The organism is Mesorhizobium sp. WSM4311 (assembly GCF_002295115.1).
In the GTDB taxonomy this organism is placed as follows: Bacteria; Pseudomonadota; Alphaproteobacteria; order Rhizobiales; family Rhizobiaceae; genus Mesorhizobium.
In genome coordinates, this window is the sequence record NZ_NSFV01000003.1 from 56,494 (window position 1) to 110,732 (window position 54,239).

Sequence of the window (54,239 nt, forward strand, 5' to 3'; positions counted from 1 at the left end):
TCATTTCGCAGCGGTGCACCCTTCCCCGGCGCGCAAACTGGACATCGTCGAAAACAACGAAGATGTCGCTCGTGGCCATCAGGCGGAAATAACCCGCATAGGGGAAGAAGTATGGCTGCATGACAGCAATGGTGAGCTTGTCCGTCACTGTGTTTCCCCTTCGCCATAGAAGAGATGAGGCAGGCTTCGAACGTGCCGCTGGAAGGCTTGCAGAACCGGAGATGCGAATGACGTGTTGCAGAAGGCGTCGAATTCAGCGCGGTCGCACAGGAAGCTGTGACGGTCGAACTGCTCGCGGCGAAGATAATGCAGCACCCTGATGTCAGCCGCGTCATGCAGCCCGTGCGCCAGCATCTCGTCCGAGTTCGGGCAGTTGTACTCCGGCCCAAGCGGCAAAGGATCGGCTCCAACCGTCAGGATCGCCATTGACAGCGCGATCTGGGCAGAAAAGAAGATGGAGGGTGTATCCTTCAAATAGTCCAATACACGCGCCGTCAGCGGGCGGATCAACGGCTGAATTGCGGTGAATGCCATCTTGTTGAAGACGACGAAACCATAGTTGAAATACGGCGGGCAGCCACCGAACGCTTCATCCGGCGACTGGGAATATCGGAAGGTCAGGGGCGTGTCTGCGAAGCCGAATGCCCCGAGAAGTCGGCGCCACGCCGCGTCATTTTCCGCGCCATTTCTCGAGAATGGCGAGAAATGCGCCGGCAGCCCGGCCACGCTAGGACGGTCGGCGTCGCGCATGCTTTGCAGAAGGCCGTCGATAGGCCGCATCAGGCAGGCGTCAGCGTCCACAAGGATGATGACGTCGCCGCGTGGCGGTTCGGCATAACGGTCGAAGCCCGAGGAAAAGCCCCGATCGCTGACAGCGTGAGGCACGGGACGCCACGTCACCGGGTAGGTCGATGACCATCGATTGACGGCACTGATTTCACTGAAGTCGGCATGCCCCCCGACGGAGACCACAATGGGAGCGGCGGCATAGGCGCCGCCGAGACTGGCTAGCGACAAGGCGGCCAGCTTGACGTTCGAAAAAAACTCCTGTTCGGGCAGGATCGGGATTCGAAATTCGAAAGTCATTCGGGCCTGCTCAGGTCAAATCGCGGGTTGCCCAGCCGATTCCGGCCTCGCCAAACCTGTCGCCATTGTAGAACATCACGTCGCCGGAGGGGCGCTGCATGATGCAGCAATAGGCCTGCATCGAGCTGTCGAATTCGCCGGCGGCCGGCGGATTGCTGAAGATCACAGGCTCGGCTCCACCGACGGTTCCGTTCCGGGCGTCCATGCCACGGGAAAACAGTCGGTAAGCTTCTTTGCCGCTGGCGCGAAAGTCCCGCCCGCGCCTGCTGTACCACAGGCGCATGCCATCAGCCTCATGTGTGATCCAGGGACGCGTCTGGCTGATACCGTCATCAAGATCGTCGCACAGGACGACGCTCGAGCCCGTTTCCCACAGCATGCCATCTGGTGAAAAACAGGTGCGAAGGACGTAGTCCGGCTCCAGCATACCCTTGGTCTCGGTCCAGCCGACACCGCTGGTGTACCACATGCGATAGCCGCCCTCGACCGCACTGACAAAGGGCGTCGAAACGAAATAGGGATCAGCCGGGCTGATGCTACGGATCGGCCCGGCAAATGCTCTCTCGAAACTCAGCCCATCATCACTGACAGCGAGCCCGATCGCTGTCTGGGAGCGGACGTCGAGACGGGGATAGATACCGGAATAGTAGAGATGCACGCGCCCGCCGATCATCAGCGCACAAGACGGCCCCAGCCCGGTGCAGTCGAAACTCCCTGGCGGGCCCCACTCCAGGAGTGGATCGAGATGCTCGTCCAACACACCCATGCCGTCTTCCGGGTCGACATCGACGGCCAGAATGGATGACCGGTTGTCGCTGCTGCGCCCGGCGAAATAGATGCGCCAAAGCCGGGGCGAAAGTGCAAGGACCGTTGGGGACTGTGCGTGACTGGCCCACCACCCTTGTCCCGCCTTTACCGACAGCAATCCCCGCCGGGTCCATTTCCTCTGACGGTCGGGCATCAGCGGAACTTCATCGACTTGATACGGGCGCTGGAATAAGGCTTCGGCAGATCCGCGGGATGACGAACCACACTGTTGGGCGGCACATCGCGCCGGATCATGCAACGGGACTCGATGTAGCTTCCCGCGCCGATCGTGATGCCGTTGTCGACGCCGACCTGGCCACCGATCAGGCTGCACGTACCGACACGGACACCACTCGCTAATCCCACCAGCGACGACACGAAGCAGAAGTCTTCGATGATGGAGTGATGACCCACATGGCTGCCGCTCCAGATGATGATACCCTCGCCGAGGCGAACAAACGGCTGCAGCGTGCAGTTTTCCAGAATGAAGCAGTTGTCGCCAACCGTCTCCGCCATATTGTGGGTCGAGGGATGGATAAACCGCGCAAAGGCGTATCCGCGCGCCCTGCCCTCCCTGTGCCTGTTCTTGCGGAACTCGTTGAGATTCTGGTAGCTGAGCGGACCGAGCAGCTTGACGGCATCAGGCGGGAAGCGCTCCTCAAGCCTTTCCCAGGCGACCACGGGAAGGCCCTTGAACTCGGCTTGCGTGAGGAAGGCTTCGTCGACGGTGAACCCAACGACACGATCCTCGCCGAATCTGTCGAGATAGGCCTTGGCAACTTCGGCGAGCTGCCCTGCCCCAAAAATCACCACGTCCGCCATGCCGCCCCCGCGCCCTACCTTGCATCCCTGGTCTACTCGTCATCACCGTGGATGTCCGGCTATTCGGCAGCCTTGTAGACGTAAACAGTGTATTCGTAGAGTCCGTAGTCGGCGCGGATAAGGTGATGGCGCGACAATTGACTGACGACGAAGCGGCCAATCTGGTCATAGGGCACGTGAAAGAGATCCTCGCGCTCCCAGTCGACGTGTTTCGACATCAGGTTGAAGGCCATTCCCTTGCGAGCATGCGGGAACATTTTTGCCAGCAATCCAGTCATGGCATCGAACATCGTCTCGTAGGCAATGCCGCAACGCTCCGTGAAGACACCGTTCATGATGATGTAGTCGGCCTCGGGCACAGCCGCCCCGTCCTGCATCACGTCCAGGCAATCAAAGGCCACGCCGGGATACTTGCGCCGGCACAGGTCAACGAACCGCGCCGACAGATCGAGCCCCCGGTAGTGCACCTTGCGATCAGTCTGGCGCAAATAGTCGAGGAAATGACCAGCGCCGCAGCCGAAGTCGAGCAGGTCGATCGGGTCGCGCTCGCGCACCGCCTCTGCCATGACGCGATAACGCGTCGCCGCCCCTTCGGCATCGGGCCAGTCGACTCCTTTACATGTGTCTCCGTGCCGCGCCAAACACGCCTCATAGTGCGCAACAAGCGCGCTGTACGGACCAATATCAGTCAATTGTAATATCTCATGGAATTGCCGTATACGTTCGACATGGCCCTGTATACCACGCCATCAACGACGTGAAACGCTGCCCCCCAGTAACTCCGGTCAGATCGGCTCAACACGATGCGCAGTTCGCACCTCCCTTCGCCGCGCCGGCTTCGGATTTGTCTCATCAATCCGCGCTTCCATCCCTCCATCTGGACCCGCGATGAGGTTCTCGCCATTCTACCCGGCGGCAAGCGCAGTTGGATCGTGACGGGCTCCTTGCCGGCACTGGCGGCCCTTGCTCCAGAGCATTGCGATGTCGTCCTGGTCGACGAGAACGTCGAGGACATCGATTTCGAGCACCTCGGCGACTTCGACATCGTTGGCGTGACCGGCATGATCGTGCAGCGTGAGCGCATGTTCGAAATCCTCGATCGGCTCCGCGATCTTCCGGTTACCGCAGTGGTGGGCGGTCCCTATGTCTCGGTATCGGAACCGGAATTTGTCGATCGTTGTGACGTGCGCTTCATCGGCGAAGCCGAGGAGACATGGCCACGCTTCCTGACGGCTTTCGCCCTGGGCGAGTCAGTGCATCGGCGTTACGAGCAAGACGCGAAAACGAACATGGAGACCGTGCCGACGCCGCGATACGACCTGCTGAAATCCGGACGCTACATGGTGGCATCGCTGCAGTTCTCGCGAGGGTGTCCCTTCCTGTGCGAATTCTGCGACATCATAACCATCTTCGGTCGCCGCCCACGCCTCAAGTTGCCCGCGCAAATGATCCTCGAATGCGAGGCGATCGTGAAAGCCGGATTCAGCACCTGCTTCCTGGTCGACGACAATTTTATCGGCAACAAGGCCAAGGCCAAGGAGTTGCTGCGCGTCCTGATCGATTGGCAGCAGGCAAACAACTATCCGCTGGTCTTCTCCACCGAGGCCAGCATCAATCTGGCCGACGATGAGGAAATGCTCGATCTGATGCGGCTGGCCAACTTCCGCCAGGTCTTTGTCGGGATCGAATCGCCCCGCGCCTCGTCATTGGCAGAAACCAGGAAGGTTCAAAACGTCCGCGGCGACTCCATGATCGAGAAGTTGCAACGCATTCGCGGCGCGGGACTGGTGATTCAGGCCGGCTTCATCGTTGGATTCGATGCCGATGACGAAGCGATCTTCGACGAGCAGTTCGCGTTCATTCAGCAAAGCGGCATCGCACCGGTTACCGTAAGCATCCTGTGCCCGATCCCGACGACTCCACTTTACGACCGGCTGAGGACCGAAGGCCGGCTGGATCTCAGTGACCCTCATGTCAGTTTTCATCCCAAGAACATGACGCGCGAAGTCCTCAAGGCCGGCTACGACAAGTTGGTGCGGCGTCTGTATGAGCCGGATGCCTATTTCGATCGCCTGGTCGACGGGTATGCCGGATCGCCGGGCTTCCGTCGCAGCCGGGCCGCCCAGGCGATGTTGGTTGGAAGAGAGCGTTCCGGCATGGGCCGGCTCGCAGAACTGGCTGCGGCCGCTCTGACGGCCACCCGTCTTCTTGGAACCCTGATTGCCAAGCGACAGGCCATATCGCTTGGCAGCGCCTATGTCAGGCATTGGCGCCGCAATCGTCGTCTCTGTGGCCGTGAGGCGATACCATTCGGCAGCTTCGTGTTTCTTTGCATCGAGCATTGGCATTGCTACGTTATCTCGCAGACCAGCATCTGGTTCCAGATCGGCAGCAGCCGGCCCGAAACGATGCGGCCATTGCCCGCCAATGAAGATCTTTACCTGCCCAAGATTGCCGACGGTCGCAAAGCTTCATGACGGGCAGACTATGGGATGCCGATCCCGATCCAGCGCCTGATGTCCCGGTCGCCCGCCCGCGCCTGCCAACGACGGACGACATCCTGCCCTATCTGCGCGAGATCGACGCGAACCGCTGGTACAGCAACAACGGTCCGCTAAATCAGCGCTTCCAGGAAGCTCTCAGGGCACGGATCGCGGTGGGTCATGTCGTGTGCCTGGCAAACGCAACGCTGGGGTTGGCGCTGGCGCTGATGGCGCAGAAACCGGCGAACGGCAGTCTCTGCATGATGCCGTCCTGGACCTTCGCCGCCAGCGCGCATGCGGCGGTCCTCGCAGGGCTCGTTCCCTGGCTTGTCGACGTCGACCTCGACACCCAGCAATTGTTGCCAGAGGCGGCGATGCAACTCCTCAGTCAGGCTCCTGGCAAGGTCGGTGCCGTCATGCCGGTCATGCCATTCGGTGGCCCGATGGATGCCGCGAACTGGGATCGGTTCAAGAGCGATACCGGTCTTGCCGTGGCAATCGACGCGGCCGCGGCCTTCGATTCACTGACGCCATCGCGGGTTCCGGCAGTCGTCAGCCTGCATGCCACCAAGGCACTCGGCGTTGGCGAAGGTTGCTTCATCGCGTCCGATGACGGCGCTCTGATCGACGAAATTGTGAAGAGGGCCAATTTTGGTTTTGCAAATTCGCGCGAGGCGGCATCGCCGGGGTTGAATGGCAAGCTCAATGAGTACAGCGCGGCCGTCGGCCTCGCCGCACTGGACGGTTGGGCACTTACGCGTGCCGCCTACCAGCGTGTTGCCAGAGGCTATTGCCGCTCGTTTGATTCGGCTTCCGGGTTGAACGTGCAGGATGGATTCGGCGAACGCTGGATATCCTCCACCGTTACCGTTGGCCTGCCGTCGGGTTCGATGGAAAGGGCGCTCATGGTGCTGACGCAAGCCGGTATCGGTGTCCGTCGATGGTGGGGCGGCGGCCTGCATCGGCACACAGCCTTCGAACATTTTCCCAGAGTACCACTGCCGGCCACCGAGGCGCTTGTTGCGACTCAACTGGGCCTGCCTTGCTGGACAGATCTTCCGGATGAAGCAATCTCGCGTATCTGCTCCATTCTCATCGACGCGCTGACAGCGGGCTGACGCAATATCTTAAGTGGGCTTACAACAAAAACGGCCCACGCGAAGGGCCGTTTTGTGGCCGGACAGACAGTTGGCGACCGCCAGCACCCGGCCCTACGACCGATTGAAATTGTGCTGGTCGCCGCCGTCGAATCGGTATGGCCGAACACGTCGACGGTCGTCTGGCGGAACTTCTTCAGGACCAACCGCAACCGAATTCAGCGCCGACATGCATTGGCCTGGCCGGCCGCTACATCGGCCCAGGCATCATCTTGGTCGGCTTCTCCAGCATCGGAAAATCGGCCTTGTTGCATTTCACGTTCGGATTCGTCGGACTGAACATGCCGTTCGGATTGTCCCTGAACAGCCAGGCGTGAAGATCGTAGTGGACGAACTCCCTCGGGATGAGCGGGTAGTGTCCCTCCATCGGGCCCATGAATTTCTGGCCAAACAGTGTGGGAGCCTCCTTGGTGTCCGGTGTCAACGGCACCAGCCATTCCACGCCGACCAACTTCAGGCCTTTCTTGGTCGGCTCGTAGATCAGCACGTTGGGCTTCATCGGGTCGAGCTTCTGGCCGACGCTTGGGACGTTGACGAAATGGACGCCCATGGCGCCTTTTGGGTAATCCATCGAGCCCGGTATCTTTTCGCCACTGTAGAAGACGCAGCCGACCGTCGACAGATAGAGGTCGCGGACAGCTGCGGTGTAGTCTTCATACTTGGCCAAAGATTTCTTCAAGGCTTCGATGTCGGCCTTGTTGGCGTCCTCGGCCCGAGCCGTAGTGACGCCCAACCATGCGCCAAGGAGACCTGTCAAAGCGAGGACGCCGCAGCGCCCAAGGCTGGCTGTTCTTGTCATGCATTCCTCCCAGATTTCTGATCTGGCCGTGCAAGACCGAGGCAGGAAAAAATGCTGATCGCGCGGCCAGTAGTACCGCCTCATCCCCTCCGGAACAGCGACAATACTATTCCTTTCCACGGCTGCGGGGAACTTGTTATTTAGAACTAGCTAATACGCCGGCGTACCAATCCGAAAGAGCGCAGGACGTCCGCTTAAACAGAAACGGCCCCCATGTGGGGGCCGTTTCGCATTCGCTTGCCGAACAGATCGTCAGGTGAGCGGCGACAGCTGGATCTCGACGCGACGGTTCTGCTCGCGGCCGGCGGCGGTCGCATTGGAAGCGATCGGCCGCGTCTTGCCGAAACCGGTGACGGCGAAGCGGCGCTGATCGACGCCCTGACCGGACAGATAGTTGGCAACCGCGAGTGCGCGGCGCTGCGACAGGTCGAAATTGTGCTGGTCGCCGCCGGTCGAATCGGTGTGACCGAAAACATCGACCGTGGTCTGCTTGAATTTCTTCAGCACCAGCGCAACCGAGTTCAGCACCGGATAGAAGCCGGGCTTCACCGCATCCTGATCGACATTGAAGGTGATGTCCGACGGCATGTTGAGGATGATCTGGTCGCCGCTGCGGGTGACGCTGACACCGGTGCCCTCGAGCTGCCGGCGCAGTTCAGCTTCGTTCTGATCCATGGTGGCGCCGATGGCGCCGCCGGCCAGCGCACCGATGCCGGCGCCGATCAGCGCGTTGCGGCGGTCATTGCCCCCGGCAAGCAGACCAAGGCTGGCACCTGCAAGGGCACCGAGACCGGCACCCGCGGCCGTGTTGGAAATCTTCTGGTCGCCGGTATACGGATCGGTAGTGGTGCAGGCGCTCACCAGCAAAGCCGTCGCCACGACGACGAGCACAGTCTTCTTCATAGATGGTCCCTCTCCAAGTCGCGCCTTTTTCGACGGCGCCAAATCAGCCCTTGCCGCGACTTGTACCATGAATTGCGGCGAAAAACGGAATGGGAAAAGCGCCCGCGACGGCTTTTCCCAGGATCAGTTACCAGAGATTCTTGCCGTCAATGACCACCACTTCCACCTTGTCGAGATTGAAGTCGTCGAACAGCCGCGAGTTGACGCTGATCTTCGGATTGTCGAAATCCGGCTCGCCGGTCGACCAATCCGGCGTCTCGGTGAACGTGCCGCAGCCGCAGTTGGCGCAAAACCCATGTTTCACGGTTTTCGAGCCCCACTCATAGAAGGAGACGTTTTTCAGTGGCGTGATGAGCTTGAACTGCGACGGAGTATAATAGGCCCAGAGCGAGCCGCGTTTCGAGCAGAACGAGCAGGTGCATTGCGTCACCGTTTCCGGTGCCTCTGAAACCTCGAATGTCGTCGCCTTGCAGTGGCAGCTTCCCTTGATGGTCATCAACATCACCTCTCCATTGTCGGCCGCCCACGCGGCAGGGCACCATAAAGAAGCGATCCTGACAACTGCCTGCAGGCTCCGCCCCTGAACAGCAGGCAGCGAACTCAGTAGGACGGGGGCGGCACGAACAGGCAGATGGTCTTGCCGGCATCCAATCCGGCCTCATGCGCGCACCAATGGTATTCGCCGTCCGGCGAATCCTTGATGCGCCTGTCGCTGTAGGCCAGCACCTCCCCGGTGTCCTTGATGACATAGCCTTCCGGACGCTCGCTGATCGAGGTCTGCGACACCTCGCGGCAGTCGTAATTCGCGCAGCAGGCGAACGGATAACTCCAGCCTTGCGGCTTGGCCGCGGTCGGCTTGGCGTCGTGCGCCATCGCCGGCGCCGACAGGAGCGCGACCACCGCGCAAAAGGGAAGGACAAGCTGGCCAACCAACGGAACGGCGATGGCCGATCTGGAACTGGCAGCAAACATGGCAACGCTCCTTTCAAACGAGGTTTCAAGCGTTTCGCTTGCCCGTTCCCGGAACGTGTCTTCCCAGCGGCCAATGGTCAGCAGATATGCCGCGACCGGCCATAAATGCTTTTGTCTCCTCCTGCCGCAAATGGTGAGCCGAAAAGTGAGTCGGCGCAAGAAATTGCTGCGTGGAGGCTGCGCCCGTTGCTGGCCGCCCAAGGCCGCAAACGTGCCCTTCATGACCACGCCAAGTCGTCGGGAGTGATGGACCCGCTTGGTCCACGAAAGTGCGAGCGGGTGCTATGGCCTAGTGGCGGACGGTGCTAGTCCAGATCCGCCACGGCCTCGCCCGCGCCGCCTTCGATGCGTTGCGACAGCGAGGCTTCCATGAAATCGTCCAGGTCGCCATCGAGCACGCTCGACGGGCTGGTGCTTTCGACGCCGGTGCGCAGATCCTTGACCAACTGGTAGGGCTGCAACACGTAGGAACGGATCTGGTGGCCCCAGCCGATGTCGCTCTTCGAGGCTTCGGTGGCGTTGGCGATGGCCTCACGCTTCTTCAGCTCTTCCTCGTAGAGGCGCGAGCGCAACATCTCCCAGGCCTTCGCCCGGTTCTTGTGCTGCGAACGCTCGGCCTGGCAGGCGACCGCGATGCCGGTGGCGATATGGGTGATGCGCACGGCCGAATCGGTGGTGTTGACGTGCTGGCCGCCCGAACCCGACGAGCGATAAGTGTCGATGCGCACGTCCGATTCGGAAACATCGATCTCGATCGTGTCATCGATGACGGGATAGACCCAGACGCTGGCGAAGGAGGTGTGCCGGCGCGCATTGCTGTCATAGGGCGAAATGCGGACCAGGCGGTGGACGCCGGATTCGGTCTTCAGCCAGCCATAGGCATTGTGGCCCTTGATCATCAGCGTCGCGGACTTGATGCCGGCTTCTTCGCCGTCATGCACTTCCAGCACCTCGACCTTGAAGCGGCGGCGTTCGGCCCAGCGCGTGTACATGCGCAAAAGCATCGAGGCCCAGTCCTGGCTTTCGGTGCCGCCGGCGCCGGCATGGATTTCGAGATAGGTGTCGTTGGCGTCGGCTTCACCCGACAGCAGCGTTTCGACCTGTCGGGCCTTGGCCTCGCCCTGCATCGAACGGATTGCCGCCTCGGCCTCGGCGATGACGCCCTCGTCGCCCTCTTCCTCGCCGAGCTCGATCAGGCCGATATTGTCTTCCAGCGCCTGGGTCAGGCCCTTGACCGCCGCAATGCCCTCCTCGAGGCCCTGGCGCTCGCGCATCAGCTTCTGGGCTTCCAGCGGTTCGTTCCAGAGGCTGGCGTCCTCGGCCCGCACATTCAGGTATTCAAGCCGCTTTATGGCCTGATCCCAGTCAAAGATGCCTCCTCAGCAGGGTTATCGCCTGCCTGATCTCGTCGACAATATTCTGCGTTTCCGCGCGCATGGCCTGGTGTTTTGTCCTGTTGCTGAAGTGACGCCTCGGTCGGCGGGATACATAGGGACGGCGCCGCCATGTGTAAAGCGAAATGGGCCGGCCCCAAGGCCAGCCCAGCGATCCGCATCCGGCCCGTCAGTAGAGCCCGCCGCCGCCGTCCTGGATGGCCTGGTTGGCCTGCGGCGACAGTGCGCCGCCCGACGCGTTGGAGCCGTCGGCGCCCATGCCGATCACCCAATAGCTGTCGGCGGGACCGGTGCCCGGCTTGAAGGCCTCGATGATGGTGCCCGGATCGCCCGACGCGGCACGCATACCCGTCTTGCGATTGATGGCGATCAGGTTCATGCCGTCCGGAACCTTGAAGTCGACATTGGGCGTGCCGTCCAGCGCCACGCGCATGAAATCCTTGAAGATCGGAGCGGCGAGACCGCCACCGGTGGCGCCATGACCAAGGCCGCGCGGCGTGTCGTAGCCCATGTAGAGGCCGACCACGAGGTTCGGCGTGAAACCGATGAACCAGGCGTCCTTTTCGTCGTTGGTGGTGCCGGTCTTGCCGGCAATGTGGCGGCCGAGTTCGCCGATGGTGGCGCCGGTGCCGCGCTGGACCACGCCTTCCATCATCGAGGTGATCTGATAGGCGGTCATCGGATCGAGCACCTGCTCGGAATTGTCGACCAGTTCCGGCTCCGGCTGGTTCTTCCATTCAGGCGCGTTGCAGCCTTCGCAGCCACGCTCATCCTGCTTGAACACGGTCTTGCCGTAGCGGTCCTGGATGCGGTCGATCAGCGACGGTTTGATCGACTTGCCGCCATTGGCCATGATCGAATAGGCCGAAACCATGCGCATGACGGTCGTCTCGCCGGAGCCCAGCGCCATCGGCAGATACGGCGCCAGATGGTCATAGACGCCGAAGCGCTCGGCATATTCGACGACCAGCTTCATGCCCATGTCGTTGGCAAGCCGCACCGTCATCAGGTTTCGCGACTTCTCGATGCCGGAGCGCAGGGTTGCCGGCCCGGCGACGGTGCCGTCATAGTTCTTCGGCGTCCAGGTCGTGTTGCCGCTCTGTATGGTGATCGGTCCGTCCATGATCACCGAGGCGGGCGTATAGCCATTGTCGAGCGCCGCCGAATAGACGATCGGCTTGAACGAGGAGCCCGGCTGACGCATCGCCTGGGTGGCGCGGTTGAATTCGGACTGCGCGTAGGAGAAACCGCCAACCATGGCCAGCACGCGGCCGGTGTGCGGATCCATGGCGATCAGGCCGCCTTCCACCTCGGGAACCTGGCGCAGGCTGTAGGCATTGTCGGAGCCTTCGTTCTTCTGCACGAAGATGACGTCGCCGGGTTTCAGCACATCGGCCGGCGACTTGGCCTTGACCGTCTTGCCGTCGACCATATGGCGCATGGCAAAGCCCATGTCGTCCTTGCTGACGGTGCCTTCGACCCGTTCCTTGACGATGTCGCCCGATGCCTGGCGCGCGGGCTGCAGGCCTATCGAGAGGCCTGATGCCGAGGAGTCGAGCACGACGGCGAGCGACCATTCAGGGACGTCCTCCAATCCCTTCACGGCGCCCAGCGGGACGCCCCAGTCGCCGGACACGTCGATTGACGTCACGGGCCCGCGATAGCCGCGCAGCGTATCGTATTTGATCAAGCCGTTCTGCATCGCCTTGCGGGCGATGAGCTGAACTTTCGGATCAAGCGTGGTGCGAACGGACAAGCCGCCTTCGTAGAGCGCGTTCTCGCCGTAGCGGCCGATGATCTGGCGACGCACCTCCTCGGTGAAGTATTCACCGGCGAACAGATAGGTGCCGGTCCGGCGCGGCGTCACGCCGAGCGGCTCGGCCTTGGCCTTGATGCCTTCCTCGCGCGTGACGTAGCCATTCTCGACCATCTGGTCGATGACCCAGTTGCGGCGCTCGATCGCGCGATCGGCATGCTTGAAGGGATGGTAGTTGTTGGGACCTTTCGGCAGCGACGCCAGGTAGGCGGCCTCGGCCACGGTCAGCTCGTTCACCGACTTGTCGAAGTAGGTGAGCGCCGCGCCGGCGACACCGTAGGCGCCGAAACCGAAGAAGATTTCGTTGAGGTAGAGCTCGAGGATACGATCCTTGGGATAGGCCTGCTCGATGCGGAAGGCCAGGATCATTTCCTTGATCTTGCGCTCGTAGGTCTGGTCCGCGGTCAACAGGAAGTTCTTGGCCACCTGCTGGGTGATCGTCGAGGCGCCGACCTGGCGCCTGCCCGAGCCGAAATTCTGCAGGTTGACGATGATGGCGCGGCCAAGGCCGGTCACGTCGATGCCGGGGTGGTTGTAGAAGTTCTTGTCTTCCGCAGACAGGAAGGCCGCCTTGACGCGATCCGGGATAGCCTGAATCGGCAGATACAGGCGCCGCTCGCGCGCATATTCGGCCATCAGCGATCCATCCGAGGCATGGATGCGCGTGGTCACCGGCGGCTCGTATTTGGCCAGCACCTCGTAGTCGGGCAGATCCTTCGACAGATGGCTGATGTAAATCGCAACGCCCGCCGCGACCAGAAGGGCCAGCGTCGTGCCGATGCCGAAAAAATAGCCAATGAGACGAATCATACCCGCTCCAGTCCTTGGTTCGGGAATTTCCTAAACGAAGCCGCCTTCCACGCAAGCTTTCGAGCCGGTCCCAATCCGTATTCGAAAACCCATGTCGCCACCATGTGGACAAAATACGGCAAGGCCCGACTTCGTGACCGCCCGCCGCAAAATAAAGGCACCGGGTGTTGTCATACAGCAACGCCGCCTCTGGTTGCAGGCGCCGCAAGACATGTCAACCTCCGGTTCCGACCCCGGCCCTGGCGGATGCGAACAGTGCAACGGCATTGGTGATGCTTTGTGCCGCCTTGCCGCGCCATTCCGCGTTAAGCAGCTGCGCCTCGTCCTTGGCATTCGAGAGATAGCCGAGTTCGACCAGAACCGATGGCACGTCCGGCGCCTTCAGCACCTTGAAGCCCGCGGAACGCTGCGGATTGTTGATGAGACCGACGCTGGTCGACAGCTGGCCGACCAGCGTGTGGGCGAAACTCATCGAGAAGGTGTGCGTCTCACGGCGGATCAGGTCGATCAGGATATCGGTCACTTCCTTATTGTCGTCCTTGATGACCATGCCGGCGAACTGATCGGAGAGATTTTCGCGGTCGGCGAGCGCCTGCGCCTCGGGATCCGACGCCTTGTCGGAGACGGTGTAGACGGTGGCGCCGCGGATGCCCTTGACGCTGATCGTATCGGCATGGATCGAAATCAGCAGGTCGGCCTCATGCTGGCGGGCGATGCGCACGCGGTCGTCCAGACGCAGATATTCATCGGTGTCACGGGTCATGAAGACATCGTATTTGCCGATGGCCGCGAGCTTGTCGCGCAGCTCCGTGGCGAAGGCCAGCGTGACGTTCTTCTCGATGGTGCCGTTCAGACCCTCGGCGCCGCCGTCGACGCCACCATGGCCGGGATCGATGACGACGGTGAAGCGGTGGCCGGGATTGGAGACCGGTCCGGTGCCAACCCGCCCGCCCTTGTCGGTCGAAACCGTCGAGCCGGTGGTCAGCGCCTGGTTGGCAAGGGCGGCGTCGAACTCCCGTTCGGAGGCGGCCGACATGTCGATGGCAATGCGGTAGCCGGTTCCGTCCTCATTCTTGAGCACATCCAGCTTGTCGACGGCGAACGGCCCCTTGCCGGTGACGATCAGCCGGGAAACGCCCTCGCCGAGCGCGCCCAGCCGCACACCCTTGACCAGGCCCCGCGGCTTCAAATCCTTGGCGTCGATGGCCAGCCTGGTGTTCGCCAGATCGATGACCAGACGATTGGGTCCGCGCAGCAGAAACCATTTGATATCAGGCTCGCGATCGAAATCCATGACGATGCGCATCTTGGTGGCATCGCCCGCCATCTTGTAGCCTTTTGCCACCAGCGGCGCATCGGCGGCGTCGGCAACGGAGAAAAAGGCTTGGGAAATCACCACCAGCAGCGACAGGCATAGAGCGGCAAGAATCCGGCTGCCAACACGACATCCCTTGTCTGTGAAGTCTGCCAGTCCCATCTCTCTTCCAGTCGCTCCCGGTTTGGCGCCAGGCGCCCGCTCGTTTCGTCGAAGTGCCGGTTAGGCCGCGAACTCGATTAACGATTGGTATCCAGAGAAGGTTAACCAAGCCTTTTCACGCAGGGTTCGGACCCAAGCTTACGTTACGGAACTGCTTTTTGCCGGCATCGGAAATCGGGGTTGCCTTCCACCCCGCCAAATCATAAAAGCGATAGTGGATCACTGCAATCCTGGAACCGCCCTCCTCCGCAGCTTCCTGCTACAGGGTCAGATGAAAGGCGGCTCCTTTCGCTTCACGCGAAAAGGCTTCAGGTGATTGCGACGAATTTCGCAGGTGTGCTCCCGTGGCGGGGGAATCACCTGCGTGAGGAAAACGGCCGGGTTTGTTCCCGTGCCGGCTCTGTATGAGCAAACAAGCTGGTCCGGTTTCCGGGCTTTGGTTCAAAAGGTTCCGCTGGTGACGATGGCTTCAAGCGCAATCATGGAAAGGTCCGCATCAAACCGCGCCAGTATGGCAGCGGGCGGCACCGCCATGACACGCGGGCACCGTCCGGCGGACATTCAATTATCCGGCACCCACTCTCCAGACACACAGCAGCGGGCTTTACCCCGCCAGCTGCGGCTGACGGCTGCCGGGGGGAAACGAAATAATGCCCAACAAAATGCTGATAGACGCCTCCCACCCGGAGGAAACACGCGTTGTCGTCGTACGCGGTAGCCGTATCGAAGAATTCGACTTTGAATCCCAGGACAAGAAGCAGCTCAAAGGAAATATCTACCTCGCCCGCGTAACGCGCGTCGAACCCTCCCTTCAGGCAGCCTTTGTCGAATATGGCGGCAACCGTCACGGTTTTCTCGCCTTCAGTGAAATACACCCCGACTACTACCAGATCCCGGTCGCCGACCGTCAGGCGTTGCTGCGCGCCGAAGCGCAGGAAGCCGAGGACGAAGAGGACGAGGATGGTGACGGCGATGACCGCCAGAGCCGCGATCGCGGACGGCGCGGACGCCGGCGCGGCGGCAAGAGCCGCGAGCGCGGTGAGCACAAGCGCGATACGGGCGAGGCAGGCGAAGGCTCCGGCGAGCCAAGCGAAGGCAACGACGGCGGCGACATCGCTGTCGAGGAGATTTCACCCGAGATCATCGAACACGCAGCCGATACATCGGAACATTCAGATCCCTCGGGGCATGCCGATACATCAGGCCATGATGAAGGTTCCGCCGAGCAGGACGAAACCGAAACCCGCGAGGGTGGTCCGACATCGATCGCCGCCGCGGTCGAAGGCGATGTGATTTCCGAACCTGTCTCGCAGACGGAACAGGCCTCTGAAACCACATCCAGCGACAATGATCGCGGCATGCTGGAGGAAGTACAGTCCTTGCATCCCGACGATCACGAGGTCGAATCGGTCGGCGCCGAGGATGCTCTGGAAGAAGTGCGCAACCGTCGCAAGCCGGTGCGCCGCCAGTACAAGATCCAGGAAGTGATCAAGCGCCGGCAGATCCTGCTGGTTCAGGTCGTCAAGGAAGAGCGCGGCAACAAGGGCGCCGCACTCACCACCTATCTGTCGCTTGCCGGCCGCTATTCGGTGCTGATGCCGAACACGGCGCGCGGCGGCGGCATTTCGCGCAAGATCACCAGTGCGGTCGACCGCAAGCGCCTGAAGGAGGTCGTTGCCGATCTCGAAGTGCCGCAAGGCATGGGCGTCATCCTGCGCACCGCCGGCGAGAGCCGCACCAAGGCCGAGATCAAGCGCGACTACGAATATCTGATGCGGCTTTGGGAAAACGTCCGCAGCCTCACCTTACAATCGACGGCCCCTGCCCTGGTCTATGAGGAAGGCAGCCTGATCAAGCGCTCGGTGCGCGACCTCTACAACAAGGATATCGACGAGATCCTTGTCTCCGGCGAGGAAGGCTACCGCGAAGCCAAGGACTTCATGCGCATGCTGATGCCGAGCCACGCCAAGGTGGTTCAGCCGTTCCGCGATACGACGCCGATTTTCGTGCGCAACGGCATCGAGGCGCAGCTCGACCGCATGCTGCAGCCGCAGGTGACGTTGAAGAGCGGCGGCTACATCATCATCAACCAGACCGAGGCCCTGGTTGCCATCGACGTCAATTCGGGCCGCTCCACCAAGGAGCACTCGATCGAGGACACCGCCCTCCACACCAATCTGGAAGCGGCCGAGGAAGTAGCCCGCCAGCTCAGGCTGCGCGATCTTGCCGGCCTGATCGTCATCGACTTCATCGACATGGAGGAGAACCGCAACAACCGCTCCGTCGAGAAGCGGTTGAAGGATCACCTCAAGAACGACCGGGCCCGCATCCAGGTCGGCCGAATCTCGCATTTCGGCCTGATGGAGATGTCACGCCAGCGCATCCGCGCCAGCGTGCTGGAATCGACCATGAAGCCCTGCCCGCATTGCGGCGGCACCGGCCATGTCAGGTCCGATTCTTCCGTCGCGCTGATGGTGGTGCGGGCGATCGAGGAATTCCTGCTCAAGGATTCGCGCAGCCACATCACCGTGCGCACGCCGGCGGCGACCGCGCTCTACGTACTCAACCACAAGCGCGGCACGCTGGTGGAACTCGAAAGCCGTTTCGGCCTGACCATCACCATCGAGGCCGACGATACGGTTGGCGCGCAGCATTACGCGATCTTCCGCGGCGCGCTGGCCGAGAAGCCCGAGGGCTTCGTCGAGGTGCGCAGCCTGCCGGCCTATGTCGAGCCGGAAGAGCCCGAGGACGAGATTGCCGTCGTCGAGGAAGACGATGAGGTCGTGGTCCAGGCCGAGCAGCCGCGCCAGCAGCCGCAGCAGCAGCCGCGGCCTGCCGGCAGCGAAGATGGCGAAGGCCGCGACCGCAAGCGTCGCAAGCGCCGCAGACGGCGCGGTGGGCGAGATCGCGACCGCGAGCATGGCGCCCCGACGGACGGGGCATCCACCTCCACTCCGGCCGGCGATTTCGCCGGCGCGGCAGACGTGGCAGGCGATGACGACGGCGAACAGGACGACGACGCCCCGATCGTTGCCAGCGCGTCCGACGAGGCGGTGCAGGCCGCCGATGACAGCCAGGGCAAGAAGCGCCGGCGCGGCAAGCGCGGCGGCAAGCGCAACCGTCGCGAAGACGGTGAAGGCGAGACCGAGGCAAGCGCCAATGAGGCGACCGAGGCTTCCGAAGCCGATGCTTCCGAAAGCGAGCCTGCCTCGATCGAGCCGGTGGCTGTTGCTGCCGCGACGGAAGAGCCGGTGGCCGCGGTGAGCGAAGAGGTGGCGAGCACCGAGAAGCCCAAGAAGCCGCGTCGTGCAGCCAAGCCGAAGAAGGCAGCCGCCGAAGCCGTGGCCGAAACGACCGTCGCCGAAGCGGCCGCGGAAACGCCGGTCGAAACACCGGTGGCGGTTGTTGAAGAGACAGCGGTTGCACCCGTTGCGGAAGAGCCTTCCAAGGCCCGTCCGTCCAGGCGCAAGCCCGCGGCAATCGATGCACCGGTGGTGCCGGTGGTGTCCTCGACCGTCGCCGATGAGCCGGAAGCCAAGACCGAAGAAAAGCCGAAGCGCGCCGGCTGGTGGCAGCGGAAGGGCTTTTTCTAGGCCTTTCAACTGGTTGAAGTGGCTTTTTAATAAGAAAATCCCGCGCCGATCGAAAGACGGCGCGGGATTTTTCACATCGGGCGTTCCAACCGTTGGCGAAACGCTGGCTAAGGCGCGAAGATCGACCAGTTCATCATCCTGGCCAGCTTTTCCAGCGCGATCGAACCCAGCTTGGAATTGCCGTTGGCGTTGAGACCGGGCGACCACACCGCAAGCGATGCCACACCCGGCACAATGCCCAATATGCCGCCGCCGACGCCGCTTTTTCCCGGAATGCCGACACGGAAGGCGAAATCGCCGGAGCCGTCATAGTGGCCGCAGGTCAGCATCATGGCGCCGATCCGGCGCGCCCGTTCGGCCGACACCACGGAATGGCCGGTCGCCGGGTTCCTGCCGCCATTGGCGAGGAAGCGGCCGGCCATCGCCAGCTGCCGGCAACTCATGGCTATGGCGCAATGGTGGAAATAGACGCCCAACGCCAGTTCCGGCGCATGATGAAGATTGCCGAAGGATTTCATGTAGTTGGCGAGCGCGAAGTTGCGATAGCCGGTGGCACGTTCGGACGCCGCGACCTCGTGGTCGATGATGATGCTCTCGTCGTCGGCAAGAAACTGGATGAAGCGCAGGATCTCGCCGATCGCCTCGCGCGGCTGGTGACCGGCAAGCAGTATGTCGGAAATGACGATGGCGCCGGCATTGATGAACGGATTGCGCGGAATGCCGTTCTCGTGCTCGAGCTGGACGATCGAGTTGAACGGGTTGCCCGAAGGCTCGCGCCCTACCCGCTTCCACAGCGCGTCGCCGACATTGCCGAGCGCCAGCGTCAAGGTGAACATCTTGGAGATGCTCTGGATCGAAAATGCCTGGTCGGCATCGCCCGCCATCAGCACGCGGCCGTCATTGGTGACGGCGGCAATGCCGAATTTCCTTGGATCGACCTTGCCCAATTGCGGAATGTAGGTGGCGACATCGCCACGATCGGTGCGTTCGGCCATTTCGGCGGCGACCTCAGCCAATGCCTGATCAAGTTTGGGGGCCTGTTCGAGTTTGGTGGCCTGTTCGAGTTCCGGCATGGCGCTACCTCAACCAGCGTTCGATGCGCGCCATCGCCTCGACCATGTCATCGTGGCTGCCGGCATAGGAAAACCGCATCGTGCGATGTCCGGCCTGGGTGTCGAAGTCGCGGCCGGGCGTCGCCGCCACATGCGCATCGGCCAGCATCTTGCGCGCGAAGGCCATGCTGTCATTGGTGTGGCGGGTGACATCGCAGAACGCATAGAAGGCGCCGTCCATGGGCGCGGCCAGCGGGAAGCTGAGTTCCGGCAGGCGTTTCATCAGCAGTTCACGGTTCCAGGCATAGCGGCCCTTGACCGCTTCCAGCTCTTCGGTAGCGGCAAAGGCTTCGATCGCGGCGATCTGCGACAGTTCCGGTGGCGAAATGTAGAGGCTCTGGGCGATGCGTTCGACCGGCCGCACCAGCGCTTCCGGCAACACCATCCAGCCGATGCGCCAGCCGGTCATGCAATAGTATTTCGAGAAGGAATTGATCACCGTGACGCTATTGCCGAAGGCAAGTGCGGTGGTGTCGGGCGCACCATAGGCCAACCGGTGGTAGATCTCGTCGGAAATGACGGCGATGCCCAGTGCCTCCGCCGTCTCGACCAGCGTCGACAGTTCGTCGGCCGGTATGACGGCTCCGGTCGGGTTGGCGGGACTCGCGAAAAGCACACCCTTCAACGGCTTCTCGCGATGCGCGGCCTCCAGGTGACCGGCATGCAGATAGGCTGCGTCGCCAAGCGCGATCTCGACCACATCGATGCCGAGTGCCGCCATGATGTTGCGATAGGCGGGATAGCCGGGTGCCGCGATGGCAACGCGATCGCCCGGATCGAACATCGCCAGGAAGGCGAGATTGAAGGCCGCCGACGAACCCGTGGTCACCGCGATCCGCGCGGGCTCGACTTCGAGCCGATAGTGATCCGCGTAATGCGCTGCGATCGCCTTGCGCAGTCCAGCCAGCCCCAGCGTGTCGGTGTAGCCGATGCGGCCGACCTGCAAGGCCTCGGCCGCGGCGGCGCGAACCCGCGCGGGCGCCGGGTCGGACGGCTGCCCGACCGCCATGGAGATCACCGGCACGCCTTGCGCCTTCAGCCGGTTCGCTTCGGCCAGCACATCCATGGCGTGGAATGGCTCGACATTGCCGCGACGTGAGAGCGAAACGACCATTTTATCCCTATCCCGACGGTTTGGCGCGCCGCGCCCCCGAATACATGCGCCGCACAAATGCCCGATTGATGTGAGGATCACAAGTTGAGGAAGTTTCCGGTGCCGACTTTTCATCTTTCGCCCGCTCGTCTACCAGTGGACACGTCATGTTGAGCCGACCCAGATCGACGATTGCCAGGATTGCGCGTGTTTTCACGACGCTTTCGCTTGGCCTTGCCGTTGGCGTGGCAAGTTCGGTCACCGCCTTCGCCCAGAGCGTTCCGGTGGTCCGCGATGCCGAGATCGAGGCTTTGGTGCGCGACTATGCGCGGCCGATCTTCAAGGCGGCAGGGCTTGCGAATGACGGCATCGACATCGTCCTGGTCAATGATTCCAGCTTCAACGCTTTCGTCACCGGGCGACGGCTGTTCATCAACACCGGCGCGCTGATGACGGCTGAAACGCCCAACGAGATCATCGGCGTCATCGCGCACGAGGCCGGCCATATCGCCGGCGGCCACCAGCAGAAACTGCGTGATCAGCTCGAGCGCGCCAAGACGATGGCCATCATTGCGACCTTGCTTGGCGCGGGTGCGATGGTCGCTGGCGCGACCACCAACAGCCGCGGCCTTGCCGGCGCCGGCATGGGCGTGGCCGCCGGCGGCGGCGAGATGGCACAGCGCAGCATCCTCGCCTACCAGCGCACCGAGGAGATAACGGCCGACCGCTCCGCCATCACCTATCTCAACGCCACCGGCCAGTCCGGCATGGGCATGCTGAAGACGTTCCGCCGCTTCCAGACCGCGCTGTCGCTTTCGGGTGCGCAAGTCGACCCCTATCGGATCAGCCACCCGATGCCGCAGGAGCGCATCGCCAATCTCGAAGTGCTGGTGAAGCAGAGCCCCAATGTCGACAAGCTCGACCCGCCGGCGCTGCAGCAGCGCCATGACATGATGCGGGTTAAGATCGCCGTCTACATGGAAGGCCAGGCCACCGCAGCGCGGCTGATGCAAAAAATGAGAGGCAGCCTCGCCGGGCAGTATGGCGACGCCCAATCGACCTACCTTTACGGCGACATCGCCGGCGCGCTCGCCAAGACCAATGCCCTGATCAAGGCGCAGCCGAAGAATGCCTATTTCCAGGAGTTGCGCGGCGACATCCTGATGAAAGCCAACAAGCCCAAGGACGCGGCGGAAGCCTACGCCAAGGCGGTCAGCCTCGATCCGGCGCGGTCGGGCTTGCTGCCTGTCTCGCTCGGCCAGGCGCTGATGGCGGTCGGCACGCCTGACTCGCTGAAGAAGGCCGTCGTGCAGATCAACAATGGCCTGGGTCGCGACAAGGAAAATTCCGAAGGCTATCGCTACCTGGCGCAGGCTTACGGCGAGTTGGGTGACATACCGGGCGCCGAGCTTGCGACCGCAGAAGGTCATTTCTATTCCGGTAACTACAAGGATGCGAAGATCTTCGCCATGCGGGCGCAGCAGCAGATGAAGCGCGGCGAGCCGCGCTGGATACGCGCCCAGGACATCATAAACTACAAATCGTCAAACAAGATCTAGTGAACCTTCCGGTCACGCACTGCGACACAGCCGGACCAGGAACAGGCAAAAGGAACGAGAACGATGAAAAAGGCACTGCTGTTGGGCACCACGGGGGTCGCTGTTGTCCTTGCCATGCTGGCTTTCGGTTTCGTGGCCGGCAGCCCACAGATCGCCAAGGCCGGTACGGCACAGCCCGTCCAGACGGCGGCCGATACCAAGATCGACCGCGCCGAGGTCGAAGGGATCATCCGCGACTATCTCCTGAAGAACCCGGAAGTGCTGCTCGAAGTGCAGGACGCGCTCGAAGCCAAGCAGAAGGAAGAGCAGCGCATCGCCGCGCTCGGCGTCATCAAGGGCGCGAAGGACCAGATTTTCAACTCCGCCTTCGACGGCGTCGTCGGCAATCCGAACGGCAAGGTGACGATCGTCGAGTTCTACGACTACAATTGCGGCTTCTGTAAACGCGCCATCGAGGACATGCGGGCGCTGACCAAATCAGATCCGGATCTGCGCTTCGTCCTCAAGGAGTTCCCGATCCTCGGCCCGGATTCGCAGAAAGCCAGCGTGGTTTCGATGGCGTTCCACCTGATGATGCCGGAAAAGTACGGCGAGTTCCACAATGCGCTGCTCGGCGGCCAGGGGCGTGCCACCGAGGCGGCCGCGATCAAGATCGCGCTTTCGCTCGGCGCCGACGAGGCGACGCTGCGCGAGAAGATGAAGGATGCTTCGATCCCCGAGGCCTTCTCCAAGACCTACGATCTTGCCAACAAGCTGGCGATCACCGGAACGCCGTCCTACGTCGTCGGCAACGAGGTCGTGTTCGGGGCTCTCGGCCAGGAGGTGTTGGCGGAAAAGATCAAGGCGGTGAAAGCCGCACTTTGATCAGTCCGGAGTTTTCTTCACGGGCGCATTTCGGCCTGTTGTGGACAGTGAAAGAACGCACTTGCGCTCTTTTCGCGGACGACTATGCCCGGTATAGAGGCCCAGCGCGCCGGTTTGATACCGGCGCCAGAAAAGGTCGGTTTTTTTGAAAACGGTTTTCGTCCTGAACGGTCCCAATCTCAACGCGCTCGGCAAGCGCGAGCCGGGCATCTATGGCGGCAAGACGCTTGCCGCGATCGCCGACGACTGCAAGCAGTTGGGCACGGCGCTCGGGCTCGAGATCGATTTCCGCCAGTCGAACCACGAGGGTGACCTTGTCGACTGGATCCAGGAAGCCGGCGACAAGGCTTCCGGCATCGTCATCAATCCAGGCGCCTACAGCCACACCTCGATCGCCATCCATGACGCCATCCGTTCGGTCGCACCGCTGCCGGTCGCCGAAGTTCACCTTTCCAACATCCATGCGCGGGAATCATTCCGCCACGTCTCCATGGTCGCGCCGGTCGCCGTCGGCATGATCTGTGGCTTTGGGCCGCTCGGCTATACGCTGGCGCTACAGGCGCTGGCCGCACGCCTATGACCGGCCAACAAACAGAAGGCTCGAAAATGTCGATAAAGAAGACCGGTGTTGACCAGCAACTGATCCGCGATCTGGCGGGCATACTGAACGACACCAACCTGACCGAGATCGAGGTCGAACTGGGCGACCTGAAGGTGCGCGTGTCGCGGCAGGCCCCTGCCGTCCATGCGATCGCGGCACCCCAGCCCAACTATGCGCCGGCAGCAGCCCAGCCCGCGGTCGCTGCCGCCCCGGCCACGGTCGACGTGTCGAAGAACGCGGTGGCCTCGCCAATGGTCGGCACCGCCTATCTGGCGCCGTCGCCCGATGCCAAGCCGTTCATCGAGGTCGGCCAGACGGTCAAGGAAGGCCAGACGCTGCTGATCATCGAGGCGATGAAGACGATGAACCAGATCCCCTCGCCGCGCGCCGGCACCGTAACGGCGATCCTGTTCGAGGATGCGACGCCGGTCGAATACGGCATGCCGCTCGTCGTGATCGAGTAGAGCGGGCCGGATGTTCCAGAAGATCCTCATCGCCAATCGCGGCGAAATCGCGCTTCGGGTGCTTCGCGCCTGCAAGGAACTCGGCATCCAGACGGTGGTGGTGCATTCGACCGCCGACGCCGACGCCATGCATGTGCGGCTTGCCGACGAGAGCGTCTGCATTGGCCCGCCGCCATCGCGCGACAGCTATCTCAACATCCATCAGATCGTCGCGGCCTGCGAGATCACCGGCGCCGATGCGGTGCATCCGGGTTATGGCTTCCTGTCCGAGAACGCCAAGTTCGCCGACATACTGGCCGCGCACAACATCACCTTTATCGGCCCGACCGGCGACCATATCCGCGTCATGGGCGACAAGATCGAGGCCAAGCGCACCGCCAAGCGCCTCGGCATCCCGGTGGTGCCAGGTTCCGACGGCGCGGTGACCGAGGAGAAGGAAGCCAAGCGCATTGCCGCCGAAATCGGCTATCCCGTGATCATCAAGGCCTCCGCCGGCGGCGGCGGACGCGGCATGAAGGTCGCGCACACCGAGGCCGACCTCGAGGTCGCTCTGCAGACGGCGCGCTCGGAAGCAGGCGCCGCTTTCGGCGACGATGCTGTCTACATCGAGAAGTATCTGCAGAAGCCGCGCCATATCGAAGTGCAGGTGTTCGGCGACGGCTTTGGCCGCGGCGTGCATTTCGGCGAGCGCGACTGTTCGCTGCAACGGCGCCACCAGAAAGTCTGGGAAGAGGCCAATTCGCCGGCGCTCAACGCCGAGGAACGGGCCCGCATCGGCGGCATCTGCGCCAAGGCCATTGCCGACCTCGGCTATTCCGGCGCCGGCACGATCGAGTTCCTCTACGAGAATGGCGAGTTCTATTTCATCGAGATGAACACACGCCTGCAGGTCGAGCATCCGGTGACGGAAGCAATCACCGGCATCGATCTCGTGCATGAGCAGATCCGTGTCGCTTCCGGCGGCGGGCTTTCCGTCAGGCAGGAAGACATCAAGTTCAATGGCCACGCCATCGAATGCCGCATCAATGCCGAGGATCCGCGCACCTTCACCCCCTCGCCTGGTACCATCACGCATTTCCACACGCCAGGCGGTCTCGGCATCCGCGTCGATTCCGGCGTCTATTCCGGCTACAAGATCCCGCCCTACTACGATAGCCTGATCGGCAAGCTGATCGTGCATGGGCGCAACCGCGTCGAATGCATGATGCGGCTGCGGCGGGCGCTGGATGAATTCGTCGTCGACGGTATCAAGACGACGTTGCCGCTGTTTCGCGATCTGGTCGGCAATGCCGACATCGCCAATGGCGACTATGACATCCACTGGCTGGAAAAATACCTGGCCAAGGAAGAGTAGTTCGGGGACGCGATGACCCGTCCTTACGCGCCCGGCTATCGCATCCCCACCGACCTTCTTCTCAAGGCCTACGCTTCGGGCGTCTTCCCGATGGCCGAAAGCGCCAGCGACCCAGAGGTGTTCTGGGTGCGGCCGGAGACACGCGGCATCATCCCGCTCGAAGGGTTCCACACGCCCAAAAGCCTGAGGAAGACGATCCGCAAAAACCCGTTCGACATCCGTTTCGATTTCGATTTCGAGGCGACGATCGACGGCTGCGCGGAAAAGCGGGAGGAAAGGCGCTCGACCTGGATCAACGCGCCGATCCGCGAGGCCTATGTGCAGTTGCATCGCATGGGCCACTGCCATTCGGTCGAGGCGTGGCATGAGGACAAGTTGGTCGGCGGCCTCTATGGCGTGTCGCTCGGACGAGTGTTCTTCGGCGAAAGCATGTTTTCCAAGGAAACGGATGCGTCGAAAATCTGCCTCGTGCATCTCGTCGAGCGCTTGAAGGCACGCGGCTTCGCGCTGCTCGATACGCAATTCACCACCGAGCATCTCAAGCGCTTCGGCGCGGTCGACGTCCCGCGCGGCAAGTATGAGAAGATGCTGGCTGACGCGCTGAAGGGCGAGGCGATCTTTTTTCCGTAGCGATTGGGCTACTTCGCGGCCGTTGCCTCGATCGGCGTCTGCGAGTGGAACATCATCTTCCAGCCGTTGACGCGATGGACATAGCCGGTGCTGACCAGCGCGGCGTAAGGTTCGCCGTTCTCGCGCGTCGCATGCGCCTCGTAGGTCAGCATGACGATGTCGCTGCCCGGCTCGATTATTCCCTTGAGCTCGATATCGAGATCGCGCCAGCGATTAGGCTTGGTCGCGGTCTTGGCAAGATCGGCATTGTCCATCGCCTTTGCCATTCGCGGAAAGGCCACCAGGCATTCCGTGTCGGCATTGGCCGCGTAGTAGGCCGCATCGCCGGTCCAGAAGCCTTTTTCGAGTTCCAGCAGTTCTTTCTTGCTGGCCGTGATTCGCTTGGTGTCCGACATCGAAATATCCTCCGGGCGCGTCGATGCGCGGTCGTCCGTGATCCAACGCATGGTGGCCACGACGGTTCCCAGGGATCAGTTGGCGTCTGATGTGTCCGGTTGCGTGGGATCGGACTGTTCCGCGTCCGGGCTGGCCGCAGGCTTGGCGGCGGCTGGTTTGGTCGCGGCCGGCTTCGAAGCGTCAGCCTTGGTGGCGTCGGCCTTGGTGGCATCTGGCGCCGGCACATCGGACTTCTGTTTGCATTCCTTCAGCCAGACATCATAGACGGCATGCTCGACGGCGTTGAGACCAGGGCTTTCGGCGAACATCCACCCGGTGAAGATGCGGCGGATCTTGCGGTCGAGCGTGATCTCGTCGACCTCGACGAAGGAATCGGTCTTCGGCTCCTCGTTCTGCGGCCGGGAATAACAGACGCGGGGCGTCACCTGCAAAGCGCCGAACTGCACCGTCTCGTCGATATAGACATCGAAGGTGATGATGCGGCCAGTGATCTTGTCGATGCCGGCGAACTCGGCAACCGGGTTGGCGATGCGATCCGATCCCGCTGGCGGTGCCGGCGCGGGGGCCGCCGGTGCCGGTGCGGGCGACGCTGCAAAGGCCGCGGCGCTGACGGCGAGGCCGGCGGCTAGCGTCAAACCGCCCGTCGATATCCGATTGAAAAAGCTCATATAGGGGTACCGGTGGTTCGCGCCCGGGTGATTCCGTCGATCGCCAAGGCTAGTCGCCGTTTTCTGATCAGCAAGCAGCTAAACACCAATTGTGGCGATAAAGGACCGGCCCGCACTTTGTGCCGTACAAGCCGGGGCCGTTACGACCCTGGCGTCCAGGCGTCATAGTCACCCGTAACCTGCGGGCGATGCTGATTGGTCAGCACCGAGCCCTTCGGGCGGTAGGCCGCTGGCGTGCCGGTCAGATTGGGCTTGTGCGGCTTCTGCCAATCGCGCGGCTTGTAGTCCTCGCTGGCCGGAGCGAGATCGACGCGGTGGTGGATCCAGCCATGCCAGCCGGGCGGAATGGCCGAAGCTTCCGAATAGTTGCGGTAGATGACCCAACGGCGGGTGCGGCCTTCCGAATCGATGCCGCCTTCGTAGTAGACATTGCCGACCTCGTCCTGGCCGACCCTCTTGCCGTACCGCCAGGTGTGCAAGCGTGTTCCCAGCGTCTGGCTGTTCCACCAAGTGAAAAACTGCGTCAGGAAAGTCTTCATCTCAGAGCCCTTTGCGCTGGCGGCGCCTGTTTCCTGCTTATGGCGTCAGGCCTTCGGGAAGGCAAGGGTTTTGCCATGGAGAGCGCGCAAATGGCGCGCCGGGGTGCCGACACATGCCTGTGCCCCCAAGAGGCGGCAGGATGCACGCTTGCCAAGCCTTTCCGCTCTTTCTAAAGCTCAGCGCGCCCATGCGGATATCCAATCCGGCCATGGGCCGAAGGAGGTGACGATTGGCCACGAAACTGCCGACCACCGACATTCGCATCGGCGCAGAGCTGATTCGCCGCCGCAAGGGCGGCATCCCGTTGGTCTGCCTGACCGCCTACACCTATCCTGTCGCCCGCCTGCTCGACCCGCATGTCGACCTGCTTCTGGTCGGCGACAGCGTCGCCATGGTCCTGCATGGCCACGAGACAACGCTCGGCGCCTCGCTGGAGATGATGATCGCGCATGGGCAAGCCGTGATGCGCGGCTCGGCCAGGGCCTGCGTGGTCGTCGACATGCCGGCCCGCAGCTACGAGGATTCGACGGAGCAGGCCGTGGCCTCGGCGCGGCGCATCGTTGACGAGACCGGCTGCCAGGCGGTGAAGCTTGAAGGCGGCGTCGACAAGGCCGGGCAGATCGCGGCAATCGTCGCCTCCGGCATTCCGGTCATGGGTCATATCGGCCTGCTGCCGCAATCGGTGGAGAAGGACGGCGGCTATAAGATCAAGGGCCGCACGGACGAGACCGTCGCGGCGCTGATAGCCGACGCGCGCGCCGTCGAAAAGGCCGGCGCGTTCTCCGTGGTCATCGAAGGCACCATCGAGGCGGTCGCCGCCGACATCACACGCCGCATTGCGATTCCTACCATCGGTATCGGCGCCAGCGGCGACTGCGATGGCCAGATCCTGGTCATCGACGACATGGTCGGGCTGACCGTCGACCGCGTGCCGAAATTCGTCAAGGAATATGCCGATCTGCGCCGCGTGATCGCGCACGCCGCCGAGCGCTACGCAGCGGAGGTGCGAGACCGGACTTTCCCCGGTGCTGCCCATGTCTTTTCAAGTTCAAAAGCCTTTTCGGGCAAAGGCGGCGGGGATGGGTCATGAGTCGTCCCGAGGTCGTCGACAGCGTCGTCGCACTTCGCGCGCAGGTCAGTGACTGGCGGCGCGATGGCCTGCGCGTCGCCATGGTGCCAACCATGGGCGCGTTGCATGAGGGGCACCTCTCCCTGATCAGGATCGCCAGGGAAAAAGCCGAGCGCTGCATGGTGTCGATCTTCGTCAATCCGACGCAGTTCGCGCCGAGCGAGGATCTCGACAAGTACCCGCGCCAGTTGGCCCGTGACCTTGACCTGTTGGCGACGGTCAACGCCGATCTTGCCTTCACGCCGATGGTCGGCGCGATGTATCCCGCCGGCTTTGCCACCAGGATCTCGGTCGGCGGCCCGTCCGCCGGGCTCGAATCGGACTTTCGCCCCACTTTTTTCGAGGGCGTCGCCACCATTGTCGCCAAGCTTTTTCTTCAGGCGACGCCTGACTGTGCGGTCTTTGGCGAGAAGGACTACCAGCAGCTTTGCGTCGTCAGGCAGCTCTGCCGCGACCTCGACCTGCCTGTCGAGATCATCGGCGCCCCGACCATACGCGACGCGCATGGCCTGGCCATGTCGTCACGCAACGCCTATCTCGACGAGACTGAACTGGCTGTCGCCCGCCAGCTCAACGTCATCCTGCACAAGACGGCTGCCGCACTGGCGGCAGGCGCGCTCGGAGATGACGCAACTGGGGAAGCCAGCCGCGCGCTCATTGCCGCCGGCTTCCAGAAGGTCGACTACGTCGAGGCCCGCGAAAGCCTGACGCTTGCGCCCTGGCGCCGCGACAGAGCTGGGCGCCTGCTTGCCGCGGCCTGGCTGGGCAAGACGCGGCTGATCGACAATGTGGAAGTTCCCGTTGCCTGATCGGATCGGGCTACGCCACGCCTTGTGCCCTGGCATGTCACCCGTCCGAAATTTCCGGCACGCGCTCACTCTTCCGTCGGCATATGCAGATACATCGACTGGATGCCGACACGGCCCGGACCGGTGAAGCGGTTGACGATGAAATTCATATTGGCGCCGAAGAAGCCGCTCGACAGGCGATCGATCTTGGTTTCCATCCTGACGGAGGCATCCTTGAACAGCCAGCCGCCCGGCTCGATGTCGAGGGTCTCGCCGGCGGCAAGCGTCTTTTCAAAGACGTTGCCGTAGCCGTGCAGCCAGACTATGCCGTCGCCGCTATCGCCGCGAAAACGGTCGATGAAGAAGCCGCTCTGGCCGAACAGCATCGTCGCCAGGCCGCGCACACGCTCGAATGTGTATTCGACATTGCCGGTTGCGGCGAGAAACTGGTGTTCGCGCACCTGGATCTCCTCGCCACGCCTGAGATGGATCGGCACGATGTGGCCTGGTCCATCGCGGCTGAAGGCGATGATGCCCGCTCCCGACGCCTCGGTGACGAAGATCTGCATGCCGGCCATCATGCGCTTCAGCGCGCCCTTCAGCGATTTCAGACCGATGGTGATGGTCGAGGTCTTCCACAACAGGATGTGGTGCTCGAAATAGACAGGCATCCGCGTCACATCGACCGAAAGCACGGGCACCAGTTCGCCCGCTATGTGATAGGTGACGCCACCAAAGGTCTCGTCCGACACCTCTGTCGGCATCAGTTCCGGCAGGCTTGGCATGGTTCCCCCCCAGCGCTACCCGGCGTGCCAGTCCATTCCGGCTTCCGCGCGGTCAGCACCGGCAGCTTTGGTGCGGAGCCCTCAGGCCGTCAAACGAAAACGGGCGCATCCAGCGCCGCTCGCGCGAAGGTGATCAAGCGAGGTTCACTTCGAAGGAATCAGCCGGCAAGAGACCGGCGGTAGACCAGTGTCGGCTCGCCCGGGGCACCCGCGTGCCCGCCGGCATCGCCGGATCGCACGAAGCCGTTCGCTTCATAGAAGGCGATGGCGCGGGTGTTCCGCGCCTCCACTTCCAGGCGGATGCCGCGGGCTTCCGGAAAACTCTCGATGATCTCGTCGAGCAACATGCCGCCAATGCCCCTGCCCTGCAGGCCCGGAAGCACGTAGAGCTGTTTCAGGACAACCTCTTCTCCGCCACCAATGCCCTCGGCAAAAGCCACGCCGCCAATGCGCTTGCCGTCATCGGCGACGAGGAACTCGCTGTTCGGCTTGGTCAGTCTCGTTTTCAGAGACGCAATCGAGTGCCATTCGTCGGTGATTTCGGTAACCCGCCCGGCGCCATAGATCGCGTCGTAGGTGGCGTGCCAGGTTTCAACCAGCAGCGCGCGGATGGCAGCGAGATCGCGTTCGCCGGCGGTGCGGACGAACATGGCCTTACTCGATGCCGAGCTTGGCCTTGACGAGGTCGTTGACCGCCTGCGGATTGGCCTTGCCGCCGGTCGCCTTCATCACCTGGCCGACGAACCAGCCGGCCATGGTCGGCTTGGCGCGCGCCTGTTCGACCTTGTCGGGATTGGCCGCGATCACGTCGTCGACCGCCTTCTCGATGGCGCCGGTGTCCGTGACCTGTTTCATGCCACGGCTTTCGACCAGCGCACGCGGATCGCCGCCTTCGTTCCAGACGATCTCGAACAGGTCCTTGGCGATCTTGCCGGAGATGGTGCCGTCCTTGATCAGGTCGATGACCGCGCCGAGCTGGTCGGGCGAAACCGGCGCATTTTCAATGTCCTTGCCCACCTTGTTCAACTGGCCGAGCAGATCGTTGATGACCCAGTTGGCGGCGAGCTTGCCGTCGCGGCCGGCGGCCACCTTCTCGAAATAATCGGCGACCGACTTTTCCGACACCAGGATCGAAGCGTCGTAGGTCGAGAGACCCAGCGAGGAGATGAGCCGCGCCTTCTTGTCGTCGGGCAATTCCGGCAGCTCTTTGGCCAAAGCATCGACATAGGCCTGATCGAATTCCAGCGGCAGCAGGTCGGGATCGGGGAAATAGCGGTAATCGTGCGCTTCTTCCTTCGAGCGCATCGAGCGCGTCTCGCCCTTGACCGCATCATACAGCCGCGTTTCCTGATCGATCTTGCCGCCGTCCTCGATAATGGCGATCTGGCGGCGTGCCTCGAAGTCGATGGCCTGGCCGATGAAGCGGATCGAGTTCATGTTCTTGATCTCGCAGCGGGTGCCGAACTCACCACCAGGCCGCCGTACCGAGACGTTGACGTCGGCGCGCAGCGAGCCTTCATCCATGTTGCCGTCGCAGGTGCCGAGATAGCGCATGATGGTGCGCAGCTTGGTGACATAGGCCTTGGCCTCATCGCCGGAACGCAGGTCAGGCTTGGAGACGATTTCCATCAGCGCCACGCCGGAGCGGTTGAGATCAACATAGGACATGGTCGGATGCTGGTCGTGCATCGACTTGCCGGCGTCCTGTTCCAGATGCAGCCTCTCGATGCCGACCTCGATGTCCTCGAACTCGCCCTGCCGGTCCGGTCCGACCGAAACGATTACCGTGCCCTCGCCGACGATCGGCTGCTTGAACTGGGAAATCTGGTAGCCCTGCGGCAGGTCGGGATAAAAGTAGTTCTTCCGGTCGAAAACCGACTTGTGGTTGATCTGCGCCTTCAGCCCGAGACCGGTGCGGATCGCCTGTTTGACGCACTCCTCGTTGATGACAGGCAGCATGCCCGGCATTGCCGCATCGACCAGGCTGACATTGGCGTTGGGGGCCGCACCGAAAGCGGTCGAAGCGCCGGAAAACAATTTTGCTTCCGAGATGACCTGCGCGTGCACCTCGAGACCGATGATGATTTCCCAGTCACCGGTGGCGCCGGGGATCAAGCGTTTTGCATCGGGCGTGCGGGTATCGATGAGGGTCATGGCGGCCTGCAAATTACGATGAGTGAACTCACGTTTGAACGTGACTTTCACGTCTGAAGTGAAAGTCATTCGCTAGTGCAAACCGCCAGAAGAGACAAGCGCAAAGCCGCCGGCTGGCCTTTTCAGCCGCTTTCGCCTATAGGACTCCCATTCCAATGGAGAGTGGATGTCCACTTACGCTCAGTCCCGTTAAGGCCCTGACCTCATAGCGAGGCAGGGCAGAAAACCTGAAACCCCGTGCCGCGAAGCTTCGCGGCGGCGGCATTTTTTGTTTTCCCGGAACGCTCCACATGGATATTTCGCGCACTGAACAGCGCATCCTGCACCTGCTTGCGCAGGGCGGACGCATTGAAATCGAAAAGAACCAGAAGAAACGGATCGCCTCCGTCAAATGCCTGACCCGCGATGGCTGGCACTATCCGGGCGTCGATCTCAAGCTGTTTCGAAAGCTGAAACGCAAGAAGGCGGTTTCGTCGTCGGGCGGCGGTCCCTACCGCATCACCAGGCGCGGCCTCGAACTCGTCCGCTCCGAACTCGACAATCGATAGACTACCGTTCCGCCGGCCGGGTTTCCGGCCGGCGTTCCTTTCACCGCTCAGGCGGTGGCGATGTAGGCCCTGATCTCATCCGCCTCGCGCTCGACATCCTCGATGCGGCGCTTGACCACGTCGCCGATGGAGACGATGCCATCGAGCAGGCCGTCCTTTTCCACCGGCAGGTGGCGGAAACGGCCCCTGGTCATGATCTCCATCACCTCGTTGACGGTGTGGTTCTCGTTGCAGATCTTCACCTTCGGCGTCATTGCCGAACGCACGGCGATATCGAGCGCGGCGGCACCTTCCTTGGCGAGAACCCGCACGATGTCGCGCTCCGACAGGATGCCGACAATCTTGTGATCGCCATTGGTGATGACCAGCGCGCCGATCTTGTGTTCGGCCAGGATGCGGATGGCTTCGCTGAGCTTTTCGTTCGGCCCGAGCGTCAACACGTCGTGGCCCTTTTTTTCCAGAATTGCCTTGACCGTCATGGCGTCCTCCTCTGCTTCGCCTGCCGGTTCCCTGCCCAGACCGGCTTTCACGTAAGAGTGAACATCGTGCGCCGTGATCGGCTGCATTTCAAGTGCGGGGGTCGGTGGTCTCCCATTCCGGCGGCTGCCGTCGCCGATCAAACCAGCGCAGGCCGAAAAAGCCGGCGACGAAGCCGCCAATATGAGCCTCCCAGGCGATCTGACCATCTACTCCAGGCGCAAATCCGAGCAGGCCGGTGGCGAGGTTGATGATCATCCACACGGCAAGGAAGATCACGACACCGCGCGAACGCAAGACAAGCGCGATCGGCAGCACAGGGCCGGCGAAGGCCGCCTTGCCTGCAGAGCGGTCGGTGCGGAAACCGAAACGCGCCGCCGCACCCATCATGCCCGATATGGCGCCGGAGGCGCCGACCAGCGGTGCCTCGCCATAGGGGTGCATGGCCCAGAAGAGCGCCACGGCGGCCAGCCCGGTAATGGCGAAGAACAGAGCAAACCAGATCCCGCCGAGGCGATTGGCCAGCGGCGAACCAAAAGCGGCGAGCCAGACCATGTTGACGGCGATATGGGCAAAACCGCCGTGCATGAACGCATAGGTGAAGGGGCGCGTGAACAGAAACCAGTCGAAGCCGTATTGCCCGGTATAAAGGACGGGAATGAAGGCTCCATCGTAGAGCAGCGTCATCTGCTGCGCGTCGTTCAGCACATATTGCTGCAACAGGAAGACGGCCGCGCAAATGCCGATCACCGCCAGCACGATCGGCGGCAGGTTGAACACCGGTTCGCGCACAGGCGGCGGCAGGCCTTCGGCCGGCTCGGCCTCGGTTGGATTTTGCTGTTCGCTCATCTGCAATCGCACTCGGTGCTGTTCGACCTGGCGAGCATCTAGATCACGGCCATTGGAACCGCAAACGGCGAATCGCCCCAGTGCGAATCAAAAAGAAGCCGTCCAAGGTTTCCCTTGAACGGCCGGTCGAGCCCCCTGCTCCCCTAAAACTCTTGACTGAAGTGCTGCCGATCGTCGCGAAACGACCGCTTCTGGAGTGGTTTGGGTGTGCCACAGGGCCTGCTCGGGGGCAACGTAAACCAGTTGTTAACCTTAACGTCCCCGACCCGTGAACAAGTGTTAACGACGCTGGCACGCTTCCTGCTCCGCAACGCATGTAGGTCATCGGAGGGCGCCCTTCTGTTCACCGATGGGACATCAGACGACAGAATGCGCGGAGCAGCATACCATGAACCAAAACGGATCGATCACGCTGTTCCATTATTGGAACCGCCTGCGTGACGGACGCCCTGCTCCGAAGCGATCGGAAGTCGAGCCGGCCGATATCAAGTCGCTTTTGGCCGACACGTTCATCCTGGAAAGAGACACGCGCGGCCAACCGGTCTTCCGCCTCGCCGGCACCAGGCTCTGCGCCTGTTATGGCCGCGAACTCAAGGGGTTCTCCTTCCCGTCGCTGTGGCGCGAGAAGGATCAGCGTCTGGTCTCACGGCTGATTCACGGGGTTTTCGACCAGAAATCCGTGGTGCTGATCAATTTCGAGGGCTTCAGCCGCAATGGCCGCTCCAACAAGTTCGAATTGCTTGCCTTGCCGCTCGACGGCGGCATCGAGAACCCGCGCTGCCTTGGCGTGATCAGTGCCGCGGAGAAGCCGTTCTGGCTGGGGGCCGACCCGATCACGGACGCAATGATCGATTCGATCCGTGTCATCGATCCGGAGAAAGAGATGCTCAACAACCGTCCGGCGATCGACGTTCCCTCGCTTGTTCCAGCCGAACTCGAGGCGCCCGATACGATCTCGGCGCTTGGCCGGGCGCGCCGCATCCGCCATCTCGTCGTCTTCGACGGTGGACGCGACGAATAGTTGATGATCGTACGGTCTCGCAGGCTCGTTTTTCCCCTTTGTTAACCCGCTTTGTTGTACTTCTGTGATGAAGTTCCTCGCATTGACGCGCGGGAATGCCAAACGGGGTCTAGGCAGTCATGAGGTCAGCGGCGGTCGACTACGCACCGTCCCAAGCTGAAAGGCGTAACTTCCAGCGCGTCCGGGTCAAGATATACGGGCGATTCATGCTGGAAGACCGCACCGAGCACCCTTGCCAGGTTGTCGACATGTCGCCTGGCAATGTCGCGTTCCGCACCGATCGCATCGGCATGCCCGGCGAAAAGGTGATCGCCTATATCGACCATATCGGCCGCATCGAAGGCGTCGTCACGCGCACGCTGCAGGATGGCTTCGCCATGACGGTGATTGCGTCCGACCGCAAGAAGGACAAGCTGGCGGCGCAACTGACCTGGCTCGCCAACAAGCACGAACTCGACCTGCCGGAAGACCGCCGCCACGAGCGCGTCGCGCCGCGCAACCCGACCAGCGTGCTGCAGCTCACCGACGGCCGCCAATACCAGTGCCGGATCATCGACCTGTCGCTGTCGGGCGCCGCGATCGAGATCGACGTCAAGCCGGCGATCGGTGTCCAGGTCATGCTCGGCACCATGCGCGGCCAGATCGTTCGTCATTTCGAGGATGGCGTCGCCATCGAATTCGCCGTCATCCAGCGCCCCGAGACGCTCGATTCCGAATTCAACACGCCACGCGCCTGACCGGATCAAACGGACGCCGCAAGCTAACCGGCCCTGCGTGGCCGGTTTTTTTTCCGGCCGGCGGCGATTTGTCCCTTCGCGAGTGGCCGGGCTGGCTTCCAGCAGGCAGGCTGCCTTTCGGGGCATGCGCTCCGATGCCGCCCGGGCAATCCAAACAATTCAATACTCAAATGATTCAAATTTTATGTTTATTCTATTGGCGTTTTACTTAAAGTCTGCTTCGCGCTTTTGCGTCAAATAAATCCAGCCGTGGCAATGTCTCCTTCGAACGGGGAGACTAGAAAATGAAAATAACGAGGGGCAAGCTGTTGCTTATGGCAATGGCGATGCAGCTTTCCGCTTGGGGATCAGCATATGCCGCGGGACCGGCCTATATGCACACTGGCGGCCGTACCACACAGCCTGTTGGCCACTATGAATTCTGCCAGCGCATCCCTGGCGAATGCAACGAGAAGACGCCCAAGGGCGCGCCGGTCGACCTGAGCCGCAAGCTCTGGGCGACGATCGTCAGCATCAACAATTCGGTCAACACCCGCATCAAGCCGCGCACCGACATGGAAAACGACGGTGTCGAGGAGTACTGGGCCTATCCCGACAATGGCTATGGCGATTGCGAGGACTATGCGCTGGAGAAGCGCCGCGAACTGATGGACGCGGGCGTGCCGGCAGGCGATCTTCTGATGACGGTCGCGCGCCAGCCCAATGGCGACGGCCACGCCGTGCTGACCGTGCGCACCAGCCTCGGCGAGTTCATCCTCGACAATCTGGAAACCAAGGTGCTGTCCTGGACGGACACCGACTACACCTATCTCAAACGTCAATCGGCGGAGAATTCCGGCGTTTGGGTGACGATCAATGACGGCCGCTCCGACGCGGTCGCCAGCGTCCGCTAGGACGTAACGAGAAACCCGGTCGAGTCCCCACCCTCCCCGTCCCCAACGACCGGGTCAAAGGAGCCGGCCCCGTCCCCGGGCCGGCTCCGCCATTTCTGGCGATGCTCGAAACCCAATCAGGGTTGGGTAGGCGCATCCGACTATCCAGAGCCTCCTTTCCATGGACGGCGGATCGCGGCATCATAGGCTGTTGGTTCGTCCTCTGGATCACGGCGATGTTGGAAATCCCGGAAGATCGATGCGAGCGCCATCGCCTGTTCAAGGCGATCGACGATGCCTTCAAGGCCGGCGACTTCGATGGCCTTGGCAAAGCCCTGGGCGGTTCGCCCCGTTGGTTCGACGAACGTATGCCGTTCGAACTCGGCCTCGGACATCCTTTGGAATACGCGATCTATTGGAGCCCGGTCGGCTTCATCTCGACATTGCTGGATGCAGGCTCGGATCCGAATTACGGGGATCACGGCGGGTTTCCGGCAATCATTGCCGCGCTGTCCACCGACCGGGCCGACCGACCGGAAATCATCCAGATGTTGATCGAGGCTGGTGCCGATCCCAATATGCGGGGCGTGAACGACTGGACGCCGCTACACTATTCGGTGGCCGTTCGTAGCGCCGAGGCGATCCGCCTGCTTTTGGCGGCTGGCGCCGACCCTACTCTTGCAACCCGCATCGATGACTATGCGACAGCCATCGAGGAAGCGGACATTGCCGGTTTTGAAGCCGGTGCTTCATTGCTGCGTGATGCCATGGCAGGGCGCGGCTCTAATAGATAATAGCCCGGTCCGGGACGCACCCCGTGGCGATACGGATCGGCCGAAACTGGCGTCAGACCTTCTTCAGCCCTGCCTTGAAGCGCTTGCCATTGGCGACGTAGTGCGCGGCCGAGCCGCGCAGCCTGGCGACGGCTGCGTCGTCCAGCACCTTGATCGCCTTGGCCGGTGAGCCGACGATCAGCGAATTGTCCGGAAATTCCTTGCCTTCGGTGACCAGCGCGCCGGCGCCGACCAGCGAATTCTTGCCGATCCTGGCGCCGTTCAGCACGATGGCGCCCATGCCGATCAGGCTGTTGTCGCCGATCGTGCAGCCATGCAGCATGGCCCGGTGGCCAATCGTGCAGCCCTCGCCGATGGTCAGCGGAAAGCCCGGATCCGTATGCATGACCGTGTGTTCCTGCACATTGGTGTCGGCGCCGATAATGATCGGCTCATTGTCTCCGCGAATGACGACGCCGAACCAGAAACCGGCATTGCGGCCAACGCGCACGTCGCCGATCAGCGTCGCATCGGGCGCGATCCAGTTTGAACCCGCGTCGTCGAAGCTGGGCTGCGTTCCGTCGATCGCATAAAGCGGCATTGTCGGCCTCCGAATCGTCTCAGATGCCGGACCCTAAGAGACGGATCGTCCATGAGGCAATGGCAAGCACGACGATGCCCAGCGCCAGCGACCAGGCAATCGCCGTGCAACCGCATGACAAGAGCGCCATCGTCGAAATGCGCTTCTCGCGGCGGGCATCGAGGGCATCATTGACCAGCATGAACGGCCCGGCACCAGCGGTGGCCGCCAGCGAGCGCAGCACATGCGCGGTGGATACATAGGGCTCGGCGAAGGCGACCTTGCGGCCCGACAACAATTCCATCGTCGAGCCCGTCAGCCCGCACGCTGTCAGCCCGACGACAAAAGCAAACAGGAAGAGTTCCATCTGAGCCATCTTAACCCTCCATTTACCATGAAATCGCACAGTCGTTTCAGGAAGGTTGCAAGAGCCGTGCCGCGCGATGTGTGCCGCCGGGGGACACCGGAAATGGCGGTTGGGATGAGGACCGAGATGAAGCAGGCAGCGATCGCCGACGGCCCTGAACTCACCGTGGTCGATTCCACGCTGATGAAGCGGGTGTTCTATGCCTTCGCGGCACTTGCCTTGCTGTCGGTCGCTATCAGCCTTGGCGGCAAATGGTTCGGCCATAGCATCGCCATGGCCGGATATACCGACGACACGACGGTGCGCCGGGTGGTGATCGGCAACAATGTGATTTCCGTGCCGGCCAATTTCATCCGTTTCGACCAGGCCCGGCGCGACGGCATCGCTTCGCGTCTCGACCTTTATCTGCGCTATCCCCAGATGGACGGGTATAGCGAGGCGGCCTGCGACGATTTCAATCACTCGGAAGCCAACAGGAAGATCATCTTCCTGTCCTTCGAACAGCAGATGATGTCGCGCGACATGAGCGGCCGGTTCACGCCGATCTACAGCGCGCTGATCGTCCAGCCCGGCATTCCGGGACCAGGCGGCACGACGGTCTACGGTTTCAATGAGAAATCAGGCTACCTGAACGAGGTGCTGGTGGTCGGCAAGCGCGGGGGAAAGGACCTTTTCGTGGCCCGCTGCCTGAGCGGGCCGACTGCCGGTCAATCGCTGGCGCCGTGCGAACGCGACATCCATGTCGGCGACGATCTCAGCCTCACCTACCGTTTTCCCAAGGAATTCCTTGGCGACTGGCAGGCACTCGACGCGGCAATGACCGCTGAGGCCGGGCGAATGCTGAAGAGCGGACATTGAGAGACAGTCGCAGGCCGCGCCTCGCGCGGCCTGCCATTTGATACGGGATCAGCCCAGATCGATGTCGAGGATCGCCATCGAGAAATTGTAGTCGCCGTCGTCCTCATCCTTGAAGACGATGCCGAGGAACTCGTCACCGACATAGACTTCGGCGGAATCTTCCTTGCGCGGCCGTGCCTTGACCTCAAGCTTGGGGTTCTGGAAGACGCGCTTGAAATAGGCGTCCAGCTTTCTGATTTCGTCCGGCTTCAACAGTCTTCTCCGATCATCGGGCTTGCTGGTTTGAAGGGCGCTTCTGGCACGTCGACAATGGCGATGTAAAGGCAAGCCGGCCGTATTGCACCGCAAGCGGCAGCGCCGCCGGACAAAATCGCAATCGCGCCGGACGGCGCGCCGGCGCAGAAATCAGATATCGAAGCTGATCACCTGGTCCATCGACTGCGACGGCAGGAGCTGGTCCATCTGGCGCGAAGGCTGGTCGCAGCCGGTCTCGCCGACCACGCGGGCCGGCACACCGGCAACCGTCTTGTTGTGCGGCACGGGTGACAGCACCACCGACCCGGCGGCGACCTTGGAGCAATGGCCGATCTCGATATTGCCGAGAATCTTGGCGCCGGCGCCGATCAGCACGCCGCGGCGGATCTTGGGATGGCGGTCGCCGCCGGCCTTGCCGGTGCCGCCCAGCGTCACGCCGTGCAGGATCGACACATCGTCCTCGATGACCGCGGTCTCGCCGACGACGAGGCCGGTGGCGTGATCGATGAAGATGCCCTTGCCTATGCGCGCGGCCGGGTTGATATCGGTCTGGAAGACCGAGGACGAGCGGCTCTGCAGATAGAGCGCGAAATCCTTGCGGCCCTGGGTCCACAGCCAATGCGCCAGCCTATGGGTCTGAATGGCGTGAAAGCCCTTGAAATAGAGCACAGGCATGATGAAACGGTCGCAAGCCGGGTCGCGGTCGTAATAGGCCTGGATGTCGACACGCACGGTCGTCGGCCATTCCTTGTCGTCGGCCAGCATGGTCTTGAAGGTCTGGCGGATCAGGTCGGAGCCGATATCCTGGTGGGCAAGCCGCTCGGCGATCCGGTGGATGACGGCCTCTTCCAGGCTCTCCTGGTTGAGGATCGTCGAATAGAGAAACGCGGCAAGCAGGGGGTCGCGGTTGACGGCGTCCATCGCTTCGTCGCGGATCGAACGCCAGATCGGATCGACCGGCTGCAACGCGCTATGGCGGGAAATGCTGATGCTGTTCATCGACGTCGCGTCCTGCTGGCTTGCCTGTTGTCCGGCGGCACATATAAGCCAGATCATAGCATGATTGAACTCAATTTTCCTTAGTGCTGTGTCAAATGGATTTGGTTCGCAGGAATTCAAGCGGCCATGGAAAACGAACCCTTGATCGCTGAGTCGCCGGAAAGCTGCCTTTCGCGCCCAGCGGCCGGGACGATCCGAGTGACTGGCTCGAAGAGGCTGAGATCGATTAACTGGACGGATGACCAACATGGAAGACCAGCCCTTGATCGACGAACCGCTGAAACGGGAACTCGCGGCGCTCTACCTGGCCGAAAGCCGTCACTATCACAACCTTGCCCATATCGAGGCGATGCTGGCGCTGGCCGGCGATTACCGAGCGCTGCTCAGCGATCCGGAAGCCGTCGAAGCGGCGATCTGGTTCCACGACGCCATCTATGACAGCAAGGCCAAGGACAATGAGGCCAGAAGTGCGGCGCTTGCCGCGCAAAGGCTCGCGAGCCGAACCGACCCGGAGCGCCTGGACCGCATCGGCGCGATGATCCTCGCCACCGCCACGCACCAGTTGCCCGGGTTCGATGACGACGCGGCCACACGCGACGCCAGCCTCTTCCTCGACATGGATCTGTCGATCCTGGGCGCCGCGCCGGATGCGTTCGACGCCTATGAACGCGCGGTCCGCCGCGAATATGGCTGGGTGGAGGAGCCGGTGTGGCGTACCGGGCGGGGAGCCGTGCTGAAGGATTTCCTTGCCCGCGCGCACATTTTCCTCACCGAGGAATTTCGCCAGCGATTCGAGCCGCAGGCCAGGCTGAACATGGCGCGCTCGCTGGAGGCCTTGCAAAGGACCTCGTGATTTCCGCCGGGGTTCGCGGGGCTTTTGCATGCGGCCACAAGAAGCCAGACTGCGAGGGGCGGATCGCCGAAATCGTCAAACGTGAATTCTTCTGAGGTGCCGACATTATGAGCAGCAATTTCTTCCAGCCGGTCGATGCCTCGGCCGTTCCCCGTTTTGCCGGGCTCTCGACCTTCATGCGGCTGCCGGCGGTGGCGAGCGCCGAAGGGCTCGATATCGCGCTCGTCGGCATACCGTGGGATGGCGGCACGACCAACCGCGCCGGCGCACGGCACGGCCCCCGCGAGATCCGCAACCAGTCGAGCCTGATGCGGCGCGCCCACCATGTGTCGGGCATCGAACCGTTTAGCATTGCCAATGTCGCTGATGTCGGCGACCTCTCGGTCAATCCGATCAACCTGATGGACGGGTTGAAGCGCATCGAGGACGGCGTCGCTGCGATCGTGGCGGCAGGCGCCATTCCGCTCGCCGCCGGCGGCGATCATCTGACGACTTTGCCGGTGCTGCGAGCCGTCGCCAAGGATTGTCCGGTGGGCATGATCCATTTCGATGCGCATTCCGACACCAATGACCGTTATTTCGGCGACAATCCCTACACGCACGGCACGCCGTTCCGCCGCGCCATCGAAGAGGAACTGCTCGATCCCAAACGGGTCGTGCAGATCGGCATTCGCGGCTCGATCTATGAGCCCGGCGAGCATGACTGGGCGGTCGCCCAGGGCATTCGCATCATCTACATGGAGGAGTTCGTCCTTCGCGGCGCGGCCAGCGTCATGGAAGAAGCGTGCGCCATCGCCGGAACCGGCCCGACTTATGTGACCTTCGACATCGACTGCATCGACCCGTCGATGGCGCCGGGAACAGGCACGCCCGAGCTCGGCGGCTTCACCACCCGAGAGGCGCAGGAAATGGTCCGTCTACTCGACGGATTGCACATTGTCGGCGCCGATGTCGTGGAAGTGGCGCCGCCATTCGATCTCGGCAGCATGACGGCGCTGGCGGGTGCGACGATGATGTTCGAATTGCTGTGCGTGCTGGCGAAGTCGGTCCATGAAGCGAGAACGCGCAAGATCAGGTGAAGGCGCTTATGGCCGATGCCATTGCCGCGAGGATGGGCAGCCCCGCCGCCACCGACAGCCCGTTGAGAACGATCCCTGCAGGTCAAGGGCGCGATTGTCGTTGGAACGCGCCTGCCCACCGGCAGACCGCTCAAAGCGGATATTCAGCATAAAACTCCAGCACGCGTTTCTTGAAGGTTTTGTCCCCGACCGCCAGCATATGGTCCCTGCCCTCGATGTGGAAAGCCCTGGCGTTCGGCATCAGGGCGGCGAGTTCGTCTGGCGAGCCGCCAATGTCGTCCGTGGTGCCGACTGCGACCAGCGTCGGCTGGGCGATGCGGGCAATATCATCCTCGCTCAGCAACTCCCGCGATGTGGCGATGCAGGCGGCAAGCGCCCGGCGATCGCTGCGGGTCTGGTCGGCGAAAGCGCGGAAAGAGCGGCCGCGCGGATGGGTGGTCGTGGCCGGATCGTCGACAAGCAGGGCGTCGGCAATCGGATCCCAATCGCCGACGCCATCGATCATGCCGATGCCGAGGCCGCCAAAGACCAGCGTCGCCACCTTGTCCGGATCCGACAGAGCCAGAAACGCCGCGATGCGAGCGCCCATCGAATAGCCCATGACATGGGCCCGTTCGATGCCGAGATGATCGAGCAAGGCTGCGGCATCCGAGGCCATTTTCGCCGGCGTATAGTCAGCCTCGTCATAGCTCTTCGATGACGAGCCATGGCCGCGATTGTCGAAGGCGATGGCGCGATACCCGGCATCGTTGAGCGTCTTGAACCAGCCGGGCGACACCCAGTTGACGTAGTGGCTCGAGGCGAAGCCGTGGATCATGAGCACGGGATCACCCTGCCCCGATGCCGGTTGGCGGTCGAGGAAGGCAAGATCGAACCGGTCATGAGAGAAGAACTGCATCGGCTGCCCCACCTCGCGTTCAGCCGCCGCCGTTGGGTGCGTCACCATTGTCCGGCGGTGGCATGCCAGGCCCGGATACGGTGCCAATTGCCGGGTGGCGCAAGAGGTCGCCATACCCGATGCCGTATTTGGCGGCGGCGCCGGCCTTGAGCTCGAGCACGAAGCGCACGGGCACGCCGGGCGAAATGATGGCCTGGGATTGCGGCTCGCCATGTTTGACGGCCCGGATCTTGCCATCCTGGCCGACAAAGATCAGGTCCAGCGGCATCGGCGTGTTCTGCATCCAGAAACTGACCTGTTGCTGTATCTCGAAGACAAACAGCATGCCGTGATCGTCCGCCATGTCCTGGCGATACATCAAGCCGGCCTCGCGCTCCGCGTCGTTGTCGGCGATTTCGATCGAGAAGGAGCGATTCCCATCTTTCGTCACCACGACCAGCGGCGTCGGGTCGACCGGAAGGATCATCGCCCGACTGTCGGCCGAGGTCGGCCGTTCCGAATAGAAGAAAGCGCCTGAGGCCACGATCACGGCCGCAATGGCGCAAAAAACGCCCGCCGTCAGCCAGTTCCTGCGAGTCATCCACGATCCTCTGCCGAAATCGTCCTAGTGCGAAACCGGCAAGGTGCCCATATCGGGGTGAATTTCGGCGGCCATAAGGCCTTTATCACCGCGGCCGAAACGGACAAGCACGACCTGCCCCGGCCGAAGCTCGGTGATGCCATAGCGGCGCAAGGTCTCCATATGGACGAAAATGTCCTCGGTGCCTTCGCCGCGCGTCAGGAAGCCGAAGCCCTTGGTGCGGTTGAACCACTTGACCAAAGCGCGTTCGAGTCCGCTCTCCGGCGTCACCGCGACATGGGTGCGCTGTTCCTGCATTTCGGCGGGATGGACGGCGGTGGTGACATCCATGGAAAGCACGCGAAAGGCCTGCAGCCCGCGATCGCCCTGCTTGACAAGGCAGACCACGCGCGCGCCCTCCAGGGCAGTCTGGAAACCGTCGCGTCGAAGGCATGCCACATGGAGGAGGATATCGCCCGAGACACCGTCATCGGGTAGGATGAACCCATAACCCTTGGCCACATCGAACCACTTGATGGCGCCGGCAATTTCGGTCAGGTCGGCGGCGTCGCCGCCTTCGTCGCGCTTCAAGGCGTCGCCAAGGGTTCCGGCCCGCCCCGTCAAAGAGGCCTTTTCCCCCATAAGAATGCCCCCTTTTTTCAAGAACACCGCAACTGATTCTTGACACCAGATTAACACCGCGGCTTCCGGTGTGTGCAAGACCTTCCCTGCCTTTTTTCACGGTTCATTGCGGGAATACCGGATTTGTTCTTTGCCGGCATCGCCGGCCGCGGGAGATTGCCCTTTCGCCGGGCCGACCCTATGTTGCGCCGCATCCCAACAGATCGAGGAAAACTCATGCGCTATCTGCACACCATGGTCCGCGTCGCCGACGTCGATGCCTCGCTCGATTTCTACTGCAACAAGCTCGGGCTGAAGGAGGTCCGCCGCTACGAAAACGAGCAGGGCCGCTTCACGCTGATCTTCCTCGCCGCCTCCGAAGATGAGCAGAGCGGCATCAACGACAAGGCGCCGCTGATTGAACTCACCTACAACTGGGATCCGGAAGACTACAAGGGCGGACGCAATTTCGGCCACCTCGCCTATGAGGTCGATGACATCTACGCCACCTGCCAGCATCTGATGGACAATGGCGTCACCATCAACCGGCCGCCGCGCGACGGCAACATGGCATTCATAAGGTCGCCGGACGGCATTTCGATCGAGCTTCTGCAGAAGGGCCCGGCGAAAGCCAAGGCCGAACCCTGGGCTTCGATGGCCAACACGGGAAGCTGGTAGGCGCTGGCCTGGCACCGGGCGGAAGTTGCCCGGCCGCCTTTGGCGTTTTTCACGAAGGCACCTATCTACCCGAACATGGCGCCAGCCTGACAGGTCTGGCGCCATGTCAAGCAATGGGCGCCTGCCCTTCCGGAGAGTTCACTCATGCCGACCAGCCGTGCCGATGTCCCCACCGAACATGCCAGCCGCTATCTGCAGCAACTGTGCAAGCACTGGGCACACAAATTTCCCGTCGAATTCGATCCCACCCATGGCACGATCGATCTGTCGCTCGGCCGTACTGTCATGGATGCGGACACGGCAGCGTTGCACATCGTGGTGTCAACCGACGAAGCGGGATCGCTCGAGCGCCTGGAAAGTGTCGTGGCCGACCACATCAAGCGCTTTGCCTTCCGCGAAGAACTGACTTTCGACTGGAAGCCGGCGACGGCAGCGTAGGTGTTTGTTTGAGCACGATCCTGAAAACCGGCACCCACTTTTCGGGGTCATGCTTTCCCGCCGGCCCGGCCGCCCATCTCCAGCAGCGCCAGCACCGAGCGCCAGTTGCGCGCGGTGCCCGGCACCTTCAGAACACGCGGAATGAGGTTGGCGAAGACTGACTTGCCGAGCCCGTCCGGCGCGCTGAGGTAGAGCACGTCTCGCTTGACTTCGAAGCGCTCGGGGCCGGTGCATTTTTCAGCCAGCCGCGCCACCTCTTCGGCGGTCGGCTCACGCTCCAGCGCATAGGCGTGGAGCTTGGTGTGATCGGCGGCCGCTTCCGGATAGGGATTTTCGCTCACCAGCCGATCCAACCAGGAGAGATCGCGCACCATGATGCGCGAATGAAAACCCCATTTCTTCTCGAACGCCGCTTCGATTTGTCTGGTCAGCGCGGCGGCGTCGCCTTTGCCGGCCCGGAACACGACATTGCCGCTCTGCACATAGGTGCCGACGCCGGAAAAGCCGAGATCCTCGAAGAACGAGCGCAGCTCCGCCATCTTGACGATGCGGTTGCCGCCGACATTGATGCCGGAAAACAGGGCGATGAAGACCTTTGCGCTCATATGATGAAGCCCGCCAATGTCTCGTTGTCGGTGATGTCCTGATACTGGACGCCCTCGGCCCCGAAATTTGCCTTCAGCAGGTCGAAATTGCGACGGTCCTTGGTTTCGATGCCGATCAGCACCGAGCCGAAATTGCGCGCCGACTTCTTCAGATACTCGAAGCGCGCAATATCGTCGTCCGGACCCAGCATTTCGAGGAAGTCGCGCAGCGCGCCCGGCCGCTGCGGGAAGCGGATGATGAAGTATTTCTTCAGGCCTTCGAAGCGCAACGCTCGTTCCTTGACATCCGGCAGCCGCTCGAAATCGAAGTTGCCGCCCGAAACCACGGCGACAATGGTCTTGCCGCGGATCTCTTTCCTGGAAAAATCCTTCAACGCATCGATGGCCAACGCGCCGGCCGGTTCGAGCACGACGCCTTCGACATTGAGCATCTCGATCATGGTCGCGCAGAGCCGGTTTTCCGGGATCAGCCGCACCGTATCGGCGGCGAATTCCTTGAGATACCGCAAGGGTTCGCGGCCGATCTCGGCCACCGCCGCGCCATCGACGAAGTTGTCGACCTTGGCGAGCTTCAGCCGTTTTCCCGCCGCGAGGGTGTCATGCAGGCTCGGCGCGCCGGCCGGTTCGCAAAAGACGAAACGCGCCTCCCGGCCTTGGTCGGCGAAATAATGCGTGACGCCGGCGGCGAGCCCGCCACCGCCGACCGGCAGCATGATGATGTCGGGCATGCGCGCACCCGGCATCTGGTCCGCGATCTCATAGGCGACCGTCGCCTGACCCTCGATAATGTCCTTGTGGTCGAAGGGGGGCACCATGTGAGCGCCGGAGCTTTCGGTGAATTCGAAAGCGGCGCGATAGCAGTCGTCGAAAAAGTCGCCGACCAGCCTGATCTCGACGAAATCGCCGCCGAACAACCTGGTCTTGTCGATTTTCTGCTGCGGCGTCGTCACCGGCATGAACACCACGCCCTTTTTGCCGAAATGGCGGCAGACGAAGGCAAAACCCTGGGCATGGTTGCCGGCCGACGCGCAGACGAACAGTTCGGCCTGGTTGCCGGCGGCAAGCGCCTTGCGGAAGAAATTGAAGGCGCCACGGATCTTGTAGGAGCGCACCGGGCTCAGATCCTCGCGCTTCAGCAGCACCCGGGCGCCGGTCTTCTTCGACAAATAGTCGTTTTCCTGCAGCGGCGTTTCCGGAAAGATCTGGCGGATCGCAGCGGCCGCGGCGGCAACGCGGGAGGAGAAACTGTTCATCGGGAAGCCACCTTGTGCCGCATGTCCGCGCGGACCCTTGTCATCGACATGGCCGCGCAGCGTGTGTTTATTGCACACTGATCTCTCACAGCCGATCCTGCCTATGGCATATCCGGCCCCGCAACGCCATTGTCCGGTCGTTCGCAACTCTCTTCAGGCGAAATTCGTATAATATTCGCAAGCACTTGTACCCATTTGCTCATGCCGTTATATCGACTGGTCGCGAAATCGAAGCGACGCGAGCCTTCGCGGCCGACGCATCCGGCATCCGCCTCGAGCTGGAGGTGGCTGCCCTTTTCCCGGCTTTTTTCCTCCGCCACCTTGGCTTTCGGGCAACAGTCCGATGGTCGTAGCCAAGCGCTGACCACATTTCGGCTGGACACGACTTAGTTCTGCCGCACTCTCCCTGTCCGGGAGGTGTCGCGGGGGTAGATGGGCCTTTTGGCCGGAGTGGAAATTTCAGGCGTGCCTTTGAAGAAGATCGTTACTGTTTGTCTCGCCTTGCTCGTCGCCGGCTGCGCCGGCCCGCAAACGCAGGAATTGCTTGGCAGCGCCATCGTCGCCGCGCCGGTGACGGATATCGCCGGCAACCACTCGATCTTCATCACCACGACGCGCAAGAAATCCGACGATCCCAACAAGGTTTTCGATGGCGAGCGCTCGGCGACGCTGAACTATGCCCGCGTCAACGTCACCGTTCCGGGGATCCACACGACCGGCCAGATCGAACGGCGCTCCCGCGGTAAGTCGGATGACCCGGCCAAATATTTCATGGCCTCCGAGGTTGTCGGCTACGACACACAGCCGAAATTCTCCAGCGCGCTCAACGCCGATATCGCGGCGCGCGGCGGCCGCGTCATGGTCTTCGTGCATGGCTACAACACCGGTTTCGACGACGCGGTCTACCGTCTCACCCAGATCGTCCACGATTCCGGCTATCCGGGCACGCCGATGCTGTTTTCCTGGGCATCGGGCGCCAAGACCACCGACTATGTCTATGACAGGGAAAGTGCCAGCGCCGCACGTGACCAGCTCGAAGTGACATTGCGCATGCTGCAGCAGTCCGGTGCGCGCCGCATCGACATTGTCGCGCATTCGATGGGAACCTGGGTGACCATGGAAACCCTGCGCCAGATGGCCATCAGCGGCGACCGCGACCTTGGCGGCAAGCTCGGCGACGTGGTGCTGGCCTCGCCGGACATCGATGTCGACGTGTTCAAGAGCCAGATGCGCCGCTATGGCAAGCCCGACAAGCCGTTCATCCTCCTGTTGTCCGACGACGACCGCGCGCTGAGGCTTTCCGGCCTGATCGCCGGTTCACGGCCACGCGTCGGCGACTACAAGGATGCTGCCGATCTTGCCTCCTACGGCGTGACGGTGGTCGATCTCTCCAAGGTCAAGGGCAGCGACAGCTTCAACCATACGAAATTCGCCGACAATCCGGCCTTGGTGAAGATGATCGGCCAGCGGCTGCGCGAAGATGACGGTTTTGCCAGCGACAGGGACGTGACCGACCGCGTCAGCCTGCTCGGGCAGTAGATGCGGCGGCGCGAATTTCGCCGTGCCTGTTCACCATTCACGAGGTATCGGGCCACTTTGAACTGGACCGCGCCGGTCTCTGGCTCTATCGCAATAGCGGTGACGTCATGCTTTTGACGTCCCCCTTCATGGGAGCCGGCGCTTGAGCTTGCGCTTGAACAGTTTCGTCCTCGCGTTGACGCTCGCCCTTGCCGGCTGTGCCGGCCAGAACACGCATGATCTGCTCAACAAGACGAATGTGTCGGTGCCAGCCTCCGACATCGCGGCCACGCACGAAATTTTCGTCGCTACAACCCGCCAGCAGGCGACCAAGGATCCGCGGCAGGTGTTCGACGGCGATCGCTCGTTGACCACCAGCTACGCCCGTGTCGACGTCACCGTGCCGAAGGTCCACCAGATCGGCGCCATCGAGCGGGCCAAGGGCTCGGCCAACTCGATCCCGGCAAAGCAATTCACCGCCACCAATGTCGTCCACTATGGCGATGCCTCGCAATTCGCCAAGGCGGTCGGCGCCAACATTGCCGTGCGCGGGGATCGCGCACTGGTGTTCGTGCACGGCTTCAACAATGGCTTCGACGACGGCATTTACCGGCTGACGCAGATCGCCCACGACACGAAATATCCCGGCACGCCGGTGCTGTTCTCATGGGCGTCGAGCGCCAAGACGACGGGCTATATCTACGACAAGGACAGCGCCAGCGCCGCCCGCGACGATCTCGAGGCGACGCTCAGAATGCTCGCCAAGACACGGGTCAAGAGCATCGACATCATCGCCCATTCGATGGGAACCTGGCTGACCATGGAGGCGCTGCGCCAGCTCGCCATCACCGGCGACCGCGATCTCGGCGGCAAACTCGGCTATGTCGTGCTGGCGTCGCCCGACATCGATGTCGACGTGTTCAAAAAGCAGATGATCCGATACGGCAAGCCGGACAAGCCGTTTGCCGTGCTGCTGTCCGGCGATGACCGTGCGCTCAAATTGTCTTCACTTATCTCCGGCGACAAGCCGCGTGTCGGCGACTATGGCAATGCGGCCGATCTCGCCAGCTATGGCGTGTCGGTGGTCGACCTGACCAAAATCAAGGGCGGCGACGGTGGCCTCAACCACGCGAAATTCGCCGACAATCCCATCCTGGTGCAGTTGCTCGGCGATCGCCTGCGCACCCCTGCTGGCCTGGCCTCCGACGAACCCGATCCGGCGCAGCTCAACAATCTCGGCCAAGGCCTCGGCAAGGCCGTCGGTTCGGTCGCCGAGGTCGTCATAACCACGCCGTTCAAGGTGCTGACCATCGTCACCGGCGGGTGAGCCAATCACCCGCGTCGGAGGTTGGTCTAGACGAACAGGTTGACCTTCTGGAACGTCGTCACGTCGATCAGGCCGACGTCGGAAATCCTCAACTCCGGAATGACCACCAGCGCCAGCAGCGAGTGCTGCATGTAGGCGTTGTTCAGGGAGCAGCCCATCTTGCGCATCGCCTCGGTCAGTTTCTCGGCCTTGGCGGCGACGATCTCGGCGCGCTCGTCCGACATCAGGCCCGCGATCGGCATTTCGACAAGCGCCAGTTCCTTGCCCTTCGAGAACAGCACGACGCCGCCGCCGACTTGGCCCAGCCGGTTGACCGCCAGCGCCATGTCCTGCTTGTTGGTGCCGACGCAGATGATGTGATGGGCGTCATGCGCCACGCTCGAGGCCATGGCGCAATCGCCCATATAGCCGAAGCCGGAGACGAATGCGTTGGTGACGCCGCCCGTGCCCCTGTGCCGCTCGACCAGCGCGATCTGGCAGACGTCGTTGCGGCGGTCCATGGCGACCAGCCCGTCCTCGACCGGCAGATCGGCCTCCAGGGCCCGCGTCGGCGCCTGGTTCTCGATGACGCCGATGACGCGCACCCGCACCTCGTTGGCGCCCTTGGGAGCCGTGATGTCGAAATCGCCGGCCCTGAGCTTCTTGCCCAGCTTGACGGTGTTCTTCGCCGTCTTCGGGTAATCATAGGCCGGAATGTCGATGTCGAGCTTGCCACCCTTGGCCAGCCTGACGCCGCGCGCATAAACCTCATCGATGGTCATTGCGGCGAGGTCGGAGACAATCAGCAGATCGGCCAACCGGCCCGGTGCGATCGAACCGATTTCGCGTTCCAGCCTGAAATGCTGGGCAGTGTTGATCGTCGCCATCTGGATCGCCGTCACCGGCTTCAGCCCCTGTTGGATGGCGTGGCGCACCACCCGGTCCATGTGGCCTTCATGCACCAGCGTGCCGGAATGGCTGTCGTCAGTGCACAGGATGAAGTTGCGCGGATCGATGCCGCCTTCGGTCACCGCCTTGATCTGCAAGGCGACATCGTACCAGGCCGAGCCCAGCCGCAGCATCGCCTTCATGCCCTGGCGGACACGGGCGATGGCATCTTCCGCGCGCGTGCCTTCGTGATCGTCCTCGGGTCCGCCGGCGACATAGCCGTGGAACGGCAAGCCCAGGTCGCGCGAGGCATAGTGGCCGCCAACCGTCTTGCCAGCCTTGACCGTCGCGGCGATCTCGCCCGACATGACGGGATCGTTGGCGGCGACGCCCGGAAAATTCATCACTTCGCCGAGGCCGATGATGTTTTCCCAGGTCATGGCCTCGGCAACGTCGGCAACCGTCAGCTCGGCGCCGGCATGCTCCAGCCCCGGTGCCGACGGCACGCAGGACGGCATCTGCACATGCACGTTGATGGGCATCACCACCGCCTCGTCATGCATCAGCCGCACGCCCGGCAAGCCCAGCACATTGGCGATCTCGTGCGGGTCGATGAACATCGACGTGGTGCCGTGCGGGATGACGGCACGGCAGAACTCGGTCACCGTCACCATGCCGCTTTCGACATGCATGTGCGCGTCGCAGAGGCCGGGCACCAGGTAGCGCCCGCCGGCATCGACCACCTTGGTGCCCTGGCCGATGGCGTGGCTGGCATTCGGCCCGCAATAGGCGAAGCGGCCGCCGGCAATGGCGATGTCGGTGCCGGCGATGATCTCGCCGGAGTGAACGTTGACCCAGCGGCCGTTGCGGATGACGAGATCGGCGGGCTTGCGGCCCGTGGCGACGTCGACCAGATGCGTCGCCATCTCGGTCCAGGGTTTTGGTTTCGTCGCATGCGCCGCCGGCTTCTTTGCCATGAAGGGACTCCTGTTTGGGCGACTGTGCCAAGCCTGCCTGGTTTTGACCAGCGCCAAACGGCGGACCGGCCCGTCCAACCTTCACAAAGGCTGTTCAGCCGCGACCTCGACCGTGACTTTCGCACCGCCGGCCGAAATCCGTTCCGCCAGGCGCTGGAGTTCGCCCGGGGCGAAGGTGCCGCTGAGCATTACCTCGCCGCCGAGGATGGGTTCGACCAGGCGCGGCGACGCCACCACGGTACCGTCGACGCTGAGATCGACCACCTTCCCGACATTCGCCCTGGTGAAGTCGCCGAACGCCTTCGCGCTGTCCGGCGTCATCTTCAGGTTGAGCGCCCGCTGTCCCGACGCTTGATCGGATACGACCGCTGCCTTGGCGATGGCGAGCGTCAATGGCTCGGCCATGGCGAGACCGCAGGTGAACAGTATGATGGCCGTTCCAGTGATAAGACGAGCCAGGCTGTTCATCCGGATTTTTCCCTGCAAGACGGCCATTTTGCACGCTGGCATTCCCCCGGCAATGCCGGCTGTCCTCGGCTTAAAGCCTGTGCCTCGGCGAGCGACACACGGCCACAGCCGGAAATTGGATTCCGTTTTGCCGTAAATCGGTCTACCTTGGCTCTCAAGATTTTTCCGGCTCTTCATCCGGGGAGTTCGAATGTATCGCCTTGTCGTCGCAAGTGCCGGTCTGCTTGCCGTCCTGTCGATGCCGGCTTTCGCAGCCGACGCGACGGTCGATGTGCCGATGACCGCGCCCGGCTTCGACTGGACAGGATACTATGCCGGCCTGCAGGCGGGCTATGGCTGGGGCCAGTCCGACATCTCAGGAACGGAAGGCGAGCCGTTTTCCGTCTCGCCCGACATAAAGGGCGGTTTCATCGGCGGGCACGTCGCCGGGCTGTGGCAGTTCGACCAGGCGGTGATCGGCGCTGAGGCCGACCTCAACTATTCCTCGGTCGACGGCACGGCGGAAGCCGAACCCGGAAACAATTTCGGCGCCGACATCAAATGGTTCGGATCGGTCAACGCCAAGGCCGGATACGCTATGGATCGTGTGCTGGTCTATGGCATAGGCGGTATCGCCTTCGCCGGGGTCGAAACCTCGCAATCAGCGGGCTCAGCCTTCTCCGAGACACGGGCGAATATCGGCTGGACCGTGGGCGCCGGCGTCGACTACGCGCTGACCGACAAATTCGTCGTCGGCGCCCAGTATCGCTACTACGATTTCGGTTCCGAGCACTATGACGGGTCCAGCGACTTCGTCGGTCGCGACCAGGATACCAAACTGAACACCGTGGGCATCAATCTCAGCTACAAGTTCTGAGCCCCGCCGGCATCGATCGGCGAGCGACAGCTGTGACGTGATCAGCAAAGTCGATGAGGGGCGGCCGGCGCCCCCAGTGGGCGGGGGAATGGGTTGGGCCTGGTAGACGCCGGCCTCGGCGGATCAAGTCCGCCGTGCAAACACCCTACCCATTGCGCGCGGCGCGCTAAATTCCGCGATCACACCAGTATCGCCATGCCATCACCTCTGGGGTGTGTGTTCAGCATGGCCAACAACACGACTTGACGGCCTGTGTCTGGCATCTGAAAAGAGCGGGCCTGCGGACGTGGCGGAATTGGTAGACGCAAGGGACTTAAAATCCCTCGATCTCTGATCGTACGGGTTCGATTCCCGTCGTCCGCACCACCCTTCGCTGTTCGAGCTTCGGGTGGCAGGCCACCCACAGCTCGGCCCCGTCAGACTGCCCGCGCGGGCTAGCCGCCGCATATGCCGCGTGAGCTGTTGATCCGATAAGTCTTCGACGTCATCCTCGAAGTGATTTCAAGCGGGCGCCGGATTTCCCAGCGCCGGATCGCAGGCGGCATGTCTTTTGTTGCCGACGACGTCGCTACAGTCGCATCAGTCGGCAATTCCATCGCCATTATGCCCGTGATTGGGCGGTACGGTGCCGAAGCAGCGGTTCTCACGCC

Annotated in this window: 59 protein-coding genes and 1 tRNA gene (2 of these 60 only partly in view); 26 read left to right on the forward strand and 34 right to left on the reverse strand. The window is 62.4% G+C overall.

From position 1 onward, the window contains the following. The 5 genes in view from CK226_RS07450 to CK226_RS07470 are tightly spaced (at most 59 nt apart) and all read right to left on the reverse strand, a layout consistent with a single transcriptional unit that may run on beyond the window. On the reverse strand, positions 1-148 hold the start of the coding sequence (locus CK226_RS07450; RefSeq protein WP_095791489.1) for a WbqC family protein. It extends 524 nt beyond the left edge of the window; the window shows 148 of its 672 coding nt (coding positions 1-148); the start codon lies at positions 146-148; its stop codon lies beyond the left edge, outside the window. Continuing rightward, positions 145-1,086, reverse strand: coding sequence for a hypothetical protein (locus CK226_RS07455; protein WP_095791490.1), 942 nt, complete (start codon positions 1,084-1,086; stop codon positions 145-147). The genes CK226_RS07450 and CK226_RS07455 overlap by 4 nt, the downstream gene beginning before the upstream one ends. 10 nt (positions 1,087-1,096) lie before the next feature. Then, positions 1,097-2,047 (reverse strand): hypothetical protein, encoded by a 951-nt coding sequence (locus tag CK226_RS07460; RefSeq protein ID WP_142887693.1) that lies wholly within the window; start codon positions 2,045-2,047, stop codon positions 1,097-1,099. Further along, entirely contained in the window at positions 2,047-2,715 is a 669-nt protein-coding gene (locus CK226_RS07465) for an acetyltransferase (protein WP_095770264.1), read from the reverse strand. The genes CK226_RS07460 and CK226_RS07465 overlap by 1 nt, the downstream gene beginning before the upstream one ends. 59 nt (positions 2,716-2,774) lie before the next feature. Then, entirely contained in the window at positions 2,775-3,407 is a 633-nt protein-coding gene (locus CK226_RS07470; protein WP_210202228.1) for a class I SAM-dependent methyltransferase, read from the reverse strand. A gap of 111 nt (positions 3,408-3,518) precedes the next feature. Between CK226_RS07470 and CK226_RS07475 the strand changes: the two genes are divergently transcribed. Then, positions 3,519-5,192, forward strand: coding sequence for a radical SAM protein (locus tag CK226_RS07475; RefSeq protein ID WP_095791493.1), 1,674 nt, complete (start codon positions 3,519-3,521; stop codon positions 5,190-5,192). Beyond that, positions 5,189-6,316: a DegT/DnrJ/EryC1/StrS family aminotransferase gene (locus CK226_RS07480; RefSeq protein WP_095791494.1), complete on the forward strand. Its 1,128-nt coding sequence runs from the start codon at positions 5,189-5,191 to the stop codon at positions 6,314-6,316. The genes CK226_RS07475 and CK226_RS07480 overlap by 4 nt, the downstream gene beginning before the upstream one ends. 229 nt (positions 6,317-6,545) lie before the next feature. On the opposite strand, the gene CK226_RS07485 is transcribed toward CK226_RS07480, so the two are convergent. The 7 genes from CK226_RS07485 to CK226_RS07515 form a co-directional block, all read right to left on the reverse strand. Beyond that, the gene (locus CK226_RS07485; protein WP_095770268.1) at positions 6,546-7,154 is read right to left on the reverse strand and encodes a hypothetical protein; all 609 of its coding nucleotides are present in this window, start codon (positions 7,152-7,154) and stop codon (positions 6,546-6,548) included. Positions 7,155-7,406: 252 nt separating this feature from the next. After that, complete coding sequence (locus CK226_RS07490) at positions 7,407-8,057, reverse strand: OmpA family protein (RefSeq protein WP_095204385.1); 651 nt, start codon at positions 8,055-8,057, stop codon at positions 7,407-7,409. A gap of 127 nt (positions 8,058-8,184) precedes the next feature. Next, entirely contained in the window at positions 8,185-8,553 is a 369-nt protein-coding gene (locus CK226_RS07495) for a GFA family protein (RefSeq protein ID WP_032933394.1), read from the reverse strand. A 104-nt stretch (positions 8,554-8,657) separates the two neighbouring features. Continuing rightward, positions 8,658-9,029: a hypothetical protein gene (locus CK226_RS07500; protein WP_095791825.1), complete on the reverse strand. Its 372-nt coding sequence runs from the start codon at positions 9,027-9,029 to the stop codon at positions 8,658-8,660. Between the two features lie 305 nt (positions 9,030-9,334). Then, positions 9,335-10,466 (reverse strand): peptide chain release factor 2 gene (prfB, locus tag CK226_RS07505; RefSeq protein ID WP_140892126.1). Its coding sequence is split into 2 segments (ribosomal slippage): positions 9,335-10,399 and positions 10,401-10,466, totalling 1,131 coding nucleotides; the frame shifts between segments, so codons are not numbered across the junction. 126 nt (positions 10,467-10,592) lie between these two features. After that, positions 10,593-13,049 carry a penicillin-binding protein 1A gene (locus CK226_RS07510; RefSeq protein ID WP_095770271.1) on the reverse strand — a complete coding sequence of 819 codons (2,457 nt, stop codon included), beginning with the start codon at positions 13,047-13,049 and terminating at the stop codon, positions 10,593-10,595. Positions 13,050-13,263: 214 nt separating this feature from the next. After that, positions 13,264-14,526: an N-acetylmuramoyl-L-alanine amidase gene (locus CK226_RS07515; protein ID WP_095791495.1), complete on the reverse strand. Its 1,263-nt coding sequence runs from the start codon at positions 14,524-14,526 to the stop codon at positions 13,264-13,266. Between the two features lie 650 nt (positions 14,527-15,176). Here CK226_RS07515 and CK226_RS07520 point away from each other — a divergent pair. Further along, a complete protein-coding gene (locus CK226_RS07520) occupies positions 15,177-18,119 on the forward strand; it encodes a ribonuclease E/G (RefSeq protein WP_095791496.1) in 2,943 nt (980 codons plus the stop codon). 107 nt (positions 18,120-18,226) lie between these two features. Here the strand turns inward: CK226_RS07520 and CK226_RS07525 are convergent, their stop codons facing one another. Continuing rightward, on the reverse strand, positions 18,227-19,192 hold the full coding sequence (locus tag CK226_RS07525; RefSeq protein ID WP_095791497.1) for a glutaminase: 966 nt from the start codon (positions 19,190-19,192) through the stop codon (positions 18,227-18,229). A gap of 4 nt (positions 19,193-19,196) precedes the next feature. After that, entirely contained in the window at positions 19,197-20,345 is a 1,149-nt protein-coding gene (locus CK226_RS07530; RefSeq protein ID WP_095791498.1) for an aminotransferase class I/II-fold pyridoxal phosphate-dependent enzyme, read from the reverse strand. A 146-nt stretch (positions 20,346-20,491) separates the two neighbouring features. On the opposite strand from CK226_RS07530, the gene CK226_RS07535 reads away from it, so the two are divergent. The 6 genes from CK226_RS07535 to aat all read left to right on the forward strand — a co-directional run bounded on the left by CK226_RS07535 (position 20,492) and on the right by aat (position 25,796). Then, positions 20,492-21,883, forward strand: coding sequence for a M48 family metallopeptidase (locus CK226_RS07535; protein ID WP_095791499.1), 1,392 nt, complete (start codon positions 20,492-20,494; stop codon positions 21,881-21,883). Positions 21,884-21,946: 63 nt separating this feature from the next. Then, positions 21,947-22,747, forward strand: a complete 801-nt coding sequence (locus tag CK226_RS07540; RefSeq protein WP_095791500.1) for a DsbA family protein — start codon at positions 21,947-21,949, stop codon at positions 22,745-22,747. A gap of 145 nt (positions 22,748-22,892) precedes the next feature. Beyond that, positions 22,893-23,327, forward strand: coding sequence for a type II 3-dehydroquinate dehydratase (aroQ, locus tag CK226_RS07545; protein ID WP_095788218.1), 435 nt, complete (start codon positions 22,893-22,895; stop codon positions 23,325-23,327). A 26-nt stretch (positions 23,328-23,353) separates the two neighbouring features. Next, on the forward strand, positions 23,354-23,812 hold the full coding sequence (gene accB / locus CK226_RS07550; protein WP_095770859.1) for an acetyl-CoA carboxylase biotin carboxyl carrier protein: 459 nt from the start codon (positions 23,354-23,356) through the stop codon (positions 23,810-23,812). Between the two features lie 10 nt (positions 23,813-23,822). Beyond that, a complete protein-coding gene (accC, locus tag CK226_RS07555) occupies positions 23,823-25,166 on the forward strand; it encodes an acetyl-CoA carboxylase biotin carboxylase subunit (RefSeq protein WP_095791501.1) in 1,344 nt (447 codons plus the stop codon). 12 nt (positions 25,167-25,178) lie between these two features. Further along, on the forward strand, positions 25,179-25,796 hold the full coding sequence (aat, locus tag CK226_RS07560) for a leucyl/phenylalanyl-tRNA--protein transferase (protein ID WP_095791502.1): 618 nt from the start codon (positions 25,179-25,181) through the stop codon (positions 25,794-25,796). A gap of 8 nt (positions 25,797-25,804) precedes the next feature. On the opposite strand, the gene CK226_RS07565 is transcribed toward aat, so the two are convergent. The 3 genes from CK226_RS07565 to CK226_RS07575 form a co-directional block, all read right to left on the reverse strand. Further along, a complete protein-coding gene (locus tag CK226_RS07565) occupies positions 25,805-26,191 on the reverse strand; it encodes a hypothetical protein (protein WP_095770860.1) in 387 nt (128 codons plus the stop codon). 75 nt (positions 26,192-26,266) lie between these two features. Next, the gene (locus CK226_RS07570; RefSeq protein WP_095770281.1) at positions 26,267-26,860 is read right to left on the reverse strand and encodes a DUF2155 domain-containing protein; all 594 of its coding nucleotides are present in this window, start codon (positions 26,858-26,860) and stop codon (positions 26,267-26,269) included. Positions 26,861-27,000: 140 nt separating this feature from the next. Then, a complete protein-coding gene (locus tag CK226_RS07575) occupies positions 27,001-27,399 on the reverse strand; it encodes an NADH:ubiquinone oxidoreductase subunit NDUFA12 (protein WP_095770282.1) in 399 nt (132 codons plus the stop codon). Between the two features lie 230 nt (positions 27,400-27,629). Here CK226_RS07575 and panB point away from each other — a divergent pair, with 230 nt between their 5' ends. Together panB and panC are read left to right on the forward strand one after the other, a co-directional pair. After that, positions 27,630-28,490, forward strand: coding sequence for a 3-methyl-2-oxobutanoate hydroxymethyltransferase (panB, locus tag CK226_RS07580; RefSeq protein ID WP_095791503.1), 861 nt, complete (start codon positions 27,630-27,632; stop codon positions 28,488-28,490). Next, entirely contained in the window at positions 28,487-29,338 is an 852-nt protein-coding gene (gene panC, locus CK226_RS07585; RefSeq protein WP_095791504.1) for a pantoate--beta-alanine ligase, read from the forward strand. Before panB ends, panC begins: the two co-directional genes overlap by 4 nt. Before the next feature lie 65 nt (positions 29,339-29,403). On the opposite strand, the gene CK226_RS07590 is transcribed toward panC, so the two are convergent. The 3 genes from CK226_RS07590 to gatB all read right to left on the reverse strand — a co-directional run bounded on the left by CK226_RS07590 (position 29,404) and on the right by gatB (position 32,256). Further along, positions 29,404-30,102 carry an AIM24 family protein gene (locus CK226_RS07590; protein ID WP_095791505.1) on the reverse strand — a complete coding sequence of 233 codons (699 nt, stop codon included), beginning with the start codon at positions 30,100-30,102 and terminating at the stop codon, positions 29,404-29,406. Positions 30,103-30,260: 158 nt separating this feature from the next. Further along, positions 30,261-30,752 (reverse strand): GNAT family N-acetyltransferase, encoded by a 492-nt coding sequence (locus CK226_RS07595; RefSeq protein WP_095788212.1) that lies wholly within the window; start codon positions 30,750-30,752, stop codon positions 30,261-30,263. A 4-nt stretch (positions 30,753-30,756) separates the two neighbouring features. Next, a complete protein-coding gene (gene gatB / locus CK226_RS07600) occupies positions 30,757-32,256 on the reverse strand; it encodes an Asp-tRNA(Asn)/Glu-tRNA(Gln) amidotransferase subunit GatB (RefSeq protein ID WP_095791826.1) in 1,500 nt (499 codons plus the stop codon). A gap of 290 nt (positions 32,257-32,546) precedes the next feature. Between gatB and CK226_RS07605 the strand changes: the two genes are divergently transcribed. Then, positions 32,547-32,804, forward strand: a complete 258-nt coding sequence (locus tag CK226_RS07605) for a YjhX family toxin (RefSeq protein ID WP_095791506.1) — start codon at positions 32,547-32,549, stop codon at positions 32,802-32,804. Between the two features lie 47 nt (positions 32,805-32,851). Here CK226_RS07605 and CK226_RS07610 read toward each other — a convergent pair whose 3' ends face one another. Together CK226_RS07610 and CK226_RS07615 are read right to left on the reverse strand one after the other, a co-directional pair. Continuing rightward, entirely contained in the window at positions 32,852-33,283 is a 432-nt protein-coding gene (locus CK226_RS07610; protein ID WP_095770861.1) for a CBS domain-containing protein, read from the reverse strand. A gap of 88 nt (positions 33,284-33,371) precedes the next feature. After that, positions 33,372-34,130: a rhomboid family intramembrane serine protease gene (locus tag CK226_RS07615; RefSeq protein ID WP_095791507.1), complete on the reverse strand. Its 759-nt coding sequence runs from the start codon at positions 34,128-34,130 to the stop codon at positions 33,372-33,374. A 388-nt stretch (positions 34,131-34,518) separates the two neighbouring features. Here CK226_RS07615 and CK226_RS07620 point away from each other — a divergent pair, with 388 nt between their 5' ends. The 4 genes from CK226_RS07620 (at position 34,519) to CK226_RS07635 (ending at position 37,554) form a co-directional block, all read left to right on the forward strand. Continuing rightward, positions 34,519-35,151 (forward strand): PAS domain-containing protein, encoded by a 633-nt coding sequence (locus CK226_RS07620; protein WP_095791827.1) that lies wholly within the window; start codon positions 34,519-34,521, stop codon positions 35,149-35,151. Positions 35,152-35,270: 119 nt separating this feature from the next. After that, positions 35,271-35,888: a PilZ domain-containing protein gene (locus tag CK226_RS07625; RefSeq protein ID WP_010909193.1), complete on the forward strand. Its 618-nt coding sequence runs from the start codon at positions 35,271-35,273 to the stop codon at positions 35,886-35,888. 284 nt (positions 35,889-36,172) lie between these two features. Continuing rightward, on the forward strand, positions 36,173-36,781 hold the full coding sequence (locus tag CK226_RS07630; protein ID WP_095791508.1) for a transglutaminase-like cysteine peptidase: 609 nt from the start codon (positions 36,173-36,175) through the stop codon (positions 36,779-36,781). Positions 36,782-36,996: 215 nt separating this feature from the next. Then, the gene (locus CK226_RS07635; RefSeq protein WP_095791509.1) at positions 36,997-37,554 is read left to right on the forward strand and encodes an ankyrin repeat domain-containing protein; all 558 of its coding nucleotides are present in this window, start codon (positions 36,997-36,999) and stop codon (positions 37,552-37,554) included. A gap of 52 nt (positions 37,555-37,606) precedes the next feature. On the opposite strand, the gene CK226_RS07640 is transcribed toward CK226_RS07635, so the two are convergent. Continuing rightward, the gene (locus CK226_RS07640; RefSeq protein ID WP_095791510.1) at positions 37,607-38,134 is read right to left on the reverse strand and encodes a gamma carbonic anhydrase family protein; all 528 of its coding nucleotides are present in this window, start codon (positions 38,132-38,134) and stop codon (positions 37,607-37,609) included. A 19-nt stretch (positions 38,135-38,153) separates the two neighbouring features. Continuing rightward, positions 38,154-38,489, reverse strand: a complete 336-nt coding sequence (locus CK226_RS07645) for a hypothetical protein (RefSeq protein ID WP_095791511.1) — start codon at positions 38,487-38,489, stop codon at positions 38,154-38,156. 117 nt (positions 38,490-38,606) lie between these two features. Here CK226_RS07645 and CK226_RS07650 point away from each other — a divergent pair, with 117 nt between their 5' ends. Next, entirely contained in the window at positions 38,607-39,338 is a 732-nt protein-coding gene (locus CK226_RS07650; protein WP_095791828.1) for a hypothetical protein, read from the forward strand. Positions 39,339-39,386: 48 nt separating this feature from the next. Here CK226_RS07650 and CK226_RS07655 read toward each other — a convergent pair whose 3' ends face one another. Both CK226_RS07655 and cysE read right to left on the reverse strand, forming a co-directional pair. Then, a complete protein-coding gene (locus CK226_RS07655; RefSeq protein ID WP_019857879.1) occupies positions 39,387-39,590 on the reverse strand; it encodes a DUF3126 family protein in 204 nt (67 codons plus the stop codon). Positions 39,591-39,743: 153 nt separating this feature from the next. Further along, on the reverse strand, positions 39,744-40,592 hold the full coding sequence (gene cysE / locus CK226_RS07660; protein ID WP_095770865.1) for a serine O-acetyltransferase: 849 nt from the start codon (positions 40,590-40,592) through the stop codon (positions 39,744-39,746). A gap of 247 nt (positions 40,593-40,839) precedes the next feature. Here cysE and CK226_RS07665 point away from each other — a divergent pair, with 247 nt between their 5' ends. Further along, positions 40,840-41,445 carry a hypothetical protein gene (locus CK226_RS07665; RefSeq protein WP_095791829.1) on the forward strand — a complete coding sequence of 202 codons (606 nt, stop codon included), beginning with the start codon at positions 40,840-40,842 and terminating at the stop codon, positions 41,443-41,445. 107 nt (positions 41,446-41,552) lie between these two features. Further along, a complete protein-coding gene (gene speB, locus CK226_RS07670; protein ID WP_095791512.1) occupies positions 41,553-42,524 on the forward strand; it encodes an agmatinase in 972 nt (323 codons plus the stop codon). Between the two features lie 130 nt (positions 42,525-42,654). Here the strand turns inward: speB and CK226_RS07675 are convergent, their stop codons facing one another. Genes CK226_RS07675 through CK226_RS07685 form a run of 3 tightly spaced genes read right to left on the reverse strand, consistent with a single transcriptional unit; the run spans position 42,655 to position 44,623 of the window. Continuing rightward, on the reverse strand, positions 42,655-43,422 hold the full coding sequence (locus tag CK226_RS07675) for an alpha/beta hydrolase (RefSeq protein ID WP_095770867.1): 768 nt from the start codon (positions 43,420-43,422) through the stop codon (positions 42,655-42,657). Positions 43,423-43,441: 19 nt separating this feature from the next. Beyond that, complete coding sequence (locus tag CK226_RS07680) at positions 43,442-44,002, reverse strand: DUF192 domain-containing protein (protein WP_095791513.1); 561 nt, start codon at positions 44,000-44,002, stop codon at positions 43,442-43,444. 24 nt (positions 44,003-44,026) lie between these two features. Then, on the reverse strand, positions 44,027-44,623 hold the full coding sequence (locus tag CK226_RS07685) for a cold-shock protein (RefSeq protein ID WP_095791514.1): 597 nt from the start codon (positions 44,621-44,623) through the stop codon (positions 44,027-44,029). A gap of 216 nt (positions 44,624-44,839) precedes the next feature. Here CK226_RS07685 and gloA point away from each other — a divergent pair, with 216 nt between their 5' ends. Both gloA and CK226_RS07695 read left to right on the forward strand, forming a co-directional pair. Continuing rightward, positions 44,840-45,280: a lactoylglutathione lyase gene (gloA, locus tag CK226_RS07690; RefSeq protein WP_010909179.1), complete on the forward strand. Its 441-nt coding sequence runs from the start codon at positions 44,840-44,842 to the stop codon at positions 45,278-45,280. Between the two features lie 144 nt (positions 45,281-45,424). Beyond that, entirely contained in the window at positions 45,425-45,718 is a 294-nt protein-coding gene (locus CK226_RS07695; RefSeq protein WP_095791515.1) for a DUF2218 domain-containing protein, read from the forward strand. Positions 45,719-45,765: 47 nt separating this feature from the next. Here CK226_RS07695 and CK226_RS07700 read toward each other — a convergent pair whose 3' ends face one another. The 3 genes from CK226_RS07700 to CK226_RS34785 all read right to left on the reverse strand — a co-directional run bounded on the left by CK226_RS07700 (position 45,766) and on the right by CK226_RS34785 (position 47,896). After that, positions 45,766-46,323 carry a DUF1697 domain-containing protein gene (locus CK226_RS07700; protein WP_095791516.1) on the reverse strand — a complete coding sequence of 186 codons (558 nt, stop codon included), beginning with the start codon at positions 46,321-46,323 and terminating at the stop codon, positions 45,766-45,768. Then, entirely contained in the window at positions 46,320-47,576 is a 1,257-nt protein-coding gene (ilvA, locus tag CK226_RS07705; RefSeq protein WP_095791830.1) for a threonine ammonia-lyase IlvA, read from the reverse strand. Before ilvA ends, CK226_RS07700 begins: the two co-directional genes overlap by 4 nt. A 101-nt stretch (positions 47,577-47,677) precedes the next feature. Continuing rightward, positions 47,678-47,896, reverse strand: coding sequence for a hypothetical protein (locus tag CK226_RS34785; protein ID WP_179300995.1), 219 nt, complete (start codon positions 47,894-47,896; stop codon positions 47,678-47,680). Positions 47,897-48,008: 112 nt separating this feature from the next. On the opposite strand from CK226_RS34785, the gene CK226_RS07710 reads away from it, so the two are divergent. Together CK226_RS07710 and CK226_RS07715 are read left to right on the forward strand one after the other, a co-directional pair. Next, complete coding sequence (locus CK226_RS07710; RefSeq protein WP_179300996.1) at positions 48,009-49,115, forward strand: alpha/beta hydrolase; 1,107 nt, start codon at positions 48,009-48,011, stop codon at positions 49,113-49,115. Positions 49,116-49,257: 142 nt separating this feature from the next. Next, entirely contained in the window at positions 49,258-50,421 is a 1,164-nt protein-coding gene (locus tag CK226_RS07715) for an alpha/beta hydrolase (RefSeq protein ID WP_095770299.1), read from the forward strand. Between the two features lie 26 nt (positions 50,422-50,447). Here the strand turns inward: CK226_RS07715 and ade are convergent, their stop codons facing one another. Together ade and CK226_RS07725 are read right to left on the reverse strand one after the other, a co-directional pair. After that, entirely contained in the window at positions 50,448-52,265 is a 1,818-nt protein-coding gene (gene ade / locus CK226_RS07720) for an adenine deaminase (protein WP_095791517.1), read from the reverse strand. Positions 52,266-52,346: 81 nt separating this feature from the next. After that, the gene (locus CK226_RS07725; protein ID WP_095791832.1) at positions 52,347-52,733 is read right to left on the reverse strand and encodes a hypothetical protein; all 387 of its coding nucleotides are present in this window, start codon (positions 52,731-52,733) and stop codon (positions 52,347-52,349) included. A 190-nt stretch (positions 52,734-52,923) separates the two neighbouring features. On the opposite strand from CK226_RS07725, the gene CK226_RS07730 reads away from it, so the two are divergent. From CK226_RS07730 to CK226_RS35335, 3 genes are all read left to right on the forward strand, one after another. Next, positions 52,924-53,589 (forward strand): outer membrane protein, encoded by a 666-nt coding sequence (locus CK226_RS07730; RefSeq protein ID WP_095770301.1) that lies wholly within the window; start codon positions 52,924-52,926, stop codon positions 53,587-53,589. Between the two features lie 280 nt (positions 53,590-53,869). Continuing rightward, a tRNA-Leu gene (locus tag CK226_RS07735) sits at positions 53,870-53,955 on the forward strand. Between the two features lie 177 nt (positions 53,956-54,132). After that, positions 54,133-54,239, forward strand: the 5' portion of a protein-coding gene (locus CK226_RS35335) for a hypothetical protein (protein WP_210202229.1). Its footprint extends 61 nt past the window's final position; only the first 107 of its 168 coding nucleotides appear in the window; it begins with the start codon at positions 54,133-54,135; the stop codon falls past the right edge of the window.

Excerpts from the sequence above, each read along its gene's own strand:
- gatB (WP_095791826.1), bottom strand. The coding sequence starts at position 32,256 with ATGACCCTCATCGATACCCGCACGCCCGATGCAAAACGCTTGATCCCC.
- CK226_RS07475 (WP_095791493.1), top strand. The coding sequence starts at position 3,519 with ATGCGCAGTTCGCACCTCCCTTCGCCGCGCCGGCTTCGGATTTGTCTC.
- ade (WP_095791517.1), bottom strand. The coding sequence starts at position 52,265 with ATGGCAAAGAAGCCGGCGGCGCATGCGACGAAACCAAAACCCTGGACC.
- CK226_RS07645 (WP_095791511.1), bottom strand. The coding sequence starts at position 38,489 with ATGGCTCAGATGGAACTCTTCCTGTTTGCTTTTGTCGTCGGGCTGACA.
- CK226_RS07520 (WP_095791496.1), top strand. The coding sequence starts at position 15,177 with ATGCCCAACAAAATGCTGATAGACGCCTCCCACCCGGAGGAAACACGC.
- ilvA (WP_095791830.1), bottom strand. The coding sequence starts at position 47,576 with ATGAACAGTTTCTCCTCCCGCGTTGCCGCCGCGGCCGCTGCGATCCGC.
- CK226_RS07685 (WP_095791514.1), bottom strand. The coding sequence starts at position 44,623 with ATGGGGGAAAAGGCCTCTTTGACGGGGCGGGCCGGAACCCTTGGCGAC.
- CK226_RS07565 (WP_095770860.1), bottom strand. The coding sequence starts at position 26,191 with ATGTCGGACACCAAGCGAATCACGGCCAGCAAGAAAGAACTGCTGGAA.
- panC (WP_095791504.1), top strand. The coding sequence starts at position 28,487 with ATGAGTCGTCCCGAGGTCGTCGACAGCGTCGTCGCACTTCGCGCGCAG.
- CK226_RS07615 (WP_095791507.1), bottom strand. The coding sequence starts at position 34,130 with ATGAGCGAACAGCAAAATCCAACCGAGGCCGAGCCGGCCGAAGGCCTG.
- CK226_RS07725 (WP_095791832.1), bottom strand. The coding sequence starts at position 52,733 with ATGAACAGCCTGGCTCGTCTTATCACTGGAACGGCCATCATACTGTTC.
- CK226_RS07590 (WP_095791505.1), bottom strand. The coding sequence starts at position 30,102 with ATGCCAAGCCTGCCGGAACTGATGCCGACAGAGGTGTCGGACGAGACC.
- CK226_RS07630 (WP_095791508.1), top strand. The coding sequence starts at position 36,173 with ATGAAAATAACGAGGGGCAAGCTGTTGCTTATGGCAATGGCGATGCAG.
- CK226_RS07490 (WP_095204385.1), bottom strand. The coding sequence starts at position 8,057 with ATGAAGAAGACTGTGCTCGTCGTCGTGGCGACGGCTTTGCTGGTGAGC.
- aat (WP_095791502.1), top strand. The coding sequence starts at position 25,179 with ATGACCCGTCCTTACGCGCCCGGCTATCGCATCCCCACCGACCTTCTT.
- CK226_RS07515 (WP_095791495.1), bottom strand. The coding sequence starts at position 14,526 with ATGGGACTGGCAGACTTCACAGACAAGGGATGTCGTGTTGGCAGCCGG.
- CK226_RS07700 (WP_095791516.1), bottom strand. The coding sequence starts at position 46,323 with ATGAGCGCAAAGGTCTTCATCGCCCTGTTTTCCGGCATCAATGTCGGC.
- CK226_RS07465 (WP_095770264.1), bottom strand. The coding sequence starts at position 2,715 with ATGGCGGACGTGGTGATTTTTGGGGCAGGGCAGCTCGCCGAAGTTGCC.
- CK226_RS07610 (WP_095770861.1), bottom strand. The coding sequence starts at position 33,283 with ATGACGGTCAAGGCAATTCTGGAAAAAAAGGGCCACGACGTGTTGACG.
- CK226_RS07480 (WP_095791494.1), top strand. The coding sequence starts at position 5,189 with ATGACGGGCAGACTATGGGATGCCGATCCCGATCCAGCGCCTGATGTC.
- CK226_RS07605 (WP_095791506.1), top strand. The coding sequence starts at position 32,547 with ATGGATATTTCGCGCACTGAACAGCGCATCCTGCACCTGCTTGCGCAG.
- CK226_RS07595 (WP_095788212.1), bottom strand. The coding sequence starts at position 30,752 with ATGTTCGTCCGCACCGCCGGCGAACGCGATCTCGCTGCCATCCGCGCG.
- CK226_RS07540 (WP_095791500.1), top strand. The coding sequence starts at position 21,947 with ATGAAAAAGGCACTGCTGTTGGGCACCACGGGGGTCGCTGTTGTCCTT.
- CK226_RS07460 (WP_142887693.1), bottom strand. The coding sequence starts at position 2,047 with ATGCCCGACCGTCAGAGGAAATGGACCCGGCGGGGATTGCTGTCGGTA.
- CK226_RS07680 (WP_095791513.1), bottom strand. The coding sequence starts at position 44,002 with ATGACTCGCAGGAACTGGCTGACGGCGGGCGTTTTTTGCGCCATTGCG.
- accC (WP_095791501.1), top strand. The coding sequence starts at position 23,823 with ATGTTCCAGAAGATCCTCATCGCCAATCGCGGCGAAATCGCGCTTCGG.
- CK226_RS07510 (WP_095770271.1), bottom strand. The coding sequence starts at position 13,049 with ATGATTCGTCTCATTGGCTATTTTTTCGGCATCGGCACGACGCTGGCC.
- CK226_RS07530 (WP_095791498.1), bottom strand. The coding sequence starts at position 20,345 with ATGGTCGTTTCGCTCTCACGTCGCGGCAATGTCGAGCCATTCCACGCC.
- CK226_RS07620 (WP_095791827.1), top strand. The coding sequence starts at position 34,519 with ATGAACCAAAACGGATCGATCACGCTGTTCCATTATTGGAACCGCCTG.
- CK226_RS07485 (WP_095770268.1), bottom strand. The coding sequence starts at position 7,154 with ATGACAAGAACAGCCAGCCTTGGGCGCTGCGGCGTCCTCGCTTTGACA.
- gloA (WP_010909179.1), top strand. The coding sequence starts at position 44,840 with ATGCGCTATCTGCACACCATGGTCCGCGTCGCCGACGTCGATGCCTCG.
- CK226_RS07575 (WP_095770282.1), bottom strand. The coding sequence starts at position 27,399 with ATGAAGACTTTCCTGACGCAGTTTTTCACTTGGTGGAACAGCCAGACG.
- CK226_RS07570 (WP_095770281.1), bottom strand. The coding sequence starts at position 26,860 with ATGAGCTTTTTCAATCGGATATCGACGGGCGGTTTGACGCTAGCCGCC.
- CK226_RS07665 (WP_095791829.1), top strand. The coding sequence starts at position 40,840 with ATGGAAGACCAGCCCTTGATCGACGAACCGCTGAAACGGGAACTCGCG.
- CK226_RS07650 (WP_095791828.1), top strand. The coding sequence starts at position 38,607 with ATGAAGCAGGCAGCGATCGCCGACGGCCCTGAACTCACCGTGGTCGAT.
- speB (WP_095791512.1), top strand. The coding sequence starts at position 41,553 with ATGAGCAGCAATTTCTTCCAGCCGGTCGATGCCTCGGCCGTTCCCCGT.
- CK226_RS07710 (WP_179300996.1), top strand. The coding sequence starts at position 48,009 with ATGGGCCTTTTGGCCGGAGTGGAAATTTCAGGCGTGCCTTTGAAGAAG.
- accB (WP_095770859.1), top strand. The coding sequence starts at position 23,354 with ATGTCGATAAAGAAGACCGGTGTTGACCAGCAACTGATCCGCGATCTG.
- CK226_RS07635 (WP_095791509.1), top strand. The coding sequence starts at position 36,997 with ATGTTGGAAATCCCGGAAGATCGATGCGAGCGCCATCGCCTGTTCAAG.
- CK226_RS07695 (WP_095791515.1), top strand. The coding sequence starts at position 45,425 with ATGCCGACCAGCCGTGCCGATGTCCCCACCGAACATGCCAGCCGCTAT.
- CK226_RS07525 (WP_095791497.1), bottom strand. The coding sequence starts at position 19,192 with ATGCCGGAACTCGAACAGGCCACCAAACTCGAACAGGCCCCCAAACTT.
- CK226_RS07455 (WP_095791490.1), bottom strand. The coding sequence starts at position 1,086 with ATGACTTTCGAATTTCGAATCCCGATCCTGCCCGAACAGGAGTTTTTT.
- CK226_RS07495 (WP_032933394.1), bottom strand. The coding sequence starts at position 8,553 with ATGACCATCAAGGGAAGCTGCCACTGCAAGGCGACGACATTCGAGGTT.
- CK226_RS07625 (WP_010909193.1), top strand. The coding sequence starts at position 35,271 with ATGAGGTCAGCGGCGGTCGACTACGCACCGTCCCAAGCTGAAAGGCGT.
- cysE (WP_095770865.1), bottom strand. The coding sequence starts at position 40,592 with ATGAACAGCATCAGCATTTCCCGCCATAGCGCGTTGCAGCCGGTCGAT.
- CK226_RS07535 (WP_095791499.1), top strand. The coding sequence starts at position 20,492 with ATGTTGAGCCGACCCAGATCGACGATTGCCAGGATTGCGCGTGTTTTC.
- CK226_RS07730 (WP_095770301.1), top strand. The coding sequence starts at position 52,924 with ATGTATCGCCTTGTCGTCGCAAGTGCCGGTCTGCTTGCCGTCCTGTCG.
- CK226_RS07675 (WP_095770867.1), bottom strand. The coding sequence starts at position 43,422 with ATGCAGTTCTTCTCTCATGACCGGTTCGATCTTGCCTTCCTCGACCGC.
- CK226_RS07500 (WP_095791825.1), bottom strand. The coding sequence starts at position 9,029 with ATGTTTGCTGCCAGTTCCAGATCGGCCATCGCCGTTCCGTTGGTTGGC.
- CK226_RS07640 (WP_095791510.1), bottom strand. The coding sequence starts at position 38,134 with ATGCCGCTTTATGCGATCGACGGAACGCAGCCCAGCTTCGACGACGCG.